Here is a 57,671-nt window from a genome sequence, read left to right as displayed (position 1 = left end):
AAACATCAAGATTTAAAAGTCTTAATCGAAAGTCTGCAGTATTATTTATTAGAAGCCAAGTATTAGGAACAATTAATCCTATGTATCCATTTTTTTTTGTTTGTTTAAGAGCAGCCAGCATGAAGTACATATAAGTATCCTTCAATTTAGTAGGTACTTCAGGGTAATGTGGTATTAAAAAATTTGCTTCAGAAGTTGATAATTTGGCACCCCAAGGCGGATTTCCAATCACCACATCAAAACCACCTCCAGAGCCTGAGGAAGGATCAAATACTTCAGGAAACTCTTCTTCCCATTTAAAAGCTTTGTTGCCGGCTACTGCTTCATCGTCAATGAGGGAGTTCCCGCATTTGATATTGCCGCTAAGGTCGTTGAGCTTGCGGCTGGGTTGGGCGGTGCGCAGCCAGAGGCTCAGCTTTGCTATTTCCACACTTTCCTCGTTGATGTCAACGCCGTAGATATTCCTCTCTAAAATGGTATTTTCGATGTCGCTTAAAATAAGGCTTCCGCCCAGCAGTTTAGCCTTCATTTCATCGATATACCGGTGCTCTTTGATAAGAAAATCCAGCGCCTGATTGAGGAAAGCGCCACTCCCGCAGGCGGGATCGCAAATAGTCAGCTGTAACAGCCAGTCCCGGTAGTCATCGAGGATCTTTACCAAGGCCTCTAAAGTGTCTTTTTGACGCCGTTTTCTTCCCTTGAAATATTCTTCTTCCCTAAAGCCGAGTTCGCTCTTCTTTTCTTCGCAAAGTCTGCCGATGGTATTTTCAACTATGTATTTGGTGATGTATTTGGGCGTATAGAAAACGCCATCTTTTTTACGCTTGCTCTTTTGTTTGTCAAATTCTCCACCTTCAATTTCGGCACTTACGCTTTCTATCTCGTTAAGGGAATTCTCAAAAATGTGCCCCAAAATATTCACGTCTACCTGGCTTTCAAAATCATATTTTGCAAGTTTGGAGGTATGCTTGTGGAGCAACTTATCATCGATCCCCAGCCCGTCCAGGAGCTCATCGGGTTTAAAGAGTCCGCCGTTGTAGGCGTAGATCTCCGGGCGGGTTTCTGTCGCCGGGCGGCCGTGGTTGAGATATCCGAAGTATTGTTTAAAGCGATCGTAAAGCGGGATTTCGGCGTCCAGGTCCTTCAGTTGGTTCCATTCTGAAAGAATATTAACAATAGCATTGGGAGGGAGGAGGCCGCGATCTTCAGCAAAAAAGATAAAAAGGAAACGATCAATGAGCTTTTGAGACTTTTTAAACAAGTTGAGCTTGATCTCTTTTTCGGCTTCAGTTTCAGGATCATGAGCATCGGATTCATAACCCGAGAGTCCGTCTTTCAATCGCTCCACATTCCGCTGCACCAAATCCCGGAAAAGTTCCCTCTTAAAAAGGGAATAATCTTTATAAAACTCTTTGGTGATCTCTTCTTCCTCTCCCAGGGAAGCTTCCTTGATCTTCAGCGGAAGTCCTTTGAGAATATTTTCCTTACTTAGGCAAAGCCATAGCAGTCCGAAGTCCTCCCTGTTCAGCTCAAAAAGATCGAATTCCAGGAATTCTGTAGCATCCTGGATATAGAACCTTAGCTTCTCAAAATTAGAAGTTATCACATACACACAATGCTTTTGATTTGCTTTATAATCAAAAGCCTGCTGCCGTATCCCTTCCAGGTGTTTGGTGTTAGTACCTTTAAGTTCGATCACCCCAATAGCATTTCTATCTTTCAGGATCGCACCGTCTGCCTTACGGTTGTTGGATTCGTTCTTGAATTCGGTGGAAAGGTCATAGCCGGGATTCGGTTTAAGTGTATAACCAAGGATCTTTACAAAGAGTTCATTCAGAAATATAGCCTGAAATTCTTCTTCTTTCGACTTCCTGATGTTCTCCTGGATCTCAGGATGCTGAAAATAGGAGGTGAATTCTTTATATGCTTTGTCGACCACCTGGTCATCCTGAAGCCTGAGATAATTTTTAAGTACAGAAACCTGAAATAAGGCCATGCTTTATGAGATGATTATGGGTTAAATTCTGACACCTGGAGTAGGGAAGTAGGGGCTGCAGAATTGGTTTCAGTAAATCTATAAAATTATCTTAAAAATTAGAGATTATTTAGGAGATAAAACCTACTTAATGCCGTTGCAACAGCAAATTATTAAACAGTTGGTTCTGCAGTTGCAGTTTTTCAATTGGGGGCGGTTGCTGAGCGGTTGATCTTATATGATAACACGAAAAAAGTCTTCTAAATCCATATTATACAGATTAAGTGCTTCTAATTCGTCATCTCCTTTGCCTTCTGTCATATCCCAAATTTTGGCGTTTACACCTATTGAACTAAGATACGTAACCTTGTCATAGGCTACAGATACAGCTTTTTCACTAATGTCTGGTACCAACAAGACCTTGTGACCTATTAAACAAGCTGATTTAGCCGCTGTAAGGCCATTCAAACCTCCAAATGCCAGCCAGGTAAATTTTGGCAGGAAAATGGCTCCTACAACAGCTGTTTTCTCACTTTCCACCAGGATCACGAGATCTGTTCCTTTTTTAATTGGCTTAAGAAGATGAGCCCCAAATAAGCAAGAATAGTAACCATCATTATTTTTGTACGGTGCTTTAAACCGATTGGTTCTCTTCCCGTCTTCTTGATAATAACAAATCTTATTTTTCTGCACCTGGAGACCTTCATTGATTAGCCAGAAAACAGTACCTCCGTCTTTTGTTGAGCCGAGGGCATAATCTTCTTTTACACGATTTACGTCTTCATGGGAATAACTCTTCCTTAGATACTGCAACAGATTATTTTCCGGTGCTACCTCGTAATATTTCCAGATCAGCGATTCGGGTATAAATTGCTGATCTGGATTATTGCTTGTAGAGCTAAAATTTTCTGAAAAGCTTTGAGTAGGGGAGATCACCACATCCGTGTCCCAGGAGTTGGTAATTTCATTCCATTGGTACTCTTGCCCTTTGTTATCCTTATACAGAGTGGGTGGGGTAGTGGATTTTCCGCAAGAATGACAGTAACCATAGATCAGTGGGAAACCTTTATAATTTACAAATTTTCCATCTATATTCGGCTTGCCACAGCAAGGGGTAATAATCTTGAAATTCCTCCTATTGTCGAATTTTAATGTTCTTTCAATTTTGGTAAGCATAGGATACATTGTTGTGCAACGTGCAACTTGCAAACTCCTTTTAAACCAGTTTTATATATCTGAATATGAAACAAATGCAGGTGAAATTGAGCTAAAATGCAAGTTGCAGATTGCATTATATTTTCATTCTGGCAATTTTCCTGGAGACTGTAGATTTATTGACTCCGAGTACAGCAGCAATTTGTTCCTGGGTAGCATTGTTTCTTCTACCCAGCTTTACAACTTCATTCGGATCTATATCAGGTAAATTTCCTTCGAGTTTCCCAACTATGATCTGGAAATTGGTAAAGTAAAAATCCATAATCATTATTGCTTCCTCTACAGTTTCCAGCCCAATTTTCAGATTAAATTCTGAAGTAGCTGATTCTTTTATAAGTTGTGTTAGGATTAATAGCTTGTGAATGTTTATTTGAGCTTTTGCTAAATATCCTTTCTCTATTTCTTCTGATTTTTCCTGCAGATAAATTAAGCTTTGGGTGTATTCAAATAATTTACTTTCTGCTTCTGGAGTGCAGGTAAGTACAATAGGATCTTTTGTCTCAGAATCCTCAACCGACTTTCTATACTCCATCATTCTTAGCAGGTTATCTGAATACCGCTTTAGACAGTCTTGACCTATAGGAAAGCTTGAAAGCTTTAAATTGTGCGTTAATTTAGGCGTGAATAAAAGGCGATCTGTCAAACCGCTTTCCAAATTACCTCCTGCAAAAATTTTCGGGATAAATTCTTGCTGTATGGAGCCCATCAGCACCGGGTAGGACCTTGTCAAGCGAAAACTTTCTGTTGTTTTTCTCACTATGTCAACAAATTTGTTGGTATTTCCCTGCAACAGTAGTGTACGCCAGCCCGGGCCATCTTTGCTGGAAGGATTGCCCATTTTTTCAATAAGGTGATACAGTTCATCCATTAAAATTCCCAGGGAAAAAGGATTATGAAAATGCTTAAAATAAGCTGCTTCGATTGTGGCGTCCTGAATAAATAATTGTTTCCTCCCTTTTGGCTCTTCAGGTCCCTGCTGCAATGATCTCTCTCGAAATTCCTGATACTCCACGTCATCATACTTCTTCAATGGTTCAGTGGCCAAATCCATAGCAGGGGATTTTACGTCTCCCCTGCTACCTATAATAGTCGCATAGATATTGCCATAGTTCGAATAACCCATGGCATCCAGCCGGATTGCTAAACCTGCCGTATTACTAAAAGCAAAAAGTATGGACGTTAGTAGGTATTCCTTGGGTATTCTCTTATGCTCAAAAGCTTCATTAATTAGTCTACCGATGTAAGGAGGCAGTTTATTCACAACTTGATGAAGCTGTCTAACAGCCTTATCTTCCAAGCTGGAGCTGTGTTCTAATATTGCCTCCTCAATATCCTTTAGATTATCTACTTCCATGGCGGCAAAAACTTAAGGTGAACGATTTCTTGTAGGGTGGTGTCAAAATAAGCCGGAGCACCGTCAGCTCGTGCATCCATGTTTTTAATCAAGATATATCGCTGCCCAAGTTTGTCGGCTAATCTCTGAAACTCGGCCTTTGTTACCGGCTTATCTTCTTCCTTAATCAAAAGTGATTTACCTACTTCGGTAACTATATTCGCTATAGTTGCATTTCCGATTCCTGCCATAGAAATTCCTTCTTTATGAGGCTTCTCCGTAGGTGCTTTTAAACCTGCATCAGGTTTTGCTGGAGATAGTTTGTTTTTACGTTTATGGGAGTTGACTCTGCAGCTGTTGCTGCAGAATCTTTGTTTATATCTCCTTTTAGGTACATATGTTTTGGCGCAGTAGTCGCACGTATATAGGTATTTGTCCATGATTATAAATTAAAGTAACGTTAGGTTAACGACAACTTTGACTCCCAGCCCAAAATCTAAGAAGTAGCACGGTGCTTTGGTCTTAGGATCGGAAACGTAAGAGATTGGATTGTCAGAACGATTATATATTGGATTTGCCTTGCCGTAGATGCGATTTGTTGTCTCATGTAATTTTACAACCTCGGTGATTAATTTCTTACCCGCTTCTTCTACCTCTCCTATGGCATCAAATTCTTCAATACAGTCTTTGCTACAAAAGTGTTCTACTGAATCTAAAAGATGTTCAGGTATGTTATGAGGTTTGCAGCAGTTTTCGCAAAGCTTGCTCATGCAGCTAGTGCATAGAGGCAATAAATTATCTTTAGAATAAAATTTGCCGCATTTATCACAGTTTAATGTTGTTTTTGTTGTCTTCATGATTTGTTTTTTTTGAATTAGAATCGTCGATTTTGATGTAGGTATTCGGCTGCTTTAGATTTTGCCGAAGTAGGAGTAGAATCTTCCAAAGTGTTTTCTCCCTTTTTTAACCAATTAATTAAGGCAGCTCGAGAGAAGAGCAGTTTTTTCCCCTGTTTAAAGAAAGGAATCTCGTTCCGGTGGGTTTTACCGTAAATAGTAGCCGGACTTAAATCCAGAAGCTTTGCAGCCTGTTTCGCATTAAGGATGTCCTCCTGGTTGTTTTCTTCAGCTTCCTTCTTGGAGAGCTGGTAAAGTTCTGAAGCGAGCTTTTTAAGATCCTCGCAGGTGATCAAATTCAAGTGTTTCATAATCCTGTTTTTTAAGGGTTTTATTATTACAGGATGTAAGAGTAGACAGAATTCGCAGGGTAGTCTTTATTGGTGGGTGACCCGTGGGTAAGACGTGGGTTTTTGCAAAAAATTGATATTTAGTATCTTATACTCAATAAATATGGAGAGCTAAAACAAAAAAACCAGCTAATATGGGTAGCTGGTTTTCTTTTTGAAGTTTGATTTACTTATTTTTTTCGCGCCTTGTTTATTTCTTTTAGAACTTCACTTTCTATTAGTTTTACTTCAGCTTTTAAGGAGTACAAATTTGAAGCGTCTAATTTATTTATAAGAGTTTGACAGAATTTTCCATTTTGCATATTTACGAAATGTGGATATTTTTTCTGAAATAAGGTGTAGGATTGGGCGTCTCCAGCTACTTTATAGAAAATACTTAAATCTTTAATGCCGGATAGAACATGAGAAAAGCGAATTAACTCTGTTTTATCCATGCCTTTTCTTGATGTAAGTATTCTATCATGAAAAACCTTTAGAAGAAAAATTTTCTCTTCCTCCTTGAAGGAGCTTAATAATTGTTTTGTTTTGGCAATATCTTCAGTGTAGTCTCTTTTAATTTTGCTTCCTATGGTTTTTGGTGGCGGATAAATCTTTTTATGAAGCTTTAAGAAGTATTCAGCTGACTCGTAGTTATGGTCGAACTTTGTAAGATCTATTGGTTTCCACTTCTTGTCCTTATAAACCAAATCAAAATATTTATAATAGTTGTTAGCTATATCTATGATATCTTCAAAGGCTTTATTCTCCGCTAAATCCTCTACAAAAGCTGGGTAGTCTGTTTCAGAATGCTTCTCTAAAAATAACTTTTTTGTCTTCCTCCCCAGCACACCTGGAAAAAGAAATTCCGGGAATGTAGCTTTGTTGTTCTTACTTGTAAAATATCTATAAATTTCAAGGTTGCTCAATAACTTAGAGGTTTCGAAGTGTTGTTTTTTCCAGCCATCAATTTTCGATCTAACTTCGTTATAAGTTTCCTGATAATCCCGCTCGTCCTCATCGTCTTCCTTTGAGCTTTTGAATTCACTATTGATGAAATCTTCTAAGTTCTGGAAGGTGGCCTGGTATTTCTCTTTAAATAACTTACTATAGTCCATCCAAGTCTAAGTTTATTCTATTAGCTGCTTTTACCTTATTTTGATCCATGACCTTGGTATATATCTGTGTGGTGGATACATTTTTATGGCCTAATAGCTTTGAAACCGTGTAGATATCCGTTCCATTTGCTAATTGTAGTGTGGCATAACTGTGCCTAAAATTGTGAAAAGTAATTTTCTTGTGAATACCTGCCTCGAGGAGCCATTTTTTAAGAGGTCTGGAAATTTGAGAATATTTAATATCAGTAAAAATTTGTCCCTCCTTCGTCTTTTGCTCACTAAGAATATTTACGGCTGATCTGGATATAGGGTGGTTCTTAATGTTTCCTGTTTTTTGCTCCCTAAACTGAATGTAATAGCCCTGGTGGGAGTCCTCATATACATCTTCCCATTTTAAATTAATTACGTCAGAAAAACGAAGACCAGTTAAAGCTGAAAATACGGCCATATGTTTCACTTTCTCGTTATCAATAGGGGTTTTCCAGAGCTTTGATAATTCCTTTTCAGAAAGGTACTCCCGGTGTGTTTCCTGTTCCCGAATATATCTGGCATTTTCAGCCAGGTTTTTACTCAAAAGCTTATCCTTATAGGCTCTCTTTAGGACCATGATAAAATTTTTATAGTACGTGGAGGCTGTATTAATCGACAACTTTTTTTTGTTGGTTCTAAGATTTTTGGTGGTTAGGAGAAAGTTTCGATAATGATTTACATGCCATTCAGTCAAGCTTTGGGTAGTAAGGTCCTCTCCCATAAAAGCTTTCCAGTAAGTCAGGGAAGATTTCCAGGAATGGTAATTTCCTTTGCTTCCGGTGTTATAGTACTCATCTACTACTTCTTGGAAATACTGGCTGAATTTAATATCCATTACAATATTATCTACTAATCCGAATTCTTTGTTCTTCAGTTGCAGAAACCGGGTGGCTCTTATTTCCTCAGCTATTTCAAGTTGTGATTCATTAAACCTTTCTTCCTTGGCGTTTTCAGGAAACTCATAAATCTTGAGTTTTAGAAATTCTCTTCGAGAAAGTTTACCTGTTTTAGGAATGATGACAGGAGGGTAGTAGTCAAGGTAAAGACTAAGCATCCCACCTTTTAGAGGTTTCGATCTTAAGGTAACGTTTGCCATGGGTTAGTTTTGTTGGTTAAAAATATAATCTACTTCAGTTCTCTTGATACGGGTAAGTCTCTGTCCCAGATTTACTGCTTTTAATTGTTCATTTTCTATGAGACGATAAATAGTCTTTACTGAACAACCGAGTAAAACGGCTGCTTCTTTTACGCTGAGGAATTCCTTCAGTTGTAAATCCTGAACCTTTTCCTTGGGATCAGCTTTTACCTTCTGTGGTTTAGAAACCTTTTGAATTTTTTCAGCTCTTTTTCTGGCCTTATAAGCAATTTTAGCACAGGTGTCTCCACAAAATTTTGTGACAGTAGTTTTCGCGATGAATTCGCTGTTGCAGAGCTGGCACTTTTTCTTGATTCTAATATTAGAGCTCATAGACCAATTTTAATGTTGATATGCTCGATTAGATATCTCTAAGGGACATTTCGCTTGAGTTTTTAAAGGGCTATAGAAGTTTTTACGGGTCGTAATCTCCCCTAAATTTTGGGACAAAATTTTCATTTTCATTTTTGGTGGCTTTATGAGTAAATAAGAGACATTCATAAGCCAAATCTAAATAAAAATTTTATTATAAAAGGTACATATTTCAAAAAAAATGTACCTTTTAACAAAAGACAACAAAATAACTTTTGTTCCTAATCCCAGTAATAATGTGCTATTTGGTTTGTTTTGATTTTTGTTGTTTTGATTTTCTATTTGCCAATACAAAAATTAGCAAAAATATTCCCAAGCAACTCATCATTCGTGACTTCCCCGGTGATCATCCCGAAATGATAGAGGGCCTCGCGTATGTCGATGGCGAGCAGGTCTCCTGAGAGGTTTTGGTTTAACCCTTCCTGCACCTTGTTGATCTCTTCCAGAGCCTTTAAGAGAGAGTTGTAGTGCCTTGAGTTGGTGACGATGGTATTGTTATTTCGCAGCTCGCCGGTGTTCACGAATTTCAGTAATTTTTGCTGAAGCTCCTCAACTCCCTCGCCGGTTTTGGCAGAGATCATTAGCAATTGAGTTCCTTCGATAGCATTAAAATTTTTCTGAAGTTCTGAAATTTGAGCTTCGGTAAGTAAGTCTATTTTATTAACTACAATGATCAATGGTTTTTGGGGAAAGCGGTTTTTAATCTTTTCAATTTCACTTATAACCGATTCATTGATTCCCCCTTTGGGGGTTAGGGGGCTTAGATAGAGCACTACCTGCGCCTGACTTATCTTTTCAAAGGTCCGCTTGATCCCGATGCTTTCCACTACATCTTCGGTTTCCCTTATGCCGGCGGTGTCAATGAAGCGAAACCCAACGCCACCAATGGAGATCTCGTCTTCAATGGTGTCACGGGTGGTACCTGCTATTTCTGAAACTATTGCCCTCTCTTCATTGAGAAGGGCATTGAGCAAAGTGGATTTCCCAACGTTAGGTTCACCTACAATGGCAACGGGAATTCCGTTTTTGAGAACGTTACCTACCGCAAAGGAATCGATGAGCCGGGCAAGGACCTTTTGTATCCTGCCTACCAGATCCCGGAATTCATCGCGGTTGACAAACTCCACATCTTCTTCGGCAAAATCGAGCTCGAGTTCGATGAGGGAAGCGAAATTCAGCAGTTCCTGTCGTAGGCGCTGGATCTCGTTGGAGAAGCCGCCGCGCATTTGCTGCATCGCCATTTGGTGAGACGCGGCATTTTCAGAAGAAATTAGGTCGGCAACCGCTTCTGCCTGGCTCAGGTCCATCTTTCCGTTAAGAAATGCCCGAAGGGTGAATTCCCCGGCTTCGGCACTGCGACATCCTTTGCGGATAAGCAACTGAATGATCTCTTGCTGAATGTACGGACTCCCATGACAGGATATTTCAATTGTATTCTCCCCCGTATATGACCGCGGACCATGAAACACTGAAACCAGCGCCTCATCAATAACGCGCTCCCCATCCATTATATTCCCCAGGTGAATGGTATGCGAAGGCTGCTCCTTCAGGGTTTTCTTGCTTTTAGCCTCAAACAAGCCTGAAACAATATCCACCGCCTCCGGACCTGAAACCCTTATCACAGCAATTGCCCCCGCCCCTGCAGGGGTTGCCAGGGCAACTATGTTGTCATTTATTCTCATGGGTGCAAAGGTAGGAAAAGTAGTTAATAGTCGTTAGTCTTTAGTCTTTAGACGTTAGATGGGGTTCGTTGTTTGGTGTTTGTTGTTCGTTGTTTGGTGTTTGTTGTTTGTTGTTTGGTGTTTGTGGTTTGGTGCTTGGTATTTGGTATTTGTTGTTTGGTGCTTGGTATTTGGTGTTTTGTATTTGGTGTTTAGTGTCGGTTCTAAGTTAAAATTTTTGGAGCGAAAATGATTTTCCTTTTTTCGTAGGCTAATTGTGTGCTATCCATAGAGTGATACGGAGTTTTACTTATATTTCAGGGGGAGTTTAAACTATAGTTGGTGATTCAACCACAAACAACAAACCGGCCTGCCGCAGGCCGGCTACAAACCACGAGCTCCACAATGAAAACCTATCAATTAAAGAAACCCTCCAGGCTGGGTAACTAATTAACCAATTCCAAACTGTAACATTTGCAAGTCCTTAGCTACTAATATGTTTGTTTGGCCATAGTTTTATTCAAATGGATTTAATATCTTAAATTTATATAAGAAAAGCAGTGTGTAGTGAGTAGAAATGAGTATTGGGAAGAAGTTACCGTAGCAGGTTCCAACTATCCACTCTCCACTCTCCACTATCCACTTTTTTTAACAGACAACCGACAACAGACAACCGATAACAGACAACCGCAAACCATCATGAGAGAAGACAAGCAACTACTGGTAATTACACATTTGAGTCAGCTACTGGACCTAATAACCGGGATTGGGGGCTTTATTGTACCCTTAATTATATGGTTAACGCAAAAAGACAAGGTCTATGGGATGGATGAGCACGGGAAAATGATCCTCAATTTCCAGATAAGCATGTTTATCTACAGCATCGTGAGTATCCCGCTAATATTCCTGTTTGGCCTGGGAATATTTTTACTTATTGCCATTGGGATCCTTGTACTTGTTTTTCCAATTCTTAATGCAATAAGGGTAAGTAATGTAGAGCGGCCTGAATATCCACTGAGCATTCAATTCCTTAAATAGCTTACTGTCCCTGTATTATTGAGATTTTTAAATTCCTGTAGCTTGTAAAATTTTTCAGGATAATTTTTATTGTGCTGACTTAGAATATGTTATATTTAATACGGCTAAGCATAATTCAAGTTACCCCATAGCATATATAATACCCATTCATTTTATGAATGAAAGATGGTATGCAGTAATATTAAAAATAGAACCCTGTGTTCCTCCCGGCTGGTTATCCCCAATAATATTTATATTCTAAACTATGATGACATTCTAATGAAATAAAATATCCAATGGAGCAGGGAAATGATCATATGGACCTATCTGCATTAAGTGCCAGAGCTCAGAGATTGCTGCAATGGGATCCCGCTACCATTACCCCTGCTATCTTAAAAAGTGAGGTGACTAATCTTCTCCGCGAAATTGAACAATGCCGGGAAAGGCTGGAACAAAAACAACAAAAGTTTAACGAGCTTAAAGAAGAGGAAAAAAAGATGGCTGCGTGGAGGTATGATGAGCTTTATGAGTTTTCTCCAACCGCTTTCTTCACCCTTACAGAAACAGGTGTGATCCTGGATCTCAACCTTACTGCTGCACTGCTATTGGGAAGGGAGAAACAGGAGTTTAAGAAAGCTGATCTCTTTGACTATATAACAGAAGATACCAAAGATTATTTCAGTAAATTCCTTAAAGAGATCTTTTTGCTAAAGGACATAGGAACCTGTTATGTGAGTATTCTCACTTCTTCCAGCGAAACTATTTACACCCAACTCACTGGGGTGACCACGCGATATGATAAAACCTGTTTGATAGGCATGGCAGATGTTACACAAATTACAAAAGCAAGGGAGATGTTTGAGGACCTGTCCCTCATCGCCATCCATACAGATGAGCTTGCAATGATCACAGATGCTACAGGGAATATCGAGTATGTAAACCCGGCCTTTGAAAACCTTACCGAATATTCCCTGGAGGAAGTCATGGGGAAAAATCCAGGTAAATTTCTGCAAGGCCCTGAAACAAATCCTCAACATGTACAGGCTTTTAGGGATGGAATGAAAAAGCAGGTGCCATTTTCGCAAGAGATCCTTAATTACACAAAATCTGGCGAAAAATTCTGGTTGTCAATTTCCATCAATCCCATTTTTGACCCTTCAGGAAATCTTGAAAAGTTCATTGCGATAGAGAAAAATATCACGGGACGTAAAGAGCTGGAGGAACTACGGGAATTTGAAAGGCAGGATAAAGAAACGTTGATAAACAGTACAAGTGATCCTATATGGAGTGTGAAGAACGACTATACCCTTGTAGCGGCGAACAAGGCTTTTTTGGAAAGGATGAAAAAGATCACAGGGATAAGGTTTAAGAAAGGAGATAATATTTTATCTCCCGCCGTATTTAACAATGAGGTGATAGAATACTGGAAGAAAAATTACAGCAGGGCCCTGCAGGGGGAACAATTTTTACTGGATACCCAGGAGCAAAAGATAAAAGGAGGGGAAAAGGAATATTTTGAGACTACTTTCAATCCCATCTTTGTAAACAATAAAGTGGAAGGGGTGGCCTGTTTTGCCAGGAATATCACCGAAGCAAAAAGGAATAAGGAAGCTATCATCGACTCCAACAGAAAACTGCAGACCGCGCAGGAGATCGCAAAACTTGGTTACTGGGAATACAATTTGGAAAAGCAAAAGCTTTTCTGGTCCCCGGAGGTGTACAGGATATGGGACATGCAGGATGATGATATCGAGATCACTATGAGTCAATACATTGCTGCCATACACCCATCCAACCGGCCCGGCTTAGACAAGTTCCATACAGCCGCAAAGCAGGGTAAAAAACACCTTGATGCTCAATACAGAATCCTACTAAGGAACGGAAAGGTGAGATGGATAAGGGAAACAGGTATCCTTATAAAAAAGTACGGGAACGGTGATGGATTTTACGAGGGAACCATACAGGATATAACCTCACAAAAAGAGTATGAGAACAATATCCTTAATATCAATGAGAAATTAAGGAGGCTCACTTCCCACCTGCAAAATGTGCAGGAGCAGGAAAGGATCAATATTTCCCGGGAGATACATGATGAACTGGGACAACAGTTAACCGGGATTAAACTGGATGCCAGTTGGTTGAAAGGTCATATCAACATTGAATGCCCGGAGATGGAAGACCGAATGAACAGGTTAATTGATAATATAGACACCACCATTGAGAATGTAAGGCGTATAGCTACCACTCTTAGGCCCGGGGTGCTGGATGACCTTGGCCTGGAAGCAGCAGTGGAATGGTTATGCTCCCAATTCCAGGAGCAAACCGGCATTAAGTGTGAACTCAAAACCTCGACTTCCTCTCCTGCTTACAGTGACGCCATAAATACGGCGGTTTACAGGATCTTCCAGGAAGCGCTCACCAATGTAGCACGACACGCGCAGGCCACAGAGGTAAAAACGATTTTGAAGGAAGAGGACAATAACCTTGAACTTTTGGTTATAGATAACGGGAAAGGAATTAGCAATGTGAATGGGAAGAACCAGGGATCACTGGGGATAACAGGGATGAAGGAGAGAGCCTGGATACTGGACGGGAAATTTTCAATTAAGAGAAGAAAAGAAGGGGGTACAATAATGTCGCTCACTATCCCGTTGAAAAATCTACCTAATAACTAGGAATATGAAAATCTTAATCGTTGATGATCATCCAATTCTAAGAAAAGGGTTAATCGAAATTCTTAACGAACATTTTCCAGACCTTTCCTGCCTGGAAGCCTCCAACGCGGCTGAAGCTATGTCACAGCTACGAAGGCAGACTATGGACCTTATCCTCCTGGATATTTCCCTACCAGGTATCAACGGCCTGGAGATACTTAAGCAATTACGTTCTGAGACTATAACTACACCAGTTCTAATCTTAAGTGTACAACCCGAGGACCAGTATGCCATAAGGGTCCTTAAAGCCGGGGCCTCCGGTTACCTTAAAAAAGACAGCGCCCCGGAAGAGTTAATAAATGCAGTGAATATTCTTTTGCAAGGAAAAAAATACATATCGGCCAATGTGGCCAACAAGCTTGCACAATCCTTATCTGATCCACTGGATTCTACTGCTTACGAAAAATTATCAGACCGGGAACTACAGGTTCTTAAATATATTGCCTCAGGAAAAACAGTATCAGAAATAGCCCGGGAAATTTCACTTACAGTTAACACAATAAGTACATATAGAGCCCGGGTTCTTGAAAAGCTTCATCTTAAGAACAATGCCGAACTTACACGATATGCAATGGATAATTCCCTGGTGTAATCTTTTGTAGTATAGAATACTACGTTACTTTCATACTCTGTACTATTTCCTTTGCTCTTTCTTTTGTGTTATTTTGAAGTAGATATAATTTATTATTATTGGTTAGGTTGTTAAACACGGTTTCTTCCAATAAGAATTGCGATTTTTAATTGTATCCATTCGCAACTTGTTTTGTTTGGTTTTATAGAAGAAGCCGTGTTTATTTAAAATTTATTGGAAGTAGATCATAGACAACCCCTCAAAAGATCCTGAAGCCGTTCCCCTACAACGGTACATTTTAACCCCAACAGTTTTAGAGTTCAGGAGAAAAAAATCAGGCCCGGCGAAATGCCGGGTTTGGTTTTTTTTAATGAGGAGGCTGTAGTACTTTCTATTACAGGATTTTCATAGTTACTCCTATCTTTTTAATAAATAGAAATGATTTTCTTAATATGGACTAACCCATTATGCCAGAGAAAATATTGAAAATAATTACTGTTGATGATTCCCGCTTGATGATCCCCTATTTTGAGCATATCTTCAGGGACCTGGAGAATGTGGAATGGGTGGGTCATGCCTATTCTATAGAAGAGGCCCAACAGTTGATTGAAAAGGAAAAACCAAATACAGCCTTTCTGGATATTTGCCTGAAAAAGGGAAATGGGTTCAGGCTTCTGGAGCTCATTAAAAAGAAATACCCTTTGATTAATGTCTTTATGTTAAGCAACACAAAGGATGAGCTTTACACAAAAAAGAGCCGGGAAATGGGGGCCCTGTACCTCATAGATAAAACCAGGGAATTTCATTTGATCCCTTATTTCCTGCAAGCCGTAGAAACCGCTGAAAAGATAGGGGAGAGTATTTCACAGTTTAATCCATCTGATATTGATTCTTCCAGAGAGTGAAGAGCTACATATGGTGATGACACATCTTTTTTTCCTCTGAAAAGCTCAAAAACTATCTGACATTTTTCCTTGTAATATCTTGTCCCGTTAGGGACTTCCTATGGGTAGAACATCTATGGGTTCATAATCCCCCGTGCCTTTAGGTACGGCATATGAAGGTGCAGTTTATATTCTGTACCTAAAGGCACAGGAAATCTTCAGGGTTATTTTTTTCTACCCATATTTTGTCCCTACAGGACAGGAAACCTCCTGACTTGAGGCTAAGTAACCCTTTCTATAAAATCCGTATGATTCTCATTTATTTCCCAATTCCCTTTAGCTTCAGGAGACGTTGGGCGCGTTTATTCTGTTTAAAACGTACGGGGAAGCTCAAAGTCTGAAGACTTCGCGCAGCGGAATTACAGCACCCTTTTTTGTCATTCTGCGGAACCCTTTTCGGGCGACCAAGGATCTCGGGTGGGGCTAATTGTTATGGCTTTCTTTAAGCGTTTGCGGTAGCGAGAGGTGAATTAGCAGGTGGGTTTTTGAATGGAAAATGCTTTTTTATTTGCTACTGTCCCATCCCACTGCACGGGAGGTTGAGATCCTTCACTTCGTTCAGGATGACAAAACTGAAGGCACAGCGCGAAACCAAAAAAAACGCCACCCCCAAAAAGGATGGCGCTGTATTATTTTATCAATAAATCGAAAGTAATTTAGTAAGCTTGCTTACTAATCATATCTCATATCTCAAGTCTAAAATCTCAATACTCAATACTCACTACTCATTACTAGTTATTCAACATCACCGGCATCACCAGCATCGTGATCTTTTCCCCTTCGTCAAGTCCGTCGACCGGAGTAAGGATCCCTGCGCGGTTTGGAAGGCTCATTTCCAGCTGAACTTCATTCGCGTTGAGGTTATTAAGCATTTCTGTAAGAAAACGTGAGTTGAAGCCTATTTGCATATCGTCACCCTGGTATGAACAGGTCAGTCTTTCTTCAGCCTTGTTGCTGTAGTCGATATCCTCAGCAGAAATATTCAATTCTGCCCCGGCGATCTTTAGTCTTACCTGGTGGGTGGTCTTATTGGAGAAAATAGAAACCCTGCGCACAGAACTTAAGAACTGGCTGCGGTCTATGATCAATTTATTCGGATTCTCTTTAGGGATCACCGCCTCGTAGTTCGGGTATTTCCCGTCTATCAACCTACAGATAAGGGTAGTGTCTTCAAAAGTGAATTTTGCGTTGGAGTCGTTGTACTCAATAAGCACATCTGTCTCACTTCCTGCCAGGATCCCTTTCAGCAAATTCAAAGGTTTCTTCGGCATTATGAATTCTGAAGCCTGGGAGGCAGAAACATCCTCACGGCTGTATTTTACAAGTTTGTGGGCATCTGTAGCAACAAAGGTCAAACCTTCAGTAGAGAACTGGAAGAACACCCCACTCATCACCGGCCTAAGGTCATCGTTCCCCGAGGCAAAGATGGTCTTGCTTATGGCAGTTGCCAGCACGTCTCCCTGGACAACAGTACTGCTAGGATCGCTAAGTTCTACCGCATTCGGGAATTCCTCACCATTGGCATAGGCCAGGGCGTATTTCCCGTGATTTGAACTTAATTCTATTGTGTTGTTATCCTCCACCACAAAAGTTAGCGGCTGCTCCGGGAAGGTCTTTAAAGTTTCCAGTAACAACTTTGCAGGAACCGCAATTGCACCTTCTGAGTCTGATTCTACCTGCAGCTTGGCAGACATGGTAGTTTCAAGATCTGAAGCAGAAACAGTTAACTCATCCTGTTTTAATTCGAATAAAAAATTATCTAAAATAGGCAGGGTGTTATTGTTGTTGATAACCCTCCTAAAATTTGAAGCTGTTTCAGCAAATATGTACTGGAGACAATAAATTTCATGGACGTATCGATTGGTTTTAATCAATACAAATATATCCTAATCATTCAAAAAGCATAGTACAACTGAGGATATTTTATCAACAGGCTTTTACTGCTGAAATAATTTAAAGTATTGATTACTAATTACTTAAAAATATAAATTTCTGAAGATTGTTAATATTTCCGCTTAGGTGGTTATTCAGCTGAAGCAGACTTACTTTTTAATATAACGCTTCCTTCTGAAGTAATTGAACAGAAAGGCTCCCAGGGCCAGCCCAGAAAGTGGTACTACCAGATTGATGATTTGCCACTGCTCCTTTTCAGCAGCGACTTTCTCTGCATCCAGGAACGGGATATTGATCTCTTTGGACCTGATCTCAATAAGCCCCGAATCATCCAGGAGATAATTTACAGCATTCAGCAAAAACTCTTTGTTGCCATAGGTATTGCCGGTATAACGATCAAAACCTAATTCCAAAGGTTCCCCGCGTTGTAACTGATTTTTAATAACATCTCCATCACTCACCACTATCATCTGAGTTTCCACCCCGTTCTCCAGCGGATTCGCGGTTTTAAAGGGCTTTATCCTGTTCCTGTAAGCCGAGGTGAATTCCCCCTCCAGCAGCACAGCCAGCGGTTGTTCTCCCGCAGTGTAGGTAGAAAGGTCCGGTGGGGTCTGTATTATTCCAAGACTAATCTCGCGTGGAGCTCCCTCCAGTTTCGTTTGTGGAGAACTGCTAAGCAGCACCGTTTTTTGAATGTTATTACGCAGGGTGTCAATGGGGTTTGCCCATTCAAATTTCACTGCTTCCAGGTTGTTAATAATTGGATGCGTGTTTGGAGAGGTGGTAAGCGGACTGTAGAACCAGGGATACGGATTGAACCTGGTCTCATTTCCACCACCACTGGCCAGGATAATAGGAGCAGAATAAATGTCATTCACCAGCAGCGGATTGATCCTTACCCCATAGGAGAAGAACATATCTCCCAGGTTAAGATCCCGCGGCAGGGCAAAAGCACGGCCGGTCTCGTTGAGCAGGCTGTCTGTCTCCATCGCTACATTTTCAACAAGCCACAAGGCTTTTCCTCCTTGCATCATATACTGATCCAGCACATATTTCTCCTGTTCTGTATAAGGTTGGGTGGGTTTTGCTTCTAAAATGAGATCAAATTCATTAAGATCCTGTAAAGTCTTTTCTGAATGTGCTGCGGCAGAATCCAAAGTAAACGGTGCTACGAAATAATACCGGCGTATGGTCTGGATAAAGTCGGCCAGGTAAGCATCCGCCAGTTCGCCGTTGCCGCGCATTACGGCGATCTTTTTCTCCCGTGGCCTTACCAGCTGCCCCAGGGCATCGGCAAAGGCATATTCCAGTTGTTGTACAGAGTTGTTTACCCGTTCCTCATCTGTAGTACCAAGTTTATTTTTCAGCAAAGGGATCTTTACCGTTTGGTCCTTATAATTTGCAATGGCCCACGGGAAAATAATGGTTTCACTGGCCTTGCCGCTTTCCATTACGCTAAGCCGGGCTGGGGTCATCCCCAACTTATAGAATTCTTCAGCAATGGCATTGGCGTCATCACCTTCAGCTAAAGGATCTATGAAATTAAAACGGATATTGCTGTTATAAGCGGCAAATTCTTCCAGCATTTGCCGGGTTTCGTTCTGCAGCCTTCGGAATTCCGGCGGAAAATTCCCCTTCAGGAATACATCTATGATCACCGGCGACTCCACGTCATTTATCAGTTCTTTTGCAGCAGGGGAGAGGGTATAGCGGTTATCCTGGGTGAGGTCAAACCTTTGGTGATAATTGGCAGCGAGAATATTTGCCAGCACAAGGCCAATGACAAGGATAAGCAGGTATTTATATGGTCGTAATTTTTCCAAATCTTAGGTTTTGATTCCTTTGCTGCGAACCGGAAGTTGGATCTTATAAAAAGTAAGGGTCAAAAAGAGGATGATAATACTAAGGAAATAGATGATGTCCCGGGTGTCAATCACCCCACGGCTCATACTTTTATAGTGAAAGCTCATCCCCAGGTACTCCATTCCATACGCCGAGTCGCCAAAAACGTTATAACCCGCAAGACCTTCAAAGCCAAAAAAAAGGAAGAAACAAAGGAATACCGCGACTATAAAAGCCGTGATCTGGTTATTGGTCAATGCCGAAGCAAAGATCCCAATAGCGGTATAGCTGAATGCCAGCAGAAACAGTCCAAAATAGGAGCCAAGCGTAGCCCCGGTATCAAAATTTCCCGCGGGAGCTCCAAGTTGTGAAATGGTGAAAACGTACAGAATAGAGGGTATAATAGCAATAACCGCCAGAAAAAAAGCACCCAGGAATTTCCCCCACACCAGCTGCCTGATCCCGATTGGGCGGGTAAGAAGGATCTCCATAGTACCCTGCTTATATTCCTCGGCAAAACTCTTCATCGTGATCGCGGGGATAAGAAAAATAAAGATCCACGGCGCCAGCTCAAAGAATGGGCTCATATCTGCAAACCCATTATCCAGAATATTATAAGAACCTTCAAAAACAAAAAGGAAAAGTCCGCAAACCACCAAAAACAACCCCACCACCAGGTATCCCGTTGGGGAGGAAAAAAAGGATCGTATTTCTTTGTTAAGTATTGCTGTCACGTGCTTTTACTGTTTAGGGTTTGGTGTTTGGTGTTTGGTGTTTGGTGTTTGGGGTTTGTTGTTTGGTGTTTTCCGTTTACTGTTTACTGTTTACTGTTTTCTGTTCTCTGTTTACCGTTTTGTATGTTTTTTCTGTTTTAGTTTTATCTGAAAAAAAGTTAGCCACGAATGCACGAATGTTTTTTTTGTTGTGTTGCGGTAGATTATTCTTTAAATGATCGGGTCAAGCTCGGCTATTGCAGGAGAATTTTTTATTTTTACCTACAACCTACAACCTACAACCTACAACCTACAACCTACAACCTACAACCTACAACCTACAACCTACAACCTACAACCTACAACCTACAACCTACAACCTACAACCTACAACCTACAACCTACAACCTACAACCTACAACCTACAACCTACAACCTACAACCTACAACCTACAACCTACAACCTACAACCTACAACCTACAACCTACAACCTACAACCTACAACCTACAACCTACAACTGCCTTCCTCCGGGTCGGGGCAAGCCCGGCCCCTACATCACGCATTGACTATCCTCTCTCCACTTTCCACTATTTTCAACCTACAACCTACAACCTAGACCCTATAACATTTAACACGCGTCAACTATCCACTTTCCTCTTTCCACTCTCCACTTTTTTCAACCTACAACCTACAACCTACAACTTACAACCCGCATTGACTATCCTCTCTCCACTTTCCACTCTCCACTGTTTTCAACCTACAACTGACAACCGACAACCGGATCCGGGCAAGCCCGTACCCTACGGGATACTCACCACCTTATCCACACTCCACGCTTCCGGCTTCTGGTTGAACATTACTTTCGTTTCTGCCCACACCTCGTTGAAAAGATTTGAATTTCGGTAATTTTCCAGGGCGGTTTCGTCCTTCCAGTAACTATACGTAAAAAACTGGTTGGTATTGTTCTTATCGCGGTAAAGTTCAAGGAACTCACATCCCTCGAAACCTCTTATCTTTTCTTTATGTTGGTCAAAATTGGACAGGAAGGTTTCTATCTCTTCCGGTTTAAAGCCCATCTTTACTATTCGTACGAACATCTTTATTAAAATTTATGGTAATACTATCCCGTAGGTCCAGTCCGAAAAGGGTGGAGGCACTTCCTACGGTGCTGGGGTTGCTTTTATAGATCGCCAGTTCAATATACCCGGCAGAATTGAAAATAGCCAGTTTCTTTCCGTCTTCTTCGCGTTTTTCCTTCTCTAGTTTAAAATTGATGGCGTCGCTGTAAGTCTCATGAATTTCAGTGAATTTCGCCGTCCTCGCTTTGATGGTAAAAGACCTTCCTTTCCCGGTATTGTCAAAGAGTTTACGGTTAATATTAGTTACCACGTTTCCGTAGTTATCAATATAGAGAACGTGGCCTATGATCTGGTCTTTTTCAGCATTGATATAGGGTTCAACTTCCTTGAGGTATTTGAGGTTCTCAATGGTTTTTCCCACTACCTCCAGCGTTCCACCACGGGCGAGGTGACAGGCCACTCTTACAAATACATCCAGCACGGGGAAATTGGTGTCCACGGTATTGTGGATGTTGATCTCCACGATCTTTTCAGGCTTAATTTCTGAAGCAATTAAGGACAGGATCCCGTTATTGGCACAAATAAAATAATGTCCGTCAAGGAGTACCGCCAAATGTTTATTCTCGGGGGTAAGTTCGCTGTCTATACCTATGATATGGATGGTGCCTTCAGGAAAACACTTGTATGCATTTTTGATAATGTAAGATGCTTCGGTAATATGAAACGGCGAAATGGAATGGGAGATATCAACAATTCGCACCTCATTCATTTCAGAATAAATAGTCCCTTTAACGGCTCCGGCAAAATGGTCTTTCTCTCCAAAATCTGTCGTCAAAGTGATTATTGCCATAGGGGGATTGTTAATATTTTTTAAGGGCTGTAACTTTAATTTTTATGTAAGTTTGTAATAGGGGCGAAGATAATTTTATTTCTTCCAGCTTGTGTCAAATTTAAAAGAAAATTCTGTAATTTCCTGAAGTGCAAAATTAGGATCTGCACCGGGGGAAAGCAAATTTTCTCTCTAAAGAAATGTATAAATGAATACTAAACTCAACAGCTTTTGAACGAACTCATCATCGAACTTTCCGAAATTAGCCCAAGGGAATTTTTTGGGCATCAAAATGCACACATTGAACTTCTAAAAAAGTATTTCCCCAAGCTTAAGATCGTAGCCCGCGGTACCAGAATTATGGTGTATGGCGATGAGGATATGCTGGAGGAATTTGACAGGCGCTTTACCATGCTTATGGACCACTTCGGAAAATTCAACAAGCTCGATGAAAATACCATTGAGCGGGTGCTCACCAGCGATAATAAAGAGGATTATTCCACATCTGCTGAAAGTGGGGAGGTCCTGGTTCACGGGGTAGGAGGCAAGCTCATAAAGGCCCAGACCGCCAATCAGCGTAAACTGGTGGAGCTTATGTTCAAGAATGATATGGTCTTTGCCATAGGCCCTGCAGGAACAGGAAAAACCTATACCGGTGTAGCCCTGGCGGTTAAAGCTTTGAAAGAAAAACAGGTGAAAAGAATCATTCTTACCAGGCCTGCGGTGGAAGCAGGTGAGAACCTTGGTTTCCTGCCGGGGGACCTAAAGGAAAAACTGGACCCGTATATGCAGCCGTTGTATGATGCGCTTAGGGATATGATCCCCCACGAAAAGCTGGAGGTGCTTATCGAGAAGCAGGTGATACAGATCGCGCCACTGGCATTTATGAGAGGAAGAACGCTGGATAATGCATTTGTGATCCTTGATGAGGCGCAGAATACTACCCACGCCCAAATGAAAATGTTCCTTACCCGTATGGGGAAAAGCGCGAAGTTTATGATCACCGGGGACCCCGGCCAAATTGACCTTCCAAGGAGAGTTACCTCGGGTCTTAAAGAAGCTCTATTGGTCCTCAAGGACATCAATGGAATAGGTATGGTATACCTGGACGATAAGGACGTGATTCGCCATAAGCTGGTGAAGAATATCATTGCAGCATATAAAGAGATCGAACACGCAGAAGGACAATCCAATTTTTAAAAAAATACAGCCAAACCCCAGAGGCAGAGGCAGAATAATATATTATGGCCAATACCATTACGAATACCAATTATAATTTCCCCGGACAAAAAAATGTTTATAAAGGCAAGGTGCGCGAAGTCTACGAACTAGAGGATGATCTGCTGGTGATGATCGCGACTGACAGGCTTTCGGCCTTTGACGTGGTGATGCCGAAAGGAATTCCATGTAAAGGACAGATCCTTAACCAGATCGCCACAAAAATGATGGATGCCACCAGCGATATAGTTCCCAACTGGCTGGAAGCAACACCAGATCCCAATGTGGCAGTGGGCGCCAAGTGCGAGCCGTTCAAAGTGGAAATGGTGATTCGTGGATATATGGCAGGCCATGCAGCCAGGGAATATAAAGCAGGGAAAAGGGAGTTGTGCGGCGTGACATTACCGGACGGACTTAAAGAAAACGATGCTTTTCCTGAGCCAATTATTACCCCGGCCACCAAGGCTGAAATGGGGGACCACGACGAGGATATTTCCCGTGAAGATATAATTGGCCGCGGAATTGTGTCTGAAGAAGATTATAAGGTGCTGGAGGATTATACAAGGAAGCTTTTCCAACGCGGGACTGAAATAGCTGCAGAAAGAGAGCTGATCCTGGTTGACACAAAATATGAATTCGGAAAAACTGCCGATGGAAAGATCGTCCTCATAGACGAGATCCACACCCCCGATTCTTCCAGGTATTTTTATATGAAGGGTTATGAGGAAAGGCAGCGGCAGGGAGAACCGCAGAAGCAACTTTCCAAGGAATTCGTAAGGCAGTGGCTTATTCAAAATGACTTCCAGGGCCTTCCGGGCCAAACAGTCCCCGTGATGAGTGACGAGTACATAGAAACAGTTTCTGAAAGATATATCGAGCTCTACGAAAACATCACCGGCTCCAAATTTGAAAAGGCAGATGTTTCGAATATTGAGGAGAGGATTGAGAGGAATGTGGTTGGTTATTTGGAACAAAGAAGTTAATTGGGGTGAAAGAGGGAGTCTAGAGTCTGGAGTCTAGAACATAGACTTGATTTTCGTGGCTAGATGTTCTCGGTTTTTGTGTTTGTCGTGTGTTAAAGAGGTTAGCCACGAATGCACGAATGTTTTTTGGTTTGTATTCCTGGTGTATGGCTCACTCGTTGCTATTTAACCACGGAGTATTGGGAGTACGGCACGGAGTAAACGGAGTTTTTTTCTGTCCTCTGTCCTCTGCCCTCTGTCCTCTTCAAACTTTTTAGCCACGAATGCACTAAAGTTTTTTAGGTGTGGTGCGGGGGAAAAATGTGGAATTTGGTAATGAATAGCTCCCTCATTGCTTTTTAACCACGGAGTTCTTGGAGTATGGCACAGAGTTGCCCGGAGTTTTTTTCAGTCTTCTGTTACCTTAAAATTTTTAGCCACGAATGCATTTATATTTTTTGTTCCCCCTTTGGGGGTTAGGGGGCTGCGTCCAGACTCTCCACTCTCCACTTTTTGCAAAAAACCTACAACCTACAACTTACAACTAACAAACCTACAACCGCCAACCGCAACTGCCAACTTCCGGGTAGGGGCAAGCCCAACCCCTACAGCATCCAATTATCCACTCTCCACTTTCCACTCTCCACTTTTTTCAACCTACAACAACTGACAACTGACAACCGACAACCGACAACCGACAACCGACAACAACTGAAATTTCCTTTGCAATTAAACCTTCTTTCTCTATTTTTAGGAAATGAAAAATATACAGATCAAATCTTTCGCGGAATATAAGAGGGCATATCAGGAAAGTGTTGAAGATCCTGAGGCCTTTTGGAGTAGAATTGCAAACGAGTTTACCTGGCAGAAGAAGTGGGATAAGACCCTGGAATGGGATTTTTCCAAACCCGAGGTCAAGTGGTTCCAGGGCGGGAAACTGAATATTACAGAAAACTGCCTGGACCGGCATTTGGAGAAGCTGGGAAACAAAACTGCCATCATTTGGGAACCAAATGATCCAGATGAGGAATCCAGGTATATTTCTTACAGACAGCTTTTTGTAAAGGTTTCTCAATTTGCCAATGTGCTGAAGAATAACGGGATCAAAAAAGGGGACAGGGTTTGTCTTTATATGCCAATGATCCCTGAACTGGCGATCGCTATGCTGGCCTGTGCGCGTATTGGCGCCGTGCATTCCATAGTATTTGCAGGTTTTTCAAGTACCGCTATTGCCAACAGGATCAATGATTCCCAATGTAAGATGCTTATCACCGCCAATCAGGTTAACCGGGGTTCCAAACCGGTTAATCTGAAAGCGATTTGCGATGAAGCTTTGGAAAAAACTCCTTCCATTGAAACGGTGATCGTTTACCGCAGATCTGTAGAACCAACTAAAATGAAGGAGGGACGGGATAAATTCTGGTTTGATGAATTACAGAAAGCAGCAAAGGAATGCCCGGCAGAAGAAATGGATGCTGAAGATCTTCTTTTCATATTATATACTTCAGGTTCTACCGGAAAGCCCAAAGGAATGGTCCACACTACCGCGGGCTATCTTATAGGTACGGCATATACCTTTTCCAATGTCTTTCAGTATAATTCAGATAACCCAAGAACAGAGGATGTTTACTGGTGTACAGCAGACATAGGCTGGATAACGGGACACTCTTATATAATATACGGTCCGCTGGCTGCTGGTGCAACCACGGTGATGTTTGAGGGAATCCCAAGCTATCCGGACCACGGACGTTTTTGGGAAATTGTAGATAAGCTCAAGGTTACTCATTTTTATACAGCGCCAACAGCCATTCGAGCTTTGGCTAAACATCCATTAAAGTTTGTGGAAAAACATGACCTTTCATCAATTAAAGTATTGGGAAGTGTAGGAGAGCCTATTAATGAAGAAGCCTGGCACTGGTATAATGATAATATTGGGAAGGGAAATGCGCCAATCGTAGATACCTGGTGGCAAACCGAGACCGGGATGATCATGATCTCTCCCCTGGCAGGGATTACCCCTACAAGGCCGACTTTTGCTACCCTCCCTTTACCCGGGGTTCAACCCGCGCTTATGGATGAGAATTCCAAAGAGATAGAAAATATACACGAAAAGGCAGAAGGCCGCCTGGCGATTAAATTCCCCTGGCCCGCAATGGCCCGCACAATCTACGGGGATCACGATAGATATAAGCAAGTGTATTTTAGTGCCTATGAAAATATGTATTTTACCGGTGACGGGGCCTACCGTGATGCCACCGGAAACTACAGAATAACCGGGAGAGTAGATGATGTGGTAATAGTCTCCGGCCACAATCTGGGTACCGCACCAATTGAGAATGCAATCAATGAACATACTAAGGTAGCTGAAAGTGCTGTAGTGGGCTTCCCTCATGATGTGAAGGGAAATGCCCTTTATGCATATGTAATTTTATATGACGATGTGGAACCTGCAGATGAACTAAAGCAGGAGATCAGGGAACAGGTTTCCAAGATTGTGGGCCCCATTGCCAAACCCGATAAGATCCAGTTTGTAAGCAGCCTCCCCAAAACCCGAAGCGGAAAGATCATGCGAAGGATCCTGCGAAAGATCGCTTCCAGGGATACTGAAAATCTGGGAGACACTTCCACTTTACTGAATCCTGAAATTATAGAGGAAATTATTGAAGGAAACCAGAAAATATAGAAGAAATAATAGGAATAAGTAATTCGGTATGAATTTTGTTGAATAAATTGAGGTAATTTATCTTAATTACATTCAAAAATTTTACTTTGAAGGAGAACTGGGTAGAAATATTTTCTTCCTGTAGTATTTTTAAACCATTTATTATGAAAAAATTTACTTTGTTTCTTATTGTCTTATTGATTGCGAATACTGTGAGTGCACAGGTTGGCTGGAAGCCCTGGATCCCTCCATTTGGTACCCATAAGTCTTTAAACACCCCTGAAAAATTTGAGGGTTCCCCATATGTCGAGAAAGAATTTGTAAAGGGGACTATTTTAGATAATAAAGGAAATTCACAGGAGGCTTTATTAAGATATAATGCAATAGAGGATATTGTAGAAATTAAAATTCATAATGATGGTGAAACAGAGGTAAGGGTTCTTCCTAAAATTAAGGAGCTTTCCTATTCTGTAAATGATTATACTTATGTCCTGGAGGAATTCACGACCCACAAGGGAGAAAAGATCAACGGTTATCTAATTGAATATTATAAAGGAGATCGTTATGGCTTGTATGGACATCCTGTACCAAAAGCCACTATCTCGCAACTTGAAACAGCTCACCTTGATGTTAAAATAGAATACTATATAATGACAGAGGATGGTATCCTTCAAAACGTAAAACTCAAGAACCGAGATTTTAGGAAAGTCCTGCCAAATTCTTCTGAACTGAATAATTATTTATCTTCAACCCAATTAAAAACACCGCAAGATTATGCCGCCTTGCTAAAGTGGTTACATAATTCCTGAATTTTATAAACTTCTCTGGAAAAAGCTATCATTATGGTAGCTTTTTTTATTTCACTGGTTTTTCCTTTGGTCTTAATTATCACCTTCCCTGGATTCGCGAGGGATAGCAAATTTAAATATCGATCACATACAGGTTTTAGAAATAATTTCTCTAACAGGTGTTAAAAAGTGTTAATCAATGAATATTTTATTATATTCGGTGAGAACAATTAACAACCTTGGATTTATGAGAACATTTTTTTCTGTTATTCTTATTTTCCTGTGCCTGTCGGTTTCAGCTCAAACAACAGTTTCAGGAACAGTAGTAGATAACAACAACCTACCGCTCCCCGGGGCCAATATCACAGTGGCCGGTACAACCCAGGGTACGGTGACAGATTTTGATGGTAATTTTAGTTTTGTAGTAGACCTCCAGCCCCCATTTAATATTCAGGTGAGCATGGTTGGTTATGAAACTCAAACAGCGAGGGTTACCTCCAATAATCAGCAGCTAAACGTCACCCTGGTGGAAGGCACGGCTCTTGACGAAATCGTTGTATCTGCATCCCGTACGCCTGAACGTATCTTTGAATCCCCGGTAACAATCGAAAGATTTGGCCTGCGGGAAATTAGAAATACCACAGCTGCCTCTTTTTACGGGGGCCTTGAGAACCTGAAAGGGGTAGATGTAAACACCAACAGTTTAACTTTCCAGAGTGTTAACACCCGTGGTTTTGCAACCTTTGCCAATACCCGTTTCGTGCAGCTTGTAGACGGTATGGATAATGCTGCCCCTGCTCTTAACTTCGTACTGGGGAATTTATTAGGGATGACAGAACTTGATGTACACAGCGTGGAATTACTTCCGGGTGCATCTTCAGCCCTGTATGGTGCAAATGCCTTTAACGGGATCTTATTTATGACCAGTAAAAATCCGTTTGATTTTCCGGGCATAAGCGCTTATTACAAACAGGGATTAACTTCGCAAGATGCTGCAGGCACCAATCCGTTTTACGATTTTGGTGTAAGGGTGGCACATAGATTTTCAGATAAATTCGCAGCCAAGGCAAACTTTTCTTATTTAAAGGGAACAGACTGGTATGCGGTAAGTGAGGAAGATGTTCTTAATCCCGGCAGGGACAGGTCCCATCCCAACTATGACGGGCTCAATATATACGGGGATGAAGTTTCTACCAATATTCGTGGGGTTGGAGAGGCACTGGTGAATGCAGGCATGATCCCTGATGGGGCCCAAAACCTTCTTCCAAATGCGAGCGTAAGCAGGACGGGTTATGCAGAAACCGCTTTAACCGATTATGATGCGGAAAGTATTAAAATGGATGCTGCACTTCATTACCGCCCATTTGCCAATGATTTTGAGATCACTTATTTAGGTAAAGTTGGACTTGGTTCAACTATTTACCAGGGAGCCAATAGGTATTCCATCAAGAACTTTTTCCTTCAGCAACATAAACTGGAGGTGGCCAACAATAATTTCTTTTTACGTGCCTATCTAACAGATGAGGATGCAGGGGATTCTTACGATATGCGTTTTACTGCCATTAACGTGAACAGGGACTGGAAATCAGATCAGGTATGGTTTGGGCAATATGCAGGAGCTTTTATCCAAAGTACTCTTCAGGGGGTGTCGCCGGAGCAGGCTCATGCGATAGCAAGACAAACTGCAGACACCGGAAGGCTGGAGCCAGGCACGGCTGAATTCCAGGAGGCATTTGACAGGGTGACCTCCAACCCCGACCTTGCTGCCGGTTCCCAGTTCAGGGATGCCTCGCAACTTCGTCATGCCGATGCCAACTATAACTTTACTCATTTGACCGAGGACATTGCAGAGATACAGGTAGGAGGATCCTTCAGGGAATACCGCCTTAATTCTTTTGGAACTATTTTTACCGATTTTGATGGGCCAATTACATATGCTGAATATGGTATCTATACTCAAATTCAGAAAAAATTAATTGACGAGCGCCTGAAGCTTACGGGGTCCATGCGCTATGACAAATCTGAACTTTTCGAAGGGAACTATTCCCCTAGGCTCTCTGTAGCCTATACCGCCGGGGCTTCCAGGAATCATAACATTCGGGCCTCTGTTCAAACCGGTTTCAGATATCCTACAACCCAGGATCTTTTTATTGGCCTTGATGTTGGAAGGGCCATTCTTGTAGGTTCTGCAGAAGCAAACCTTGACAGGTATGTAAGGACCTTCCCGGTAAGTGGTGTAGGAGCAGGAGTTATAGGAAGTGAAAACGCGACGATTTCAGGTAGAGATGCTTATGAGAATTCTTTTTCCTTAAATTCTGTACAAACAGGAGCTCCTACTGCCTCCGATGTGGATATCGTAAAACCGGAACAGGTAACAGCTTATGAAGTTGGATATCGCGGCCGTGTGAGAAATGTCATAGTAGATGTAAATGCTTATTATAACCGTTACCAGGACTTTATCTCCAATGAAACTGTACTGGTGCCATTATATGGGCAGGTAGGTGATAATTCCCTTTCCTTACTTGCATTGCAACAAGGAGATTTTAGAGCCTTCCAAACATATACCAATTCCCCGGCAGATGTAAAATCCTTTGGAGCAACTATAGGGCTTAGTACAAAGATCTTTGGTAATTATGACCTTGAAGGAAATTACACCTATGCTGAACAGGATTTTGACCAGTCTTCAGCTCCAGATTTCCGTACGGCCTTTAACACTCCAAAACATAAAGTAAAAATGTCCTTTGGGAATCCATCCTTATATGAAAATTTTGGATTCAATGTGAATTACAGGTGGAGTGACTCTTATTTCTGGCAATCTACGTTTGCCGATGGGCAGGTACCTTCCTTCTCGGTTGTGGACGCGCAGGTAAATTATATTTTTCCTGAATATAAATTGATGCTCAAGGCCGGTGCTACAAACATTGGCGGGAGGGATTATTTCACCGCTTATGGAACAGGATTGATAGGGCAGCAATACTTCCTTTCATTAACATTCAATAACCTATAGGTATATCATAGCCTTTAATAGTAAAAGGTTGAACAAAAAACTTAGAATATGAAAATACGTAATTATAAATGGCTTTTATTACTGCTGGCAGGTATTGTTTCAGGATGTAGTAATGATGATGATAATGGCACCGGGATTGAAGAACCGGTGGAATATACCTCGGGTAGTGCAGATTTTTCGCATTATGTTGCTATTGGAAATAGCCTTACCGCGGGATATACAGACGGGGCATTATTTAGGGCAGGTCAACAAAACTCCATTCCCAATATTCTGGCCAGTCGCTTCGCATTGGCAGGCGGAGGTGAGTTTACGCAGCCACTGGTAAGTGATAATATTGGAGGCCTGCTTTTGGGCGGGAATGTTATTACACAACCGCGCCTTTTCTTTAATGGTGCAACACCGGAGCGGGTGAGTAGCGCACCGGGAACAGAGATAACCAATGTGCAGGCAGGACCTTTTAATAACCTGGGAATACCAGGGGCCAAAAGTTATCATCTTATGGCTCCCGGGTATGGGAGTGTTGCAGGAGTACCACAGGGCACTGCCAATCCTTATTTCGCAAGGTTTGCAAGCAGCCCCGGCACCACTGTTTTGGAAGATGCCCTTAGCCAGGATCCTACCTTCTTTTCCCTTTGGATTGGGAATAACGATGTGCTCTTATATGCCACGGCAGGTGGGGCAGGAGTTAACCGGGAAGGAGATTATGATCCTTCATCTTATGGGATGAACGATATCACAGATCCCATGATTTTTGAACAGGTCTATACCGGTATCGTCACCGCCTTAACCGCCAATGGAGCGCAAGGGGTGGTTGCCAATATCCCTAATGTTTTAAATGTTCCATATTTTAATACTGTTTCTTACAAACCTTTAAGCCCGGCAAATGAATCTTTTGGGCCAATGATCCCAACACTAAATGCAACTTTTGCAGGTTTGAACCAGGTTTTTGCTGCACTGGGTGTGCCAGAGAGGTCTTTCGTTTTCTCTGAAACAGAAGCGAGTGCTGTGATCATAAAGGATGAATCTCTTCCAGATCTTTCACAGCAAATTACCGGTGCTATGCAAATGGCGAACGTGGATCCCGCAACAGCAGGATTGTTTGGTTTGCTTTACGGGCAGGCGCGACAGGCTACAGAGGATGACCTTTTAGTGCTTCCTTCCTCATCTGTCATTGGACAATTGAACACAGATGCCTTTCAAATGTTAGTTAACATGCAGGTGCCCGAAGCAACTGCAGGCCAGCTGGCCATAAACGGGGTAACTTTTCCTCTGGAAGATGAATATGTACTTCTACCTTCAGAACAACAGGATGTACTGGAAGCCACAACTGCCTTTAATGAGGTTATTGAAGCTGTGGCACAACAATTTGACCTTGCCTTTGTAGATGTAAACGCTCTCCTGGATGAAGTGGCAGAGAGTGGGGTAGATTTTGACGAATATACATTGAATGCCCGCCTGGTGTTCGGAAATGCCTTTTCCCTGGATGGGATACATCCCACCGCAAGGGGAGGAGCCTATCTTGCAAATAAATTCCTGGAGGCTATCAATGAAACCTACGGCTCTAACCTTCCGCCGGTAAAAGCTGCAGATTATACAACAATGTATCCCTCTTCTATGTAAGACAGTAACATTATAAATTAAAAAACCCATCCTGCAGCAGGATGGGTTTTTTAATTATGGTTGCCTTACATTTTGGATGTGTTCTTATGGCTTTTGGTCTTTTCCTTCAGCAGGATGAAAATTGGGAAATTAGTTTGAACTCTAAGATTATATAGAAATGAAGTTTTGGAGCAGAGTCTAAATGATCATTCCCTTCATCGTCAGCGTCTGGATTCTAGATTCTGAAAGCGTAGCGTTCCAGTCTCTTTTTTATATATCTATCTGGTAATCCTCGATCATTTTCAGCATTACCTTTTCAGTACCAGAGAGGGTTTGGTAATTCTTTTCTTTTCGCACCCGTACTTTTTTAAAATGCTCTACAATTTCACCGGTTTCATAATTTTTTACAATACTGGGATGCACGTAGTACTCCCGGCAAACGGCCCTGGTATTCCCTAATCCCTGCGCCGCCGTGTCGTAAGCCGTAAGTATATTTTTTTTATTTCGTTTTTCATCTTCTTCATATCCAAGTTCGTAAAGGGTTTCAAAGAAAATCTTGGACGCAGACCAGGTGCGAAAATCTTTGGCTGAAAATTTATCGCCCCCACTAATGTCCTGTATATACTCATTGATCATCCCACTGTCTATGGGAGTTTTATCCCCGTCCTCGTCATAAAATTTAAACAACTCCCAGCCGGGGATCTCCTCGCATTGGTTGACCAGTTTAATAAGCCGTTTATTTTTAATGGTAACAGATTGTTCCTTGCCTTTTTTTCCAATGAATTCGAACCTTATCTTATTCTTATCGGTTTTAAGGTGTTTTCCTCTTAAGGTCGAAAGTCCGTAGGTTTTGTTTTCCCGGGCGTAATAGGCATTACCTATTCGAATATGGGTTTCTTCCATAAGCCTTATCACCAGTGCGAGTACCTTCCTGCGGGTCATTTTTGGAAGCTCCAGGTCCTGTTCTACCTGTTTCCTTATGCGGGGAAGGGTTTTACCAAAAGAAGCCATTTTAAAGAACTTCGTTTGATTACGTAACTTTGACCACAGCGGGTGATATAGGTATTGCTTCCTGTTTTTTTCATCCCGTCCTATTACCTGCAGGTGTCCCTTTTTGATCGAACATATCCTAACATTGGTCCAGGCCGGGGGGATCACCAGGCTCTTGATGCGTTCCAGGGTCCTTTGATCTTTAACCTTTTCCCCATTCTTATAATAGGAAAAGCCCCTGCCTACTTTTTTTCGCTGAATGGAAAGTCTATCTTCAACTATATATGTTAGGTTAGCCAGTTCAGTGGCTTCGGAAGGATTTTCCAAAAGGGAATTTACATCTTCAGGAGAAAGGGTCATGTTGTTTTTGCTGAAAGATAATTGTAAATGACATAACCCTTTGATAAAGAATTGTGAAAGTTAAGCTAAGGATTATTTAAGCCCGGGAAATAACATCTGCTGATAATTGTTGCAAGTACAACTCCAGGCCCGTTAATTAAGACATAAAAAAAAGCCTCTTCCATATTCCGGAAAAGGCTTTTTTATAGATATGTGTATTGAGGATTAGTTAAAATAACTAAAAGTCTCCCCATCTTTTATTTGCAAAAGGCTCTCATAAATAAGACGAATTACATTTTCAACGTCATCTTTATGTACCATTTCCACTGTTGTATGCATATACCTAAGCGGAAGCGAAATAAGGGCAGAGGCTACCCCTCCATTGCTGTAGGCAAAAGCATCTGTATCTGTTCCCGTCATTCGGCTTGACGCCGCGCGCTGGAATGGGATCTCATTCTTTTCAGCAGTTTCGATCAATAATTCCCTTAGTTTATTTTGCACAGCAGGAGCGTAAGTGATCACCGGGCCCTCGCTTATCCTCGCGTACCCGTTTGTCTTCTTTTCTATCATTGGGGTAGTTGTGTCGTGTGTAACATCTGTCACTATGGCAACATTTGGTTTAATACGCTGGGTGATCATTTCTGCACCGCGCAGGCCAATCTCTTCCTGGACAGAGTTGGTAATATATAGTCCAAATGGTAATTTATTCTTGTTCTCCTTGAGTAGCCTCGCTACCTGGGAGATCATAAATCCGCCAATCCTGTTGTCCAGGGCGCGGGATACAAATTTATTCTCATTAAGAATAAAGAATTCATCGGGATAGGTGATCACACAGCCTACATGAACCCCCAAAGCTTCTACTTCATCCTTGGAAGAACATCCTACGTCAATACAAATGTTGTCCATTTTTGGAGCCTGCTCCTTTTCCTTATCGCGGGTGTGAATAGCCGGCCATCCAAAAACTCCTTTTACGATCCCTTTCTTTGTGTGTATATTAACCCTCTTTGAAGCTGCGATCTGGTGGTCGCTTCCTCCATTTCGAATTACATATATGAGTCCATCATCTGTAATATAATTGACATACCAGGAGATCTCATCGGCATGTCCTTCTATAACCACTTTAAATTTCGCTTTTGGGTTGATCACTCCTACAGCCGTACCATAAGTATCTGTGATAAATTCGTCAACATACGGTTTAAGGTAATCCATCCATATCTTCTGCCCCTCCCATTCGTAACCGGTAGGGGAAGGGTTGTTCAAATATTTCTCAAGAAAATCTATGGAGTCCTGGTCTAGTATTTCTTTTTCTTTCATTACATATTATTTTGCACGAATTTAATAAGAATTAAATGCATAGCAAGAGCAATAATTGTAAATTTGGAATGGTTTTGGTTTATGAAAATGAAATCTTATAGATTAGTATGTTGAGATTAACAATAACGGCTTCGCTGCTTTTTGTGATGATGGGAGGATATGCCCAAACCCGGGAACCTGTAGAGGATTCCACGGCTAAGGAATACTTTATCGTTATGGGTGATACACTTGTGAGGGAAACAATAGACCTGGATGAAGTGATGATCCTTAACCGTCTTAAATTCAATAGTGAAAAAGAGCGTCGGGATTACTTGATATTGAGAAGGAAAACCAGGAAAGTATATCCGTATGCCAAATTGGCTTCAGAGCGTTTGGTGGAATTACAATCCAGGCTGGACCAAATTAAAACTAAAAGGGATAGAAAGCGCTATACCAAGATTGTGCAGGATTATATAGAAGACCAATTCTCTGCCGAACTGAAGAAACTCACAAAAACTGAAGGCCAGATTCTCGTAAAGCTTATTCACAGGCAAACCGGGGTTACTGCTTTTGAGTTGGTTAAAGATCTGAAAAGCGGCTGGCGTGCATTCTGGTATAATTCCACTGCAAGTATCTTTGATATTTCCCTTAAAGAGGAATACAATCCTGAAAATGATAAGGAAGATTATCTTATAGAAGATATCCTTCAACGCTCTTTCCAGCAGAAGGTTCTTGAGCCACAACCAAGTGCCCTGGATTTTAAATTCCTTGAGCTGCGCAATAAGTGGAAAGTAAGTACTACGAGCAGGTAAATAAGAGTCTGTATTGCTGGCGCTGCTGTAATCCAGACATAAATTCAACGGATTTGAAAATAGAAGTTTAATCCACCGCTGGACAACCTGAAGACTCCTAAAGTGTAATAGAAGAATAAATTCCCCCGGGATGACATTGGTTTCTTCTATTTTAAACAGAAGGGATCCAGGACAAATTTGTGTTTGTCAATCCCATCCAGGAAAGGTTCATTCTTAAGATTGACACCTGGGAATATTAAGGATAATCGTATTTTTAATCTGGCCTGGAGGGGAGGGAGGTTAAAATGAATTTTTTTTAATTTTCTTTGTAAGGTAAAAAGCAAGATCTCAACTAATTACCCGGGCATAAATTTTTTTCCTAAAAAAACCTCAAATAATATTTGCGGGAAAGGAAAAAAGCGGTGTATATTTGCAGCCGCTTAGCGAGGGAGTAATATCTTAAGAGTAGCGGAGTTCATTGAGCAGAGACTGGGATTGCGAAGAGAGGGGAGGTTACTTCCTTGTTGGAGCAGCTTCTTAAAAAAACTTTAAAAAAGGTTTTGGCGGGAACAAAATAGGGTGTATATTTGCACCCCGCTAAATGAGAAAAAGGCGGTTGTTCTTCAAAAAGAAATTCCCTCGAAAAAAACTTCAAAAAAAGTTTTGCCGGTAATTAAAATTGGTTGTACATTTGCAGCCGCTTTAAAAACGAGCGAATGTTCTTTAAGAGTTATTGAGATAAAGAAATAAAATCCCGGGTGGGTGAGAAGAGGTTCGACTCCTTTTATTTTAACAAAGTCGCGGTGCGACATATGTTCTTTGATATATTGAATTGACAGCGCGTTTTACTACTTAGGTAGTAAAGCAAAGAAATTAAATTAAGACTAGAAAGTCATTTTGAGTGTCTCTTATTTATAAGAGGCAGATACGAACCTTGGTAATTGTAAATTTATTTAAAGATTAACGATGAAGAGTTTGATCCTGGCTCAGGATGAACGCTAGCGGCAGGCTTAACACATGCAAGTCGAGGGGCAGCACGTCTTCGGATGGTGGCGACCGGCGCACGGGTGCGTAACGCGTATACAATCTACCTTATAGAGGGGGATAGCCCAGAGAAATTTGGATTAATACCCCATAGTATTAGAGAATAGCATTATTTTCTGATTAAACATTTATGGCTATAAGATGAGTATGCGTCCTATTAGTTAGTTGGTAAGGTAACGGCTTACCAAGACCGCGATAGGTAGGGGTCCTGAGAGGGAGATCCCCCACACTGGTACTGAGACACGGACCAGACTCCTACGGGAGGCAGCAGTGAGGAATATTGGACAATGGGCGAGAGCCTGATCCAGCCATGCCGCGTGCAGGAAGACGGCCCTATGGGTTGTAAACTGCTTTTATACGGGAAGAAACACCTCTTCGTGAAGAGGCTTGACGGTACCGTAAGAATAAGGATCGGCTAACTCCGTGCCAGCAGCCGCGGTAATACGGAGGATCCAAGCGTTATCCGGAATCATTGGGTTTAAAGGGTCCGTAGGCGGGATAATAAGTCAGCGGTGAAAGTCTGTGGCTCAACCATAGAATTGCCATTGATACTGTTGTTCTTGAGTGCTTATGAAGTGGTTAGAATATGTAGTGTAGCGGTGAAATGCATAGATATTACATAGAATACCGATTGCGAAGGCAGATCACTAATAAGATACTGACGCTGATGGACGAAAGCGTAGGTAGCGAACAGGATTAGATACCCTGGTAGTCTACGCCGTAAACGATGGTTACTAGCTGTTTGGTCTTCGGACTGAGTGGCTAAGCGAAAGTGATAAGTAACCCACCTGGGGAGTACGTTCGCAAGAATGAAACTCAAAGGAATTGACGGGGGCCCGCACAAGCGGTGGAGCATGTGGTTTAATTCGATGATACGCGAGGAACCTTACCAGGGCTTAAATGTAGTCTGACAGGGCTGGAAACAGCTTTTTCTTCGGACAGATTACAAGGTGCTGCATGGTTGTCGTCAGCTCGTGCCGTGAGGTGTCAGGTTAAGTCCTATAACGAGCGCAACCCCTGTTGTTAGTTGCCAGCGAGTAATGTCGGGAACTCTAACAAGACTGCCGGTGCAAACCGTGAGGAAGGTGGGGATGACGTCAAATCATCACGGCCCTTACGTCCTGGGCCACACACGTGCTACAATGGTAGGGACAGAGAGCAGCCACTGCGCAAGCAGGAGCGAATCTATAAACCCTATCTCAGTTCGGATCGGAGTCTGCAACTCGACTCCGTGAAGCTGGAATCGCTAGTAATCGCATATCAGCCATGATGCGGTGAATACGTTCCCGGGCCTTGTACACACCGCCCGTCAAGCCATGGAAGCTGGGGGTACCTGAAGTCGGTCACCGCAAGGAGCCGCCTAGGGTAAAACTGGTAACTGGGGCTAAGTCGTAACAAGGTAGCCGTACCGGAAGGTGCGGCTGGAACACCTCCTTTCTAGAGCATTGCTTATTAAAGAGCAATCGCAATTACCACTCAAGGTTCTCAAAAGGAACTCTTTGGTCTTAATTTAGCTGTCAATTTCGATATATTATATTATAAAAGATATGAGATATTAGATTTGAGATATGAGATGAGTGAGAGAATAAGTCTCACGTCTAAAATCTAAAGTCTAAGATCTAATATTAGATGTGAGATATCAGATATGAGATGTGAGATAAAGAGAGGGATGAAAAGAAATCTCAAGTCTCAGATCTAAAATCTAGTATCTATTTGCAGTCTCATAGCTCAGCTGGTTAGAGCGCTACACTGATAATGTAGAGGTCGGCAGTTCGAGTCTGCCTGAGACTACAGGCCCCCCAACCCCCGAAGGGGGAGTAAAAAAAGGGGATTAAGTTCATTACAAGTATTGAAAGGAAATTTTAGAAGTTGGGATACCTATCCTTTTTGGAATTTGGAATTTTGGTTTTTTGGAATTTCAATTTAAAAAATGGGGGATTAGCTCAGCTGGCTAGAGCGCCTGCCTTGCACGCAGGAGGTCATCGGTTCGACTCCGATATTCTCCACCAGGTTAGATAAGAGACCTGAGATATGAGATTTGAGACATTTATTTGTCTAATATCTCACGTCTAAGATCTCAAATCTACAAAACGTTCATTGACATATTGGGAAATAAAGAATACGAGAAAAATCGAATTTGTAGAAATACAAGTAGATAGAATAATAGAATAAAATCGTTTCTATAGACATGCTGCACGGCTGTTTATAGTGACAAGAGCATATTAGGTAAAAGCACATAAGCTAAATAAGGGCGTATGGGGAATGCCTAGGCTCTCAGAGGCGATGAAGGACGTGATAAGCTGCGAAAAGCTGCGGGGACTGGCACATACAGGTTGATCCGCAGATATCCGAATGGGGCAACCCACTATATTGAAGATATAGTATACCGTAAGGTAGGCGAACCCGGGGAACTGAAACATCTAAGTACCCGGAGGAGAAGAAAACAACAGTGATTGCGCAAGTAGTGGCGAGCGAACGCGCATTAGCCCAAACCAGCTAGTTTACGGATTAGTTGGGGTTGTAGGACCACGAGATTGGTTGTGTTATGAATTAGAACACTTTGGAAAGAGTGACCATAGAGGGTGATAGTCCCGTATAAGTAAAGATCATAAACCATAGTGGTATCCTGAGTAGTGCGGGGCACGTGAAACCCTGTATGAATTTGGCGGGACCATCCGCTAAGGCTAAATACTCCTGAGAGACCGATAGTGAACCAGTACCGTGAGGGAAAGGTGAAAAGAACCGTGAATAACGGAGTGAAATAGATCCTGAAACCATACGCTTACAAGCGGTCGGAGCAGACTTGTTCTGTGACGGCGTGCCTTTTGCATAATGAGCCTACGAGTTAACGTTGCCAGCAAGGTTAAGCATTTAAGATGTGGAGCCGTAGCGAAAGCGAGTCTTAATAGGGCGCACTAGTTGGTAGTGTTAGACGCGAAACCGTGTGATCTACCCTTGGGCAGGTTGAAGCTGTGGTAACACATAGTGGAGGACCGAACCCGTTGACGTTGAAAAGTCTTGGGATGACCTGAGGGTAGGGGTGAAAGGCCAATCAAACTCGGAAATAGCTCGTACTCCCCGAAATGCATTTAGGTGCAGCGATATATTAGTTTTATAGAGGTAGAGCTACTGATTGGATGCGGGGGCTTCACCGCCTACCAATTCCTGACAAACTCCGAATGCTATAAAATGATGTATATCAGTGAGGGCATGGGTGCTAAGGTCCATGTCCGAGAGGGAAAGAACCCAGACCATCAGCTAAGGTCCCCAAATGTATATTAAGTTGAAGAAACGCGGTTGAACTGCCCAGACAGCTAGGATGTTGGCTTGGAAGCAGCCATTCATTTAAAGAGTGCGTAACAGCTCACTAGTCGAGCGGTTCGGCATGGATAATAATCGGGCATAAATATACTACCGAAGCTATGGATTTCATATTTAGATATGGAGTGGTAGGGGAGCATTGTAATAGGGTTGAAGGTGAGCTGTAAGGCTTGCTGGACTAATTACAAAAGAAAATGTAGGCATAAGTAACGATAATGCGGGCGAGAAACCCGCACACCGAAAGACTAAGGTTTCCTCAGCTATGCTAATCAGCTGAGGGTTAGTCGGGACCTAAGGCGACCCCGAATGGGTTAGTCGATGGACAACAGATTAATATTTCTGTACCTGCCCCACGATAAAAGTGACGGAGGCGAAAAGTTAGTGCGCACTGACGGAATAGTGCGTTGAAGGGAGTGGTAACACCCCGATAGTACACAAAGGCTTCGGCTGGCGTGATAATCTAGCGAATCGACTTCCAAGAAAAGCGAGTGGTGGCAGCCCGTACCGCAAACCGACACAGGTAGTTGGGATGAGAATTCTAAGGTGCTCGAGAGATTCATGGCTAAGGAACTAGGCAAAATAGACCCGTAACTTCGGGAGAAGGGTCGCCCATCTTCGGATGGGCCGCAGTGAAGAGGTCCAGGCGACTGTTTATCAAAAACACAGGACTCTGCTAAATCGAAAGATGACGTATAGGGTCTGACACCTGCCCGGTGCTGGAAGGTTAAGAGGAGATGTTAGCTTTGGCGAAGCATTGAATTGAAGCCCCAGTAAACGGCGGCCGTAACTATAACGGTCCTAAGGTAGCGAAATTCCTTGTCGGGTAAGTTCCGACCTGCACGAATGGTGCAACGATCTGGACACTGTCTCAGCCATGAGCTCGGTGAAATTGTAGTATCGGTGAAGATGCCGATTACCCGCTGTGGGACGAAAAGACCCCGTGCACCTTTACTATAGCTTAGTATTGACTTTGGACAAGTGATGTGTAGGATAGGTGGGAGACTTTGAAGCTGCATCGCCAGGTGTGGTGGAGTCATTGTTGAAATACCACCCTTTACTTGTTTGAAGCCTAACCCCTGAAAATGGGGGACAATGCTTGGTGGGTAGTTTGACTGGGGTGGTCGCCTCCAAAAGAGTAACGGAGGCTTCTAAAGGTTCCCTCAGCACGCTTGGTAACCGTGCGTAGAGTGCAATGGCAAAAGGGAGCTTGACTGAGAGACATACAGGTCGATCAGGTACGAAAGTAGAGCATAGTGATCCGGTGGTTCCGCATGGAAGGGCCATCGCTCAAAGGATAAAAGGTACGCCGGGGATAACAGGCTGATCTCCCCCAAGAGCTCACATCGACGGGGGGGTTTGGCACCTCGATGTCGGCTCGTCACATCCTGGGGCTGGAGAAGGTCCCAAGGGTTGGGCTGTTCGCCCATTAAAGTGGCACGCGAGCTGGGTTCAGAACGTCGTGAGACAGTTCGGTCTCTATCTACAGTGGGCGTTAGAAATTTGAGTGGATCTGACTCTAGTACGAGAGGACCGAGTTGGACAAACCTCTGGTGCACCAGTTGTTCCGCCAGGAGCATTGCTGGGTAGCTACGTTTGGAAGGGATAAGCGCTGAAAGCATATAAGCGCGAAACCCACCACAAGATGAGATTTCTTTAAAGGATCGTGGAAGACTACCACGTTGATAGGCCATAGGTGTAAAGGCAGTAATGTCATAGCCGAGTGGTACTAATAATCCGTAAAGCTTAGTGCACCCGTCCTCCGGAGCCTTCGGGCGAAGGAGGACAGGATAACCTAGTACTCATTTTATTTTATTAAAATATCAATGATATCTTCTATTGTTTATTTCCTTATATGTTATGTTATTAGAAGTGAGATATCAGATATGAGACGTGAGATAAAAGGGAAACTTTTTAAATCTCAAGTCTAACATCTAAGATCTAATATCTCCTTTAAGATTTAAGGTGGCTATAGCATCGGGGCTCACCTCTTCCCATTCCGAACAGAGAAGTTAAGCCCGTTAGCGCAGATGGTACTGCTGTATTGTGGGAGAGTATGTCGCCGCCTTGTTTTTGAAAAGCACTTATCGAAAGATAGGTGCTTTTTTTGTTTTATACCATTTTGAAAACCCTTCATCATACCGATGAAGGGTTTTTTTATGGAGTAAAGTCAACCTGGGAGGCTGAAAGATGGTATAAGTACAGACATCGGGTATTGAGTATTCGTCACGGATAGCAAATCCGCGCCATCGGGAAGTCCAGGCTCTAGATTCTATACTCCAGGCTCTTTTTTCTATCCTCTCTTCTCTTGTTTCTTCATTGCCAATACTATGTCCCGTTAGGGACCTCATATGGGTAGAAATTACAATCAAAAAGGTATTATCGTGCCGTTAGGTACGAAATATAAAATGCCAGACGTAGCTATATGCCGTACCTAAAGGCACAGGAATTAATTTCCCCTTTTTTCTACCCATATATAGTCCCTATGGGACAAAAAAACAGGGCTTGCCCTCGTCTCCTGACTCTCCACAACAGGCCACTCTTGTTCACTCACTCGGGCGTGGGATTCTTGCAGGATGACAAAGGCAGGGGGGTGGATTGGATTGGGGACACTGGAAAGTACAAGTCGTCGGGTGTGGTGTACTCGTCACGGATTGCAAATCCGCGCCATCGGGTTCTAGACTCCAAGTTTTTTCTCTTCTCTCTTCTCTCTTCTCTTGTTTCTTGGATCCTCATTCTCCATAACCATCCACTACGCTTGCCCGCTCACTTGGGCGTGGGATCCTTACAGGATGACAAACCGGGAGGCTAAGGATAAAGCGGGGGTATAGAGGGAATAAAAAGTCTAGGCTCTAGCTTCCAGACTCCAGACCCTAGATTTCAGTTTCCGAAATCCACATTCCCTGCTTCTTACCAAAACTTTCACATTTCCTTTATGATAAATCCTCTTTAGAAACGTTTTCCTTTTGATACATTAGATAATGAAGACAAAGAGTATGAATAGAGGGATAAAGTTATTGCTCATTGTGCTGGTTTTTGGGATAGCAGCCTGTTCAACCGATGATGGGCCTGTTAATGAACCCGTGGGAGAACCTTCAGTCACAGCACAAATAGAGGAGGAGCAATGGGAAGCTGTAACTTTTGAGTCGGCAGTAAATGTGATTCCGCAGAAGGGGCAATACTTTGAACTGGACGCGGCAGGTGCTGGCTACAGTCTCAAACTTTCAGTTCTGGAATTTGGTACTGCAAACGGGACAATTACGGAAGGTATCTATGAAGGTTCAGAAGAAATGTTTTTGAGCCTCTTCATGGGCGATGAGGAGGGAGATTATGTAGTAGAATATAAACCCCTTGCTTCCAATACTGATGAGGAACCCTTCACTATACAAATAACAGCTTCTACGAACAGCAGAATTTCAGGAACATTTTCGGGAATAATTTATCAAGTCTCGCAGGAAGATGAAGGTGAATATCCAGAATTTATTGAAATAAGCAATGGTAACTTTAATAACCTCACTTTTGAGACCAAAACAGTTAATATTCAATAACTAGTCAGCAATGAAATCGGCATACTCCAGGAAGAACCGCTCCAGGGCATCCATCCTGTCTTCCAGGAAATCCATTACCGGGGGCCAGTCTTTTCTATTATGTATGTTCACTTTATTAAGCCGGGTATAAACCCTGGAAATGATCTTTCCCTCGGGAAGAGGATAGGTTTCTTCATAAACAGCATCTGGAAGGTATTCTTCCAGGAGTATTGTTTTTAAAGATTCCAGTTTTTCAAAATAATAATCCCGCATTAGTTCATCGCTGGATGTGAAGTCAATGGATACCTCTGCTTTCTCATTATCGAAGCTAAATTTCAATTGCACATCCTTGATCCTGGTATTATACAGCAACCATTTACGCGGATGTTCCTTTCCAAACGCCGTCCAGAATTCCTGTCTTATCCTTTTTGATTCTTCTTTGCTGAACATTTTTTAAAGAAAATAGGCCAGCAGGATCCCGAAGATTATCACTGCCAGTTTTGATGCATTGAACTTATGATTCTTGGAAGCTTCGAAGAGAATGGTTGTCGAAACATGAAGGAAAATACCAATTACAATCGCGTGTATGTATGCTGAATATTGGGTAATGCTACCATTGTTAAGCTGTATCCAGCTGCCAAGCGGGGTCATCAAAGCAAACAGCCCCAGGAAAAGGAAAACCTTAGCCTTGCTTATACCCGATTGCAAAAGAAAGGTTGAAAGAATTGCTGCAACCGGAATCTTATGGATCACCACCCCGTGCAATAAATGTTCGCTTGTATTTAGCGGGAATCCTTCCAAAAAGGCGTGTATGCATAAACTTATAAGTAAGGCAAATGGGAAGGCACCTTTATTTCCTTCGTGGTGAATATGGCCATGTTCTACCCCCTTTGAACCAAATTCAAGTATTATTTGCAAGAGCAGGCCAATCATGATAAATATCCCAACTTTATTATCTCCGGTTTCATAAACTTCCGGTAAAAGCTCAAAAACAGTTACTGAAAGAAGATAGGCACCACTAAATGCCAGGAGTAGTTTAAAGCCTATGGAGGAGCCGGGTTTGATAAATAATGCTATAAGGTAACCAAGGAAAACAGCAAGTAAGGGTAAAAAATATATCATCTGTTGGTATTGCCTGCTTTAAGGATGTATGGTTTTTAATGAGCCATTAATTACAGGCAATATGCCCCGGGCTTTGCTATTATTTGCAGCAAAATTAACGTATTTTTGCGGTAGAATAAATTTTAACAATGGGAAATAATTTTGAAATGGTGGCCAAGACCCTTTACGGGTTTGAACCTATACTTGCAAAGGAATTACGGGCCCTGGGGGCGATGGATATTCAGGAGGGCACACGTAACGTAAAATTTACGGGGGATAAAGGCTTTATGTATAAGGCTAATTTGAGCCTTCGTACTGCTATAAAGATCCTGAAACCTTTCAAGACATTTCGTATTTCCAACGAGGAGGATCTTTACCGTGAGGTTAAGAAGATCGCCTGGGAGGAGGAGCTTGAGGTGAAAGATACCCTTGCTATTGACGCTACCGTACACTCAGAAAAATTCACCCATTCAAAATATATTGCTCAAAAGACCAAAGATGCGATCGTAGACAGGTTTAGGGATAAATTTGGGGAGAGGCCAGATGTGGACCTGGATTTTCCCACCTTACGTATCAATGTTCATATAGAAAATGATATATGTAACCTAAGTTTTGACAGCTCAGGACAATCCCTTCATAAAAGAGGCTATAAGACTGCAACCAACATTGCTCCAATAAACGAGGTGCTGGCGGCAGGGCTTTTGCTGCTTTCGGGTTGGGACGGCCAATGTGATTTCCTGGATCCTATGTGCGGGAGCGGGACGATCCTCATCGAGGCTGCTATGATAGCCTGTAACATACCGCCAAATTTGAACCGCAAGGAATTTGCCTTTGAAAAATGGAAAGACTGGGATGTAGACCTGTTTGAAAAAATAGAAGATTCTGTACTTAAGAAAGTAAGAGATTTTCATTTCACGATCACGGGGTATGACACAGCACCTTCAGCAGTACAAAAGGCTATAGATAATGTGGAGAATGCAAATCTTTCAGAATTCATCACTGTTAAACAGCAGGATTTTTTCGAAAGTGAAAAAGAACGGGACAGGAGACTACATATGGTTTTTAATCCGCCGTACGGGGAACGCCTGGATATAGATATGCCTGTCTTCTACAAAAGAATTGGAGATACACTTAAACAAAGTTATCCCGGCACCGAGGCCTGGTTCATTACTTCCAATTTGGAAGCGATAAAGAATGTAGGTTTAAGGCCCACACGAAAGATAAAGTTATACAATGGGGCCCTGGAGTCTAAATTTCTTAAATATGATATTTATGAAGGCACAAAAAAGCTTCATAAAATCAAAGACAGGGATTAATTTCTTTCCCTTCTGTAAAGAGGGATCAAATAAGAGAGGTTATAGCTGTATCCTACTCCAAAGGAACTTTCATCATAAGTCCTGTTAAAACCCGGTATGGTTAGATTGTCCAGGTTATTAGGACTGTTTTGCGTTATCATTCTTTTTAACTGTACGTTCCCACCAAGGTAAAGGTTATGCAGGATCTCCACTTTAAGCCCCACGACAAGTTCCACCCAGTGGGCGGTTAAACCTGCATTCTCAAAGGGACCCTCTATGGTCTGTGGGGGGAAATACTTATTCCTGGTATAAATATCATATTCTTCCAGGGTTTGGGAAAAAGTTGCGAAACCATACCGCAGGCCACCAAAAATTATATTCTCCATCCCGGCCCAGTTATCATAGGCGTTGTAGTCGCCTCCAATCTTTATATAACTACCGTTTGAGGTAACCCGCAGGTTATCGGCCTCAAATGGCAGCTGCTCGTTACCAAGTTCGGCTGCAAGGTAGTAATCCTTATAGATCCTGTAATCACCCATGATCTCCAGGCCGCGGTAATCCTCCTGTAAAAGGGTTCGTAATGGCTTGCTTAGATCTACCCCAACCCTCAGGCCATAGCGTTCCCGGTAATTCACCGTATCCAGTGCAGTTTGTGCCTGCAGAAGCGAAGTGAATAAAAGAAGGAGGCTAGTGGTAAATATTAATATGTGTTTGTACTTCATTTCCAATTATATCTACTTCGATATCTTCTATCCCGTCTTCTGGTAAGACCGAATTGATCCAATTATTTTCATCAATTTCCAGCCTTGCCTGGAAATCAAGATAATTAACTTTATAACTGCAGGCCCTGTTCACATAGATCCTGTTGGCATTATACGTGAAAGTGAGCACATCCATATTGGTATTTTCTCCCGGAATTTCTTCTTCTCCCTCAGCAGGCAATTCAGGAGCATTGATGGTAAACTCGTATTGGGTGATATCCACATCTGTCCTTAGCGGGATACTTATAGTGGATTGATTATACCTGTTAACATACACCGAGTCATAATCTACGGCCTTAACCCTTAAATTTACCGGAGGTTTTGGAACATCGGTCTCCTCGGCATCAAAAAAGGCGATATTCAGCATAGGGGTGGTTACCGTTGAAGCAGGGCAAATATCATCCCGCTGGCAACCCAGATTTATTATAACGATGGAAAGCAACAGCGCAGGTATCCCTGCGATCCTTATCTTCTTTCTAAGCATACTACATTTTCTACGTGAAATGTTTGCGGAAACATATCTACGGGTTGTACTTTGGTAACTTTGTAATGTTCATCAAGCAACGCAAGATCGCGAGCCTGGGTGGCAGAGTTACAACTTACATAAACAATTCGCTGAGGCAAGATACCAATAATTTGCTCAACTACATCCTTGTGCATCCCATCCCTTGGAGGATCTGTAATGATAACATCGGGATGGCCGTGTTGTGCGATGAATTCTCTGGTAAACACCTTACGCATATCTCCAGCAAAGAACTCTGTGTTTTCAATATTATTTTCCCTTGCATTTTCCTTAGCATCTTCAATCGCAACGGGAACGGCTTCTATTCCAACCACCTTGCGGGCATTACGCGCCACGAACTGTGCGATGGTCCCTGTGCCGGTGTATAGATCATACACCAATTCTTCCCCGCTCAATTGGGCAAAATCGCGGGTAATTTTATACAGCTCATAAGCCTGTTTTGAATTGGTTTGATAAAAGGATTTTGCATTGATCTTAAACTTAAGGCCTTCCATCTCCTCGAAGATATGATCCCTGCCCACATAACAAATAACATCCTGATCATAGATGGTGTCATTTCCCTTTCCATTGATCACGTACTGCAGCGAGGTGATCTCCGGGAATTCTTTAGCAATCGCGTCCAGGAGCATGGTCCTTTTTACAGCATCTTCAGCAAAAAATTGCACCACCACCATGATCTCATTCGTAGAAGTGGTACGTATCATAAGGGTGCGTAAAAGTCCGTGTTGCTCCCTGGTATTAAAAAAGGAAATGTCATTTGCGATGGCAAATTCCTTTACAAAATTCCTAATGGCATTGCTGGGATCTTCCTGCAGGTGGCATTTCTTTATATCCAGGATCTTATCCCACATCCCGGGTATATGGAATCCCAGTGCATTCTTGTCTTCAAACTCCCTGTTGCTTTTAATTTCCTCCAGTGTGAGCCACCGGCTGTCACTAAATGAGAATTCCATTTTATTACGGTAGAAGTAAATGTCCTCACTTCCAAGAATAGGGGTAACTTCTGGCAGGTCGATCTTTCCAATTCTGCGCAAGTTGTTCATTACCTCTTCCTGTTTAAAGAACAATTGGTGCTCATAGCCCATAAATTGCCATTTACACCCGCCACAGTTTCCAAAATGCTGACAAACAGGCTCCGCCCGACGTTCTGAATACTTATGGATCTTAACCGCGGTGCCTTCGTAAAAGGATTTTTTCTTTTTGGTGGTCTGCACATCTGCCACATCTCCCGGTACTGCATTGGTAATAAATATCACCTTTCCATCTGGCGCTTTTGCAATGGCTTTTCCTTTTGCTCCTGCACCTGTGATCTCCAGTTCCTCGAAGAGTTTATTCTTATTCTTTCTTCCCATAGGGCAAAAATAAACTTTTGAGGAGGGAATAGGAATAATAAGGAGGGCAAATTTTTGAGAAATTGTTTACTGTTTTCTGTTCACCGTTTTCTGTTCGCTGTTTAGCGTTATGTGTTTGTTGTTTGGAGTTTGTTTAGAGGAAAGATTCTCATTTTCTCCATTCTAGTTGAATTTAACCACGGAGTTAGGGAGTTTTGCACGGAGTACCACGGAGTTTAACCGCAAAGGTCGCAAAGAAAGATCGCAAAGGACGCAGAGAAAAAACTTGGCGCTCTTTGCGTAAACCTTAGCGTTCCTGGTGGTAAAAAATCAATTACGAAATTATACACGGAGTTTAACCGCAAAGGTCGCAAAGAAAGATCGCAAAGGACGCAGAGAAAAAACTTTGCGCTCTTTGCTTGTGCCGTGAAGTTAAAGACGGCTGAAGTTCTTTAACATGCTGTAATAAAGATGATACAACTCTTAGCAATAAGAACGAAGTATCGGCAACGCTGTGCAGGCGGGGTTGCCAAACCACCCTGTGCTGCAAAAGCCGTAAGGCCGCTGTGGTGAACGTTCAGGGAAAAGGTGGAACAAATCCATCAGGTATGGATATAAGAGATGAATGAAAATAAATCGCTGATGAAGTAACGAAATCGCATAGTTGTGTGGCAAAATCGCATTATGCTGAGGATGCAGAGATAAGCACGGCGGAAACCTGATTTACTGGCCGTGTGCCCACCGTTATACAGGCGACATGACTTATATCCGGGCTTTATTACGGAACTCGGGATCTCCGTTTCAGGGAACTGTGAAGAGCAGGGAAACGGAAGTCGGACCGAACCATAGTAGTGATGATGTCCTGTGAAAGCAGGAAGGAGCGAAGGGTTCGGGTTATTCAGTTGAATGTTCACTACTACAACCGATAAAAAGGGATGATTAACAAATGAATGTACACGTAAAGAAAACAGTACCAATTGAGTTTTCACAGGTGGTGAAAGCTTACCGCAAGGTGAAAAAAGGGGGTAAAGCCGTTGGGATAGACAACCAGAGCTGGGTTGAGTTTGATAAACAAACTGAGCGCAATCTCTACGTTATCTGGAACCGATTAGCCTCTGGCAGTTACCACCCTCAGGCTGTCCGAGAGGTAGAGATACCTAAAAAGGACGGCAAGGTGCGCAAATTAGGAATCCCAACCCTTAAGGATAGAATAGCCCAACAGGTGTTGAAGGATTATATGGAAAAGCGGATAGACCGGCTCTTTCATGACAACTCGTATGGTTACAGGCCACTAAAGAGTGCACACGATGCCGTTGAACAGGTCAGGCAGAACTGCTTCAAGCAGGACTGGGTGATAGATATGGACATCAGTAAGTTCTTTGATGAAATGGATCACGAGTTGGTGCTAAAAGCGACCCAACACGTTATGGACGAAAAATGGGTGAAACTGTATGTAGAGAGATGGTTAAAGATGCCTGTCCAGAAGAAGGATGGCACCCTGCAACAAAAAGAAGGAAAAGGAACACCTCAGGGAGGTGTGATAAGTCCTTTGCTTGCCAATCTGTATCTACACTTCTCCCTTGATATGTGGCTGAGCAAACACTACCCTCAGGTAAACTTTGTTAGGTATGCAGATGACATCGTCATCCATTGCAACAGCAAGGAAGAAGCGGAAATGGTACTTGAGGCAGTCAAACAAAGACTGACTGAAGTAAAGCTACAGGTCAACGAATCCAAAACACGCATCGCTTACTGTAAGGATTACAAGCGGAAGGAAAAACACGAGACGGTCAAATTTGAATTTCTGGGCTTTAGCTATCAGCCAGGAGCGAGAATAGGAAAATTTGATGGTCAAATTTATACTGCCTTCACAGCAGAAATCAGTCAATCCAATCAAAAGCGGATTAGAGAGATTATTAGAGATAATAAGTTATGGAACAACACAACGTTGGATATAATGGACATAGCCAAAAGTCTCAATATGAAACTTATAGGTTGGATAAACTATTACAGTAAATACAGCAAAAATAAACTAAGACGCTCACTAATAAAGGTAGATTCACGACTGATCAAGTGGATGAAAAACAAATACAAGATCAACACCGGAAAATCTATCATTAAGCTCAAACAGATAAAACAGTTAAAACCCAACCTGTTTTATCATTGGCAAACTGGTTACTGTTGATTTATAAAGAATAACACGAGCCGTATGACGGGAGACTGTCACGTACGGTTCTGTGAGAGGCTTAGGGGTGAAACTCCCCTTTGCCTACTCGGCGTATACCTTTGCGTACTTTCCGGTAAAAATATTGCGAAGAGATGATCTTTTTTTAATTACGCTCAAACTTTCCACTCTCCACTTTCCACCTTTTTTAACCGAAAACTGACAACTGTTACGCAGCGATCCTATTTCAAAAGAAAATATAACTAACAAGCAATGTCCAAAGAATAATTAGTACTGGCCCCAAAAGTCCTACAAATACTCCTCCTAATCTAAATTCGCTTTGTTCAACCCTTCCGGTGCTGTAGACTATAGCGTTGGGTGGGGTGGAGACGGGAAGCAGGAGGGCGCAGGAGGCACAAAGGCCTATTGCGATTGGTAGGACTACCGGGTTTACGGCACCCGAAGCTGCTGAAAACGAAATTGCGATGGGAATGAGAATAGTAGTTGCGGCTGTGTTGCTCATAAAGTTAGAGAGTACTACAGATATGAAGCTGAAGAGTACAAGCAAAACATAAAAATTAATCTCTATAGTACTCATCTGGTCAATGAAGTATACGATCAATCCCTGCTCTTGTATGGCCAGGCCAAGGGACAAGCCTCCCGCCACAAGCATCAAAGTATCCCAGGGGAGGGTTCTTACCTCGTCTGCATCTATGATCCCCAGCATTGTTAGTCCCACTATAGGAACTCCGGATACCACCGCCACCGGAATCCCGGTCCATTGGGAGGTGAGCCAAAGGAATACTGTGAGGGTTAGAATTACCAGGACCACATTTTTCTGAATTATCTCTTCCGTGGGAATGGCTTCAAGTGCCGTCCGTTTTAAAAAATTAAGGGATAAAGTTTCATTTCCTATTCCATATTTCTTTATAAGGACAAGCCAGAATAAAAGTGTGAGCAGCAATGCTACCGGTATACCTACCAGCATCCATTCAATAAAACTTACCTGTATGCCTACAGCTTCCAGCGCACCCACAGCTATGGCATTGGGAGCAGAACCTATAATAGTTCCCATTCCTCCAATTGCTGCTGCGGCGGGAATACCCAGATATAGAATTTTGGACAGCTGCCTTCCTGAAGGCTGGTTGAGAAGAGGAGCAACTGTGGCGATCATCATTGCGGTAGTTGCTGTATTGCTCATTACCATTGAAAGTACTGCAGTAACCATCATAAGCCCCAGGACAATATATTTTGCCATAGAACCAAACCGGGGTGCCGCGATAAGGAGCAACCTGGTATCCAATCCTGTTTTTTTCATACCTGAAGCCAGGAAGAACCCACCAAGGAAAAGCCAAATAACCCCATCACTCCATGTTTGGACATATTGTTTTACATCCATAGTATCTTCCCTCCCCATTGTAAAGACGAGAAAGCCAATGATAAGTATTCCAACAGCAAAAGGTGGAATTGCCTCTGTAATCCAAAGTCCTATTGAAAGGAACAGGAGAAAGAGCACCAGGTGCTGGGTTTTTGCAAATTCCGGATCTCTTAAAAGAAAGGTAAGCAATGTGCTTACAATCACACAAACCAGGAACATCCCGGTTTTAGTTTCCCGTGCATAGCGAATGGGGAAGCCGGCGATTTGTTTTAGAGAATAATACCTGGAATCAGACATTAAAGGGGTGAGTTTCTTTATAAAGATAATAAGTATATCTGGAATAATTAATACACAGGGAATCTTATGAGTTAGCCTAAGGTATTTACAGGAATATTAGGTAATTTTGTGGCACTCCCGGATGATTTCTCTCCTAATGGTTTTCAATGACTGGAAACAATAAAGAAGGAATTGATAGATTAAATTTAAAATTACTTGAAATGCAATTAGAACAAATCACATCATCGCAACAGGCTATTGACCTGGAAGACAAACACGGAGCTCACAACTATCATCCCCTGCCGGTGGTATTAAGTAAAGGGGAAGGTGTCCACGTTTGGGATGTAGAAGGGAAGAAATATTATGATTTCCTCTCGGCATATTCAGCTGTGAACCAGGGTCATTGCCATCCAAGGATCGTAAATGCAATGTATGAGCAGGCTTCAAAATTGGGCCTTACCTCAAGGGCTTTTCACAATGATGTGCTTGGGCCATACGAGAAGTATGCTACAGAATATTTTGGATTTGATAAACTACTCCCAATGAATACGGGGGCAGAAGCTGTGGAGACTGCTATCAAGATCGCCAGGAAATGGGCTTATGAGAAAAAAGGTGTTAAGGAAACAGAAGCACAGATCATAGTTTGCGAGAATAACTTTCACGGTAGAACAACTACTATAATATCTTTTTCCAATGATGAAGGTGCCCGTAAGAACTTTGGGCCATACACGCCAGGGTTTTTAAAGATACCTTATGATGATACAGAGGCATTGGAAGAAACACTTAAGAATAATAAGAATATAGCAGCATTGATGCTGGAGCCAATACAGGGAGAAGCCGGGGTTTATGTCCCTTCTGAAGGTTATTTGTCACGAGCAAAAGCCTTATGTGAACAACATAATGTCCTTTTCATTGCAGATGAAGTACAAACAGGTATTGCCCGTACCGGAAAATTACTCGCAGTGGACCATGAAAATGTTAAGCCCGATATCCTTATACTTGGAAAAGCCATTTCAGGCGGGGTATATCCCGTATCTGCAGTACTGGCCAACAATGAGGTGATGGACGTTATACAGCCTGGACAGCACGGCTCCACCTTTGGTGGAAATCCTGTGGCATGTGCAGTTGCAATGGCCGCCCTGGAGGTGATCAAGGATGAGAACCTGGCAGAGAATGCTGAAAAGCTGGGGAATCTTTTCCGCAGAAAAATGAATGATTACATAAGAAACTCCTCTATTGTGAACCTTGTAAGAGGAAAGGGACTTTTAAATGCTATAGTGATCAATGATACTGAAGACAGTTCTACTGCCTGGGATATTTGTATGGCTTTAAAGGAAAATGGCCTGCTTGCAAAACCTACACATGGTAACATAATAAGATTTGCACCTCCTCTAGTAATGAATGAAGAGGAATTGCTGGATTGTGTCAATATCATTACAACCACCTTGAAGGATTTTGAGAAATAATTGAATTCATATTAGTAATAAGGCTGTCCCTGTTTTCGGGCAGCCTTTTTTTTATCAAAAATGGCCTCAGCCCAATTAAATTCCTTCCTGGAAAACCTCATTACGCCTGAACGTAAAGAAAAATTTGACAGGGTTATAAATTTAAGAACCAATCATTTTACTGTAGCTACAGAGGATGTTTACCAGCTGCATAATACCAGTGCCGTCATAAGAAGCTGCGACGTCTTTGGAGTGCAGAATATCCATGTCATCGAAGAGCGCAACCGCAGGAAGATAGACAGGGAAATAGCTATGGGGGCCCAGAAGTGGGTGAGTTTGAATCGGCACCATTCGAGCCGTGAATGTATTGCCCATTTACGGGAAAAGGGTTACCAGATAGTTGCCACGATCCCTCATGGAAAAGCTAGCAACCCTGGTAATTTCAATATAGAAAAACCATCTGCCTTCTTTTTCGGTACAGAACAGGACGGACTTTCAGCTGATGTTATAAATGAAGCCGATGAATTTTTGCAAATACCAATGGTGGGGTTTACAGAGAGTTTAAACATATCGGTTTCTGCAGCTATTATCCTTCAGCAACTTACCCAGCGGTTACGACAAAGTGATGTCCAATGGGAATTATCTGAAAATGAGAAAACTACTCTCAAATATGATTGGTTAAGTAAAAGTTTTAAAAATTTCCCTGAAATATTGAAAAGGTTTCAGGATAATGTGTATTTTCCTATTTTTATACCCCCTAAAGAAATTTAAATGACCCTCGTTTTTTATATTTTCATTGCCATCATCACGTTTTTTGCATTCTTGCATGCCTGGGCAAAGAAAGAATATGACATAAACAGGACAGTGGTTATAAATCGCCCCAAGGAGGAGGTTTTTAATTTTGTACGGCAACTGAAGAAGGAACGACAGTGGATGCCATGGTTTGTAAAAAATTTTGAAGGCATCCTTAAATATAAGGGGGAAGATGGAAAACTGGATTCTCTATTGTACTGGAGAGGCCACAGGAAATTTTATGAGGGTACCCAAAAGATCGTAAAGCTCAACCAGGGCAAAATAATGGAAACCCGGTTTCTTATTGTAAAACCCTTCAGGCTGGTAATACTGGAATACAAAGGTCTCAAGGAAATTGATGAAAATAAGACTAAAATGGTATGGGGAGTAAGAGGAAATTTGGCTTTCCCACTTTCTATTATATCACTTATTCATCCTGTTGATAAGGCTTATGGGGGTCAACTCGAAGAAGGTTTGAAGAACATTAAAACTATCCTGGAGTCCAAAAATGAAAAAGCTTCCGTTTAGGAAGCTTTTTATGTTTTATCTTTTTAATACCCGGAATTCTTCATAGCACCCACTTAGTGCATCCAGTATCTGGAGGTCGTTGGCACTTCTCATAAATGACTTGGAGTAATTGCAACGCGCCAGGATCTCGTCAATCTCGACATTGGTTATTTGAAGTACTGCTGCCAGGGTTTGCCTGTCATACTTGGACTTCAATAAATTCCTTATCTCATCATCATCCTTCATTTGCCGCAACTTTTTCATTTGCCGTGGCTTTGCACCAAATTGATTATAAAGTGCATCGGCGGGATTAAAGATCGCTCCGATTAATTTTGTGGCTGCAGAAGGAGAAGTATTTCCACCTTCATAGGAAGCATCAAGACCAGAAATGCTATAGCGGTAATTCTCATATATAGGAATATTCTTGACGTCTATTTCTAAATATCCAGTAAGCTGGATGGGTTTTACCACCACTTCTTCCAAAGCAATTCCCAACTCTGTCATCTTAACCTTAACAACCCCATATTTTAACCAGTCGTTTGTTACACGTACTTTAATGGTTCTGAAACCCAGGTATGAAAAATATAAAGTATCATTTACAGTGGCGGGTAGCTCAAAGTCTCCGTCCTCGCTGGAAGTTGTTCCTTTTACCTGGTTAAGGTTCACAATGTGCACGCTCTCCAGCGGGAGATCGTTTGCTGCATTGAGGACTTTTCCGGTTACAATATCCTGTTCCTGGGCAAAACCATAGAAACTTAATGCTAAGGAGGCTGTAAGGGTAAAAAGTAATCTCATATAGTAGAATACATTGGGAGTAATAGTACAGTAAATATTATACCAAAATACTCCCAATGATAATTTTTCTTATGATCTTCTTGATTTTCTTCTGTTCACAGAACTTTCTATGTTCTTTTTACGGCTTCCGCCTTTTCCTTTGGAGGAAGATTTGTCTCCACCTTCTTTAGGTTTGGCGCTTCTTCGTCTTCCTCCACCATCAGATGCACCGGCACCTTCACGTGGCTTAAACTCACCTCTGGGTTTCCTGCTTTTGCTTCTTCCTGAAGAGCGGCCACCGCCATCCTGGGAGATCTCAACGCTTATACGTCTTCCATGATGCTGGAAGTTCTCAAAAGTTGAAAGTACCTTGTCTGAAAATTCAGAGCTGGTATTAAAGAAAGAAAAACTATCCTTAACATCCACTCTTGATACATCATCACGACCCAGGTCCAGGGTTGCCTTAAGGAAATCCTTTAAGGTCATCCAGTCAAAATCGTCCTTTGCACCCACATTTATGAAGTACCTTGTAGAGTCACCACCAGAGGAACGATCATCACGCCCCGCAGAGGCATTCACGTTTAAATTAGAAGAATTCTTGTAATAATTAAAGAACCTGGTAAACTCAACAGAAAAGACTTTCTTTATAAGCTCTTCTTTGGTGAAATCCTGTAAAACCTCTTCTATACTTGGAAGGTATGGGTCTATATCGTGATTGATCTCTGTATTCTTAATATCGTTTGCAAGGTGGAACAACTGTACCCGGCAAATTTCCATTCCGTCTGGAATTTCTTTATGCTCAAATGGTTGTTTTATGATGCGTTCAATACTTTTGATCTTCCTCACCTCACTTTTTGATACGATCACCATGGAAACCCCGCTTTTTCCGGCACGGCCGGTCCTACCGCTACGGTGGGTATAAACTTCGGGTTCATCTGGTAATTGATAATGAATTACGTGGGTGATATCATCTACGTCAATTCCCCTTGCTGCAACATCTGTTGCCACAAGCATCTGGATCTGGCGGCTTCTAAAGCTTTTCATTACCAGGTCCCGCTGGTTCTGGCTAAGATCACCGTGTAATGCTGCTGCATTATATCCATCCTCAATAAGTTGTTCTGCTACTTTTTGAGTATCACGCTTAGTTCTACAAAAAACCACTGAAAATATATCAGGATTGGCATCTGCAAGCCTTTTAAGCGCAGAATATCTATCCCTTGAATTCACAGCATAATACTCATGGGATACATTTGATGTTCCCTGATTTTTGGTACCAACAGTGATCTCTACAGGAGTGCGCATAAATTTCTTTGCGATAGTAGAAACCTCTTTAGGCATTGTGGCAGAAAATAACCACGTATGCTTATCTTTTGGTGTATGCGATAAAATTGCAGTGATATCTTCAAAGAAGCCCATGTTCAGCATCTCATCGGCCTCATCAAGGATGCAAAATTCAATCTTTGAAATATCAACCAGGCGGCGGTTGATCATATCCTGCATCCTTCCCGGAGTAGCCACAATGATTTGAGCACCTCTCTGGATTTGTTTGGACTGGTCTGTAATGCTTGCGCCACCATATATAGCCACGGTATTTAATCCCGGCGTATATTTGGAATAGTTTTTAAGCTCATTGGTAATTTGTAAACACAATTCCCTTGTGGGAGATAGGATTAATCCTTGCGTATGCTTCTTATCTGCATTGATCTTTTGAATTAGTGGGAAACCAAAAGCAGCTGTTTTCCCTGTACCGGTTTGGGCAAGTGCCACCATATCGGTGTTTTCTTGCAATAAAATAGGGATTGCTTTCTCCTGTACCTCACTTGGACTCGTAAAGCCCATATCTTCGACAGCTTTAAGAATGGCAGGATTCAACCCTAATTGTTCAAATTTACTCATAAAAAATTTTAATAAGTTGCAAAGGTAAGCATTAGTTTACAGCTATTTGCAGAAATTTTAAATGAATAAAAATGAGCTATTTAGAGAGATATTCTATAAGATCTCTTAGTGCCTTTCCTCTATGGCTTAATATTGCTTTCTCCTCCATGCTCATTTGGGCAAATGTCTTATTACTTCCATCTGGCTGGAAGACAGGGTCATAACCAAAACCTTTATCGCCCCGTT

General features: G+C 42.1%; 43 protein-coding genes, 2 tRNA genes, 3 rRNA genes and 1 pseudogene (2 of these 49 cut by a window edge). 23 read left to right on the top strand and 26 right to left on the bottom strand.

The features are described from left to right. From FHG64_RS02610 to mnmE, 10 genes are all read right to left on the bottom strand, one after another. On the bottom strand, positions 1-1,996 hold the 5' portion of the coding sequence (locus FHG64_RS02610) for an Eco57I restriction-modification methylase domain-containing protein (protein WP_139064946.1). It extends 1,139 nt beyond the left edge of the window; the window shows 1,996 of its 3,135 coding nt (coding positions 1-1,996); the start codon lies at positions 1,994-1,996; the stop codon falls past the left edge of the window. Positions 1,997-2,209: 213 nt separating this feature from the next. Next, the gene (locus FHG64_RS02605) at positions 2,210-3,151 is read right to left on the bottom strand and encodes a DUF6371 domain-containing protein (protein ID WP_139064945.1); all 942 of its coding nucleotides are present in this window, start codon (positions 3,149-3,151) and stop codon (positions 2,210-2,212) included. A gap of 115 nt (positions 3,152-3,266) precedes the next feature. Continuing rightward, positions 3,267-4,544, bottom strand: a complete 1,278-nt coding sequence (locus tag FHG64_RS02600; RefSeq protein ID WP_139064944.1) for a DUF3987 domain-containing protein — start codon at positions 4,542-4,544, stop codon at positions 3,267-3,269. Beyond that, positions 4,535-4,963, bottom strand: a complete 429-nt coding sequence (locus tag FHG64_RS02595) for a hypothetical protein (protein WP_139064943.1) — start codon at positions 4,961-4,963, stop codon at positions 4,535-4,537. Before FHG64_RS02595 ends, FHG64_RS02600 begins: the two co-directional genes overlap by 10 nt. 9 nt (positions 4,964-4,972) lie before the next feature. Then, positions 4,973-5,380, bottom strand: coding sequence for a hypothetical protein (locus FHG64_RS02590; protein WP_139064942.1), 408 nt, complete (start codon positions 5,378-5,380; stop codon positions 4,973-4,975). 17 nt (positions 5,381-5,397) lie between these two features. Next, positions 5,398-5,730 (bottom strand): helix-turn-helix domain-containing protein, encoded by a 333-nt coding sequence (locus FHG64_RS02585; protein WP_139064941.1) that lies wholly within the window; start codon positions 5,728-5,730, stop codon positions 5,398-5,400. 209 nt (positions 5,731-5,939) lie between these two features. After that, positions 5,940-6,863, bottom strand: coding sequence for a hypothetical protein (locus tag FHG64_RS02580; protein ID WP_168191303.1), 924 nt, complete (start codon positions 6,861-6,863; stop codon positions 5,940-5,942). Further along, positions 6,853-7,989, bottom strand: coding sequence for a tyrosine-type recombinase/integrase (locus tag FHG64_RS02575; RefSeq protein ID WP_139064939.1), 1,137 nt, complete (start codon positions 7,987-7,989; stop codon positions 6,853-6,855). Before FHG64_RS02575 ends, FHG64_RS02580 begins: the two co-directional genes overlap by 11 nt. A 3-nt stretch (positions 7,990-7,992) precedes the next feature. After that, complete coding sequence (locus tag FHG64_RS02570; RefSeq protein WP_139064938.1) at positions 7,993-8,361, bottom strand: helix-turn-helix transcriptional regulator; 369 nt, start codon at positions 8,359-8,361, stop codon at positions 7,993-7,995. 317 nt (positions 8,362-8,678) lie between these two features. Next, positions 8,679-10,082, bottom strand: a complete 1,404-nt coding sequence (gene mnmE / locus FHG64_RS02565; protein ID WP_139064937.1) for a tRNA uridine-5-carboxymethylaminomethyl(34) synthesis GTPase MnmE — start codon at positions 10,080-10,082, stop codon at positions 8,679-8,681. A gap of 678 nt (positions 10,083-10,760) precedes the next feature. Here mnmE and FHG64_RS02560 point away from each other — a divergent pair. The 4 genes from FHG64_RS02560 to FHG64_RS02545 all read left to right on the top strand — a co-directional run bounded on the left by FHG64_RS02560 (position 10,761) and on the right by FHG64_RS02545 (position 15,268). Next, positions 10,761-11,099: a DUF4870 domain-containing protein gene (locus FHG64_RS02560; protein ID WP_139067873.1), complete on the top strand. Its 339-nt coding sequence runs from the start codon at positions 10,761-10,763 to the stop codon at positions 11,097-11,099. A 275-nt stretch (positions 11,100-11,374) separates the two neighbouring features. Further along, on the top strand, positions 11,375-13,753 hold the full coding sequence (locus tag FHG64_RS02555; RefSeq protein WP_139064936.1) for a PAS domain S-box protein: 2,379 nt from the start codon (positions 11,375-11,377) through the stop codon (positions 13,751-13,753). 4 nt (positions 13,754-13,757) lie between these two features. Next, positions 13,758-14,384: a response regulator gene (locus tag FHG64_RS02550; RefSeq protein ID WP_139064935.1), complete on the top strand. Its 627-nt coding sequence runs from the start codon at positions 13,758-13,760 to the stop codon at positions 14,382-14,384. Positions 14,385-14,830: 446 nt separating this feature from the next. Beyond that, positions 14,831-15,268, top strand: coding sequence for a response regulator (locus tag FHG64_RS02545; RefSeq protein WP_139064934.1), 438 nt, complete (start codon positions 14,831-14,833; stop codon positions 15,266-15,268). Between the two features lie 770 nt (positions 15,269-16,038). Here FHG64_RS02545 and dnaN read toward each other — a convergent pair. From dnaN to gldF, 3 genes and pseudogenes are all read right to left on the bottom strand, one after another. Beyond that, positions 16,039-17,156, bottom strand: a pseudogene (gene dnaN / locus FHG64_RS02540) (DNA polymerase III subunit beta). A gap of 193 nt (positions 17,157-17,349) precedes the next feature. Continuing rightward, complete coding sequence (gldG, locus tag FHG64_RS02535) at positions 17,350-19,023, bottom strand: gliding motility-associated ABC transporter substrate-binding protein GldG (protein WP_168191302.1); 1,674 nt, start codon at positions 19,021-19,023, stop codon at positions 17,350-17,352. Positions 19,024-19,026: 3 nt separating this feature from the next. Continuing rightward, positions 19,027-19,776 (bottom strand): gliding motility-associated ABC transporter permease subunit GldF, encoded by a 750-nt coding sequence (gene gldF / locus FHG64_RS19090; protein ID WP_168191301.1) that lies wholly within the window; start codon positions 19,774-19,776, stop codon positions 19,027-19,029. A 214-nt stretch (positions 19,777-19,990) separates the two neighbouring features. Here gldF and FHG64_RS19085 point away from each other — a divergent pair, with 214 nt between their 5' ends. Beyond that, positions 19,991-20,323 (top strand): hypothetical protein, encoded by a 333-nt coding sequence (locus FHG64_RS19085; protein WP_168191300.1) that lies wholly within the window; start codon positions 19,991-19,993, stop codon positions 20,321-20,323. A 234-nt stretch (positions 20,324-20,557) separates the two neighbouring features. Here the strand turns inward: FHG64_RS19085 and FHG64_RS02520 are convergent, their stop codons facing one another. Together FHG64_RS02520 and FHG64_RS02515 are read right to left on the bottom strand one after the other, a co-directional pair. Then, positions 20,558-20,854, bottom strand: coding sequence for a putative quinol monooxygenase (locus tag FHG64_RS02520; protein ID WP_139064932.1), 297 nt, complete (start codon positions 20,852-20,854; stop codon positions 20,558-20,560). Continuing rightward, the gene (locus tag FHG64_RS02515; protein ID WP_139064931.1) at positions 20,823-21,686 is read right to left on the bottom strand and encodes an SAM hydrolase/SAM-dependent halogenase family protein; all 864 of its coding nucleotides are present in this window, start codon (positions 21,684-21,686) and stop codon (positions 20,823-20,825) included. Before FHG64_RS02515 ends, FHG64_RS02520 begins: the two co-directional genes overlap by 32 nt. 210 nt (positions 21,687-21,896) lie before the next feature. Here FHG64_RS02515 and FHG64_RS02510 point away from each other — a divergent pair, with 210 nt between their 5' ends. From FHG64_RS02510 to FHG64_RS02485, 6 genes are all read left to right on the top strand, one after another. Continuing rightward, positions 21,897-22,865 carry a PhoH family protein gene (locus FHG64_RS02510; protein ID WP_139064930.1) on the top strand — a complete coding sequence of 323 codons (969 nt, stop codon included), beginning with the start codon at positions 21,897-21,899 and terminating at the stop codon, positions 22,863-22,865. Positions 22,866-22,909: 44 nt separating this feature from the next. Continuing rightward, the gene (locus FHG64_RS02505; protein WP_139064929.1) at positions 22,910-23,866 is read left to right on the top strand and encodes a phosphoribosylaminoimidazolesuccinocarboxamide synthase; all 957 of its coding nucleotides are present in this window, start codon (positions 22,910-22,912) and stop codon (positions 23,864-23,866) included. 736 nt (positions 23,867-24,602) lie between these two features. Continuing rightward, positions 24,603-26,528, top strand: a complete 1,926-nt coding sequence (acs, locus tag FHG64_RS02500; RefSeq protein WP_139064928.1) for an acetate--CoA ligase — start codon at positions 24,603-24,605, stop codon at positions 26,526-26,528. A gap of 143 nt (positions 26,529-26,671) precedes the next feature. Next, positions 26,672-27,316, top strand: coding sequence for a hypothetical protein (locus FHG64_RS02495; RefSeq protein ID WP_139064927.1), 645 nt, complete (start codon positions 26,672-26,674; stop codon positions 27,314-27,316). Between the two features lie 226 nt (positions 27,317-27,542). Continuing rightward, positions 27,543-30,302 (top strand): TonB-dependent receptor, encoded by a 2,760-nt coding sequence (locus tag FHG64_RS02490; RefSeq protein ID WP_139067872.1) that lies wholly within the window; start codon positions 27,543-27,545, stop codon positions 30,300-30,302. Between the two features lie 48 nt (positions 30,303-30,350). Beyond that, on the top strand, positions 30,351-31,922 hold the full coding sequence (locus FHG64_RS02485) for an SGNH/GDSL hydrolase family protein (protein ID WP_139064926.1): 1,572 nt from the start codon (positions 30,351-30,353) through the stop codon (positions 31,920-31,922). 249 nt (positions 31,923-32,171) lie between these two features. Here the strand turns inward: FHG64_RS02485 and FHG64_RS02480 are convergent, their stop codons facing one another. Continuing rightward, positions 32,172-33,251, bottom strand: coding sequence for a DNA topoisomerase IB (locus FHG64_RS02480; protein WP_139064925.1), 1,080 nt, complete (start codon positions 33,249-33,251; stop codon positions 32,172-32,174). Positions 33,252-33,455: 204 nt separating this feature from the next. Next, on the bottom strand, positions 33,456-34,544 hold the full coding sequence (locus FHG64_RS02475) for a M42 family metallopeptidase (protein ID WP_139064924.1): 1,089 nt from the start codon (positions 34,542-34,544) through the stop codon (positions 33,456-33,458). A gap of 107 nt (positions 34,545-34,651) precedes the next feature. On the opposite strand from FHG64_RS02475, the gene FHG64_RS02470 reads away from it, so the two are divergent. The 7 genes from FHG64_RS02470 to FHG64_RS02440 all read left to right on the top strand — a co-directional run bounded on the left by FHG64_RS02470 (position 34,652) and on the right by FHG64_RS02440 (position 43,224). Continuing rightward, positions 34,652-35,335 carry a DUF4294 domain-containing protein gene (locus tag FHG64_RS02470; RefSeq protein ID WP_139064923.1) on the top strand — a complete coding sequence of 228 codons (684 nt, stop codon included), beginning with the start codon at positions 34,652-34,654 and terminating at the stop codon, positions 35,333-35,335. A 942-nt stretch (positions 35,336-36,277) separates the two neighbouring features. Beyond that, positions 36,278-37,795: ribosomal RNA gene (locus FHG64_RS02465) — 16S ribosomal RNA — on the top strand. Between the two features lie 280 nt (positions 37,796-38,075). Continuing rightward, positions 38,076-38,149, top strand: a tRNA-Ile gene (locus FHG64_RS02460). A gap of 141 nt (positions 38,150-38,290) precedes the next feature. Next, positions 38,291-38,367 (top strand) — tRNA-Ala (locus FHG64_RS02455). A 224-nt stretch (positions 38,368-38,591) separates the two neighbouring features. After that, positions 38,592-41,430: ribosomal RNA gene (locus FHG64_RS02450) — 23S ribosomal RNA — on the top strand. Positions 41,431-41,637: 207 nt separating this feature from the next. Continuing rightward, a 5S ribosomal RNA gene (gene rrf, locus FHG64_RS02445) occupies positions 41,638-41,747 on the top strand. The 16S, 23S and 5S rRNA genes sit together here with 2 tRNA genes alongside, the layout of an rRNA operon. A 925-nt stretch (positions 41,748-42,672) precedes the next feature. Beyond that, entirely contained in the window at positions 42,673-43,224 is a 552-nt protein-coding gene (locus tag FHG64_RS02440; protein WP_139064922.1) for a hypothetical protein, read from the top strand. Here the strand turns inward: FHG64_RS02440 and FHG64_RS02435 are convergent, their stop codons facing one another. Together FHG64_RS02435 and FHG64_RS02430 are read right to left on the bottom strand one after the other, a co-directional pair. Then, positions 43,225-43,653 (bottom strand): DUF4268 domain-containing protein, encoded by a 429-nt coding sequence (locus FHG64_RS02435; RefSeq protein WP_139064921.1) that lies wholly within the window; start codon positions 43,651-43,653, stop codon positions 43,225-43,227. Between the two features lie 3 nt (positions 43,654-43,656). Continuing rightward, positions 43,657-44,325 (bottom strand): ZIP family metal transporter, encoded by a 669-nt coding sequence (locus tag FHG64_RS02430; protein WP_139064920.1) that lies wholly within the window; start codon positions 44,323-44,325, stop codon positions 43,657-43,659. 128 nt (positions 44,326-44,453) lie between these two features. On the opposite strand from FHG64_RS02430, the gene FHG64_RS02425 reads away from it, so the two are divergent. Continuing rightward, complete coding sequence (locus tag FHG64_RS02425; protein WP_139064919.1) at positions 44,454-45,620, top strand: THUMP domain-containing class I SAM-dependent RNA methyltransferase; 1,167 nt, start codon at positions 44,454-44,456, stop codon at positions 45,618-45,620. On the opposite strand, the gene FHG64_RS02420 is transcribed toward FHG64_RS02425, so the two are convergent. Genes FHG64_RS02420 through rlmD form a run of 3 tightly spaced genes read right to left on the bottom strand, consistent with a single transcriptional unit; the run spans position 45,617 to position 48,235 of the window. Further along, on the bottom strand, positions 45,617-46,321 hold the full coding sequence (locus FHG64_RS02420) for a DUF6048 family protein (protein WP_139064918.1): 705 nt from the start codon (positions 46,319-46,321) through the stop codon (positions 45,617-45,619). The two genes, FHG64_RS02425 and FHG64_RS02420, sit on opposite strands and share 4 nt — an antisense overlap. Beyond that, on the bottom strand, positions 46,287-46,844 hold the full coding sequence (locus FHG64_RS02415) for a DUF6452 family protein (RefSeq protein ID WP_139064917.1): 558 nt from the start codon (positions 46,842-46,844) through the stop codon (positions 46,287-46,289). Before FHG64_RS02415 ends, FHG64_RS02420 begins: the two co-directional genes overlap by 35 nt. Continuing rightward, positions 46,826-48,235: a 23S rRNA (uracil(1939)-C(5))-methyltransferase RlmD gene (gene rlmD, locus FHG64_RS02410; protein WP_139064916.1), complete on the bottom strand. Its 1,410-nt coding sequence runs from the start codon at positions 48,233-48,235 to the stop codon at positions 46,826-46,828. The genes FHG64_RS02415 and rlmD overlap by 19 nt, the downstream gene beginning before the upstream one ends. A gap of 925 nt (positions 48,236-49,160) precedes the next feature. Here rlmD and ltrA point away from each other — a divergent pair. Then, positions 49,161-50,399 (top strand): group II intron reverse transcriptase/maturase, encoded by a 1,239-nt coding sequence (gene ltrA / locus FHG64_RS02405; protein ID WP_139064915.1) that lies wholly within the window; start codon positions 49,161-49,163, stop codon positions 50,397-50,399. A gap of 226 nt (positions 50,400-50,625) precedes the next feature. Here the strand turns inward: ltrA and FHG64_RS02400 are convergent, their stop codons facing one another. Continuing rightward, positions 50,626-52,053, bottom strand: coding sequence for an SLC13 family permease (locus FHG64_RS02400; RefSeq protein WP_139064914.1), 1,428 nt, complete (start codon positions 52,051-52,053; stop codon positions 50,626-50,628). 200 nt (positions 52,054-52,253) lie between these two features. Here FHG64_RS02400 and rocD point away from each other — a divergent pair, with 200 nt between their 5' ends. The 3 genes from rocD to FHG64_RS02385 are packed head-to-tail and all read left to right on the top strand — an operon-like array spanning position 52,254 to position 54,797. Next, positions 52,254-53,498: an ornithine--oxo-acid transaminase gene (rocD, locus tag FHG64_RS02395; protein WP_139064913.1), complete on the top strand. Its 1,245-nt coding sequence runs from the start codon at positions 52,254-52,256 to the stop codon at positions 53,496-53,498. A 60-nt stretch (positions 53,499-53,558) separates the two neighbouring features. Continuing rightward, on the top strand, positions 53,559-54,248 hold the full coding sequence (locus tag FHG64_RS02390) for a TrmH family RNA methyltransferase (protein WP_139064912.1): 690 nt from the start codon (positions 53,559-53,561) through the stop codon (positions 54,246-54,248). Next, positions 54,249-54,797, top strand: a complete 549-nt coding sequence (locus FHG64_RS02385; protein ID WP_139064911.1) for an SRPBCC family protein — start codon at positions 54,249-54,251, stop codon at positions 54,795-54,797. A gap of 15 nt (positions 54,798-54,812) precedes the next feature. Here the strand turns inward: FHG64_RS02385 and FHG64_RS02380 are convergent, their stop codons facing one another. The 3 genes from FHG64_RS02380 to FHG64_RS02370 all read right to left on the bottom strand — a co-directional run. Next, positions 54,813-55,571 (bottom strand): carboxypeptidase-like regulatory domain-containing protein, encoded by a 759-nt coding sequence (locus tag FHG64_RS02380; protein WP_139064910.1) that lies wholly within the window; start codon positions 55,569-55,571, stop codon positions 54,813-54,815. A 69-nt stretch (positions 55,572-55,640) separates the two neighbouring features. After that, positions 55,641-57,446, bottom strand: a complete 1,806-nt coding sequence (locus FHG64_RS02375; RefSeq protein WP_139064909.1) for a DEAD/DEAH box helicase — start codon at positions 57,444-57,446, stop codon at positions 55,641-55,643. Between the two features lie 76 nt (positions 57,447-57,522). Then, a protein-coding gene (locus tag FHG64_RS02370; protein WP_139064908.1) for a non-canonical purine NTP diphosphatase crosses the window boundary here: on the bottom strand, positions 57,523-57,671 show its end. 424 nt of this gene lie beyond the right edge of the window; the window shows 149 of its 573 coding nt (coding positions 425-573); the start codon falls outside the window, past its right edge; the stop codon is at positions 57,523-57,525.

Origin of the sequence: Antarcticibacterium flavum (assembly GCF_006159205.1) — a bacterium.
Classification (GTDB): Bacteria; Bacteroidota; Bacteroidia; order Flavobacteriales; family Flavobacteriaceae; genus Gillisia; species Gillisia flava.
The sequence above is the reverse complement of the archived record's forward strand: the minus strand, read 5'-3'. Positions and strand labels throughout refer to the sequence as shown.

Bases quoted from the DNA above. Each gene is read 5' to 3' on its own strand.
- FHG64_RS02425 (WP_139064919.1), top strand. From the start codon at position 44,454: ATGGGAAATAATTTTGAAATGGTGGCCAAGACCCTTTACGGGTTTGAA.
- FHG64_RS02435 (WP_139064921.1), bottom strand. From the start codon at position 43,653: ATGTTCAGCAAAGAAGAATCAAAAAGGATAAGACAGGAATTCTGGACG.
- FHG64_RS02380 (WP_139064910.1), bottom strand. From the start codon at position 55,571: ATGAGATTACTTTTTACCCTTACAGCCTCCTTAGCATTAAGTTTCTAT.
- FHG64_RS02580 (WP_168191303.1), bottom strand. From the start codon at position 6,863: ATGGACTATAGTAAGTTATTTAAAGAGAAATACCAGGCCACCTTCCAG.
- FHG64_RS02415 (WP_139064917.1), bottom strand. From the start codon at position 46,844: ATGCTTAGAAAGAAGATAAGGATCGCAGGGATACCTGCGCTGTTGCTT.
- FHG64_RS02545 (WP_139064934.1), top strand. From the start codon at position 14,831: ATGCCAGAGAAAATATTGAAAATAATTACTGTTGATGATTCCCGCTTG.
- FHG64_RS19085 (WP_168191300.1), top strand. From the start codon at position 19,991: ATGATCGGGTCAAGCTCGGCTATTGCAGGAGAATTTTTTATTTTTACC.
- FHG64_RS02490 (WP_139067872.1), top strand. From the start codon at position 27,543: ATGAGAACATTTTTTTCTGTTATTCTTATTTTCCTGTGCCTGTCGGTT.
- FHG64_RS02550 (WP_139064935.1), top strand. From the start codon at position 13,758: ATGAAAATCTTAATCGTTGATGATCATCCAATTCTAAGAAAAGGGTTA.
- FHG64_RS02515 (WP_139064931.1), bottom strand. From the start codon at position 21,686: ATGGCAATAATCACTTTGACGACAGATTTTGGAGAGAAAGACCATTTT.
- FHG64_RS02520 (WP_139064932.1), bottom strand. From the start codon at position 20,854: ATGTTCGTACGAATAGTAAAGATGGGCTTTAAACCGGAAGAGATAGAA.
- FHG64_RS02560 (WP_139067873.1), top strand. From the start codon at position 10,761: ATGAGAGAAGACAAGCAACTACTGGTAATTACACATTTGAGTCAGCTA.
- FHG64_RS02590 (WP_139064942.1), bottom strand. From the start codon at position 5,380: ATGAAGACAACAAAAACAACATTAAACTGTGATAAATGCGGCAAATTT.
- FHG64_RS02595 (WP_139064943.1), bottom strand. From the start codon at position 4,963: ATGGACAAATACCTATATACGTGCGACTACTGCGCCAAAACATATGTA.
- FHG64_RS02430 (WP_139064920.1), bottom strand. From the start codon at position 44,325: ATGATATATTTTTTACCCTTACTTGCTGTTTTCCTTGGTTACCTTATA.
- FHG64_RS02555 (WP_139064936.1), top strand. From the start codon at position 11,375: ATGGAGCAGGGAAATGATCATATGGACCTATCTGCATTAAGTGCCAGA.
- FHG64_RS02480 (WP_139064925.1), bottom strand. From the start codon at position 33,251: ATGACCCTTTCTCCTGAAGATGTAAATTCCCTTTTGGAAAATCCTTCC.
- rocD (WP_139064913.1), top strand. From the start codon at position 52,254: ATGCAATTAGAACAAATCACATCATCGCAACAGGCTATTGACCTGGAA.
- FHG64_RS02485 (WP_139064926.1), top strand. From the start codon at position 30,351: ATGAAAATACGTAATTATAAATGGCTTTTATTACTGCTGGCAGGTATT.
- FHG64_RS02375 (WP_139064909.1), bottom strand. From the start codon at position 57,446: ATGAGTAAATTTGAACAATTAGGGTTGAATCCTGCCATTCTTAAAGCT.
- rlmD (WP_139064916.1), bottom strand. From the start codon at position 48,235: ATGGGAAGAAAGAATAAGAATAAACTCTTCGAGGAACTGGAGATCACA.
- FHG64_RS02420 (WP_139064918.1), bottom strand. From the start codon at position 46,321: ATGAAGTACAAACACATATTAATATTTACCACTAGCCTCCTTCTTTTA.
- FHG64_RS02495 (WP_139064927.1), top strand. From the start codon at position 26,672: ATGAAAAAATTTACTTTGTTTCTTATTGTCTTATTGATTGCGAATACT.
- FHG64_RS02570 (WP_139064938.1), bottom strand. From the start codon at position 8,361: ATGAGCTCTAATATTAGAATCAAGAAAAAGTGCCAGCTCTGCAACAGC.
- FHG64_RS02440 (WP_139064922.1), top strand. From the start codon at position 42,673: ATGAATAGAGGGATAAAGTTATTGCTCATTGTGCTGGTTTTTGGGATA.
- FHG64_RS02605 (WP_139064945.1), bottom strand. From the start codon at position 3,151: ATGCTTACCAAAATTGAAAGAACATTAAAATTCGACAATAGGAGGAAT.
- FHG64_RS02385 (WP_139064911.1), top strand. From the start codon at position 54,249: ATGACCCTCGTTTTTTATATTTTCATTGCCATCATCACGTTTTTTGCA.
- FHG64_RS02470 (WP_139064923.1), top strand. From the start codon at position 34,652: ATGTTGAGATTAACAATAACGGCTTCGCTGCTTTTTGTGATGATGGGA.
- FHG64_RS02585 (WP_139064941.1), bottom strand. From the start codon at position 5,730: ATGAAACACTTGAATTTGATCACCTGCGAGGATCTTAAAAAGCTCGCT.
- FHG64_RS02505 (WP_139064929.1), top strand. From the start codon at position 22,910: ATGGCCAATACCATTACGAATACCAATTATAATTTCCCCGGACAAAAA.
- FHG64_RS02390 (WP_139064912.1), top strand. From the start codon at position 53,559: ATGGCCTCAGCCCAATTAAATTCCTTCCTGGAAAACCTCATTACGCCT.
- mnmE (WP_139064937.1), bottom strand. From the start codon at position 10,082: ATGAGAATAAATGACAACATAGTTGCCCTGGCAACCCCTGCAGGGGCG.
- FHG64_RS02575 (WP_139064939.1), bottom strand. From the start codon at position 7,989: ATGGCAAACGTTACCTTAAGATCGAAACCTCTAAAAGGTGGGATGCTT.
- FHG64_RS02400 (WP_139064914.1), bottom strand. From the start codon at position 52,053: ATGTCTGATTCCAGGTATTATTCTCTAAAACAAATCGCCGGCTTCCCC.
- FHG64_RS02475 (WP_139064924.1), bottom strand. From the start codon at position 34,544: ATGAAAGAAAAAGAAATACTAGACCAGGACTCCATAGATTTTCTTGAG.
- ltrA (WP_139064915.1), top strand. From the start codon at position 49,161: ATGAATGTACACGTAAAGAAAACAGTACCAATTGAGTTTTCACAGGTG.
- acs (WP_139064928.1), top strand. From the start codon at position 24,603: ATGAAAAATATACAGATCAAATCTTTCGCGGAATATAAGAGGGCATAT.
- FHG64_RS02600 (WP_139064944.1), bottom strand. From the start codon at position 4,544: ATGGAAGTAGATAATCTAAAGGATATTGAGGAGGCAATATTAGAACAC.